The 56,115-nt window shown below is 67.2% G+C and carries 55 protein-coding genes, 1 tRNA gene and 2 pseudogenes (2 of these 58 running past the window's edge); 24 read left to right on the top strand and 34 right to left on the bottom strand.

Annotation, left to right across the window (positions count from 1 at the left end; genetic code table 11):
- On the top strand, nt 1–665 hold the 3' portion of the coding sequence (locus ACFWFP_RS26055) for a M48 family metallopeptidase (protein ID WP_379299204.1). The gene continues 538 nt to the left of window position 1, outside the view; only the last 665 of its 1,203 coding nucleotides appear in the window; its start codon lies off the left edge, out of view; the stop codon is at nt 663–665.
- A 40-nt stretch (nt 666–705) separates the two neighbouring features.
- Here ACFWFP_RS26055 and ACFWFP_RS26050 read toward each other — a convergent pair whose 3' ends face one another.
- Nucleotides 706–1,350 carry a DsbA family protein gene (locus ACFWFP_RS26050; protein ID WP_379299202.1) on the bottom strand — a complete coding sequence of 215 codons (645 nt, stop codon included), beginning with the start codon at nt 1,348–1,350 and terminating at the stop codon, nt 706–708.
- Nucleotides 1,351–1,499: 149 nt separating this feature from the next.
- On the opposite strand from ACFWFP_RS26050, the gene ACFWFP_RS26045 reads away from it, so the two are divergent.
- The 5 genes from ACFWFP_RS26045 to ACFWFP_RS26025 all read left to right on the top strand — a co-directional run bounded on the left by ACFWFP_RS26045 (nt 1,500) and on the right by ACFWFP_RS26025 (nt 5,463).
- Nucleotides 1,500–2,720 (top strand): NAD(P)/FAD-dependent oxidoreductase, encoded by a 1,221-nt coding sequence (locus ACFWFP_RS26045; RefSeq protein WP_379299201.1) that lies wholly within the window; start codon nt 1,500–1,502, stop codon nt 2,718–2,720.
- A 94-nt stretch (nt 2,721–2,814) separates the two neighbouring features.
- Complete coding sequence (locus ACFWFP_RS26040; protein WP_379299199.1) at nt 2,815–3,213, top strand: YciI family protein; 399 nt, start codon at nt 2,815–2,817, stop codon at nt 3,211–3,213.
- Between the two features lie 9 nt (nt 3,214–3,222).
- On the top strand, nt 3,223–4,428 hold the full coding sequence (locus ACFWFP_RS26035; RefSeq protein WP_379299267.1) for an RNA polymerase sigma factor: 1,206 nt from the start codon (nt 3,223–3,225) through the stop codon (nt 4,426–4,428).
- A gap of 106 nt (nt 4,429–4,534) precedes the next feature.
- Complete coding sequence (locus tag ACFWFP_RS26030; RefSeq protein WP_379299197.1) at nt 4,535–5,011, top strand: NUDIX domain-containing protein; 477 nt, start codon at nt 4,535–4,537, stop codon at nt 5,009–5,011.
- Between the two features lie 20 nt (nt 5,012–5,031).
- The gene (locus tag ACFWFP_RS26025; protein ID WP_379299195.1) at nt 5,032–5,463 is read left to right on the top strand and encodes a nitroreductase family deazaflavin-dependent oxidoreductase; all 432 of its coding nucleotides are present in this window, start codon (nt 5,032–5,034) and stop codon (nt 5,461–5,463) included.
- A gap of 49 nt (nt 5,464–5,512) precedes the next feature.
- Here ACFWFP_RS26025 and ACFWFP_RS26020 read toward each other — a convergent pair whose 3' ends face one another.
- On the bottom strand, nt 5,513–6,460 hold the full coding sequence (locus tag ACFWFP_RS26020) for an AraC family transcriptional regulator (RefSeq protein ID WP_379225960.1): 948 nt from the start codon (nt 6,458–6,460) through the stop codon (nt 5,513–5,515).
- 68 nt (nt 6,461–6,528) lie between these two features.
- Between ACFWFP_RS26020 and ACFWFP_RS26015 the strand changes: the two genes are divergently transcribed.
- Entirely contained in the window at nt 6,529–7,314 is a 786-nt protein-coding gene (locus ACFWFP_RS26015) for an NAD(P)H oxidoreductase (protein ID WP_379299193.1), read from the top strand.
- Nucleotides 7,315–7,408: 94 nt separating this feature from the next.
- Here the strand turns inward: ACFWFP_RS26015 and ACFWFP_RS26010 are convergent, their stop codons facing one another.
- Nucleotides 7,409–8,272 carry an NAD(P)-dependent oxidoreductase gene (locus tag ACFWFP_RS26010; protein ID WP_379299191.1) on the bottom strand — a complete coding sequence of 288 codons (864 nt, stop codon included), beginning with the start codon at nt 8,270–8,272 and terminating at the stop codon, nt 7,409–7,411.
- An 81-nt stretch (nt 8,273–8,353) separates the two neighbouring features.
- Between ACFWFP_RS26010 and ACFWFP_RS26005 the strand changes: the two genes are divergently transcribed.
- A complete protein-coding gene (locus ACFWFP_RS26005) occupies nt 8,354–8,710 on the top strand; it encodes a winged helix-turn-helix transcriptional regulator (RefSeq protein WP_379299189.1) in 357 nt (118 codons plus the stop codon).
- Nucleotides 8,711–8,741: 31 nt separating this feature from the next.
- Here ACFWFP_RS26005 and ACFWFP_RS26000 read toward each other — a convergent pair whose 3' ends face one another.
- Nucleotides 8,742–9,578, bottom strand: coding sequence for a phosphoribosylaminoimidazolesuccinocarboxamide synthase (locus ACFWFP_RS26000; RefSeq protein ID WP_379299187.1), 837 nt, complete (start codon nt 9,576–9,578; stop codon nt 8,742–8,744).
- A 186-nt stretch (nt 9,579–9,764) separates the two neighbouring features.
- Here ACFWFP_RS26000 and pepN point away from each other — a divergent pair, with 186 nt between their 5' ends.
- The 4 genes from pepN to ACFWFP_RS25980 all read left to right on the top strand — a co-directional run bounded on the left by pepN (nt 9,765) and on the right by ACFWFP_RS25980 (nt 13,817).
- Entirely contained in the window at nt 9,765–12,356 is a 2,592-nt protein-coding gene (gene pepN / locus ACFWFP_RS25995) for an aminopeptidase N (protein WP_379299185.1), read from the top strand.
- Nucleotides 12,357–12,493: 137 nt separating this feature from the next.
- Nucleotides 12,494–13,099: a ClpP family protease gene (locus ACFWFP_RS25990; protein ID WP_379299183.1), complete on the top strand. Its 606-nt coding sequence runs from the start codon at nt 12,494–12,496 to the stop codon at nt 13,097–13,099.
- Entirely contained in the window at nt 13,096–13,230 is a 135-nt protein-coding gene (locus ACFWFP_RS25985) for a hypothetical protein (protein ID WP_379299181.1), read from the top strand. Before ACFWFP_RS25990 ends, ACFWFP_RS25985 begins: the two co-directional genes overlap by 4 nt.
- Entirely contained in the window at nt 13,227–13,817 is a 591-nt protein-coding gene (locus ACFWFP_RS25980; protein WP_378995589.1) for a ClpP family protease, read from the top strand. The genes ACFWFP_RS25985 and ACFWFP_RS25980 overlap by 4 nt, the downstream gene beginning before the upstream one ends.
- Before the next feature lie 20 nt (nt 13,818–13,837).
- Here ACFWFP_RS25980 and ACFWFP_RS25975 read toward each other — a convergent pair whose 3' ends face one another.
- The 3 genes from ACFWFP_RS25975 to ACFWFP_RS25965 all read right to left on the bottom strand — a co-directional run bounded on the left by ACFWFP_RS25975 (nt 13,838) and on the right by ACFWFP_RS25965 (nt 17,346).
- Nucleotides 13,838–14,671: an SDR family oxidoreductase gene (locus ACFWFP_RS25975; protein ID WP_379299179.1), complete on the bottom strand. Its 834-nt coding sequence runs from the start codon at nt 14,669–14,671 to the stop codon at nt 13,838–13,840.
- A gap of 52 nt (nt 14,672–14,723) precedes the next feature.
- Nucleotides 14,724–16,196 carry a flavin-containing monooxygenase gene (locus ACFWFP_RS25970; protein ID WP_379299177.1) on the bottom strand — a complete coding sequence of 491 codons (1,473 nt, stop codon included), beginning with the start codon at nt 16,194–16,196 and terminating at the stop codon, nt 14,724–14,726.
- A 157-nt stretch (nt 16,197–16,353) separates the two neighbouring features.
- Entirely contained in the window at nt 16,354–17,346 is a 993-nt protein-coding gene (locus ACFWFP_RS25965; protein WP_379299175.1) for a patatin-like phospholipase family protein, read from the bottom strand.
- A 60-nt stretch (nt 17,347–17,406) separates the two neighbouring features.
- On the opposite strand from ACFWFP_RS25965, the gene ACFWFP_RS25960 reads away from it, so the two are divergent.
- Nucleotides 17,407–18,021, top strand: a complete 615-nt coding sequence (locus ACFWFP_RS25960; protein WP_379299173.1) for a TetR/AcrR family transcriptional regulator — start codon at nt 17,407–17,409, stop codon at nt 18,019–18,021.
- 22 nt (nt 18,022–18,043) lie between these two features.
- Here ACFWFP_RS25960 and ACFWFP_RS25955 read toward each other — a convergent pair whose 3' ends face one another.
- From ACFWFP_RS25955 to ACFWFP_RS25920, 8 genes and pseudogenes are all read right to left on the bottom strand, one after another.
- Nucleotides 18,044–18,445 carry a helix-turn-helix domain-containing protein gene (locus tag ACFWFP_RS25955; protein WP_379299171.1) on the bottom strand — a complete coding sequence of 134 codons (402 nt, stop codon included), beginning with the start codon at nt 18,443–18,445 and terminating at the stop codon, nt 18,044–18,046.
- A 182-nt stretch (nt 18,446–18,627) separates the two neighbouring features.
- On the bottom strand, nt 18,628–19,806 hold the full coding sequence (locus ACFWFP_RS25950; protein ID WP_379299169.1) for an alpha/beta hydrolase family protein: 1,179 nt from the start codon (nt 19,804–19,806) through the stop codon (nt 18,628–18,630).
- Nucleotides 19,807–19,939: 133 nt separating this feature from the next.
- Entirely contained in the window at nt 19,940–20,341 is a 402-nt protein-coding gene (locus tag ACFWFP_RS25945; protein ID WP_379299167.1) for an alpha/beta fold hydrolase, read from the bottom strand.
- Nucleotides 20,286–20,687 (bottom strand): annotated as a pseudogene (locus ACFWFP_RS25940) (alpha/beta fold hydrolase); the annotation flags it as partial. The pseudogene ACFWFP_RS25940 and the gene ACFWFP_RS25945, both read right to left, overlap by 56 nt.
- A 514-nt stretch (nt 20,688–21,201) precedes the next feature.
- Nucleotides 21,202–21,666 carry a DUF5130 domain-containing protein gene (locus ACFWFP_RS25935; RefSeq protein WP_379299165.1) on the bottom strand — a complete coding sequence of 155 codons (465 nt, stop codon included), beginning with the start codon at nt 21,664–21,666 and terminating at the stop codon, nt 21,202–21,204.
- Nucleotides 21,653–21,931: a hypothetical protein gene (locus tag ACFWFP_RS25930; RefSeq protein ID WP_194829561.1), complete on the bottom strand. Its 279-nt coding sequence runs from the start codon at nt 21,929–21,931 to the stop codon at nt 21,653–21,655. The genes ACFWFP_RS25935 and ACFWFP_RS25930 overlap by 14 nt, the downstream gene beginning before the upstream one ends.
- A gap of 74 nt (nt 21,932–22,005) precedes the next feature.
- On the bottom strand, nt 22,006–23,607 hold the full coding sequence (locus ACFWFP_RS25925; RefSeq protein ID WP_379299163.1) for an alpha-amylase family glycosyl hydrolase: 1,602 nt from the start codon (nt 23,605–23,607) through the stop codon (nt 22,006–22,008).
- 201 nt (nt 23,608–23,808) lie between these two features.
- Complete coding sequence (locus ACFWFP_RS25920) at nt 23,809–24,219, bottom strand: globin (protein WP_101464033.1); 411 nt, start codon at nt 24,217–24,219, stop codon at nt 23,809–23,811.
- A 164-nt stretch (nt 24,220–24,383) separates the two neighbouring features.
- Here ACFWFP_RS25920 and ACFWFP_RS25915 point away from each other — a divergent pair, with 164 nt between their 5' ends.
- Nucleotides 24,384–25,097: an HNH endonuclease gene (locus ACFWFP_RS25915; RefSeq protein ID WP_379299161.1), complete on the top strand. Its 714-nt coding sequence runs from the start codon at nt 24,384–24,386 to the stop codon at nt 25,095–25,097.
- Between the two features lie 70 nt (nt 25,098–25,167).
- On the opposite strand, the gene ACFWFP_RS25910 is transcribed toward ACFWFP_RS25915, so the two are convergent.
- Nucleotides 25,168–25,737 (bottom strand): helix-turn-helix domain-containing protein, encoded by a 570-nt coding sequence (locus ACFWFP_RS25910; RefSeq protein WP_101464034.1) that lies wholly within the window; start codon nt 25,735–25,737, stop codon nt 25,168–25,170.
- A gap of 67 nt (nt 25,738–25,804) precedes the next feature.
- On the opposite strand from ACFWFP_RS25910, the gene ACFWFP_RS25905 reads away from it, so the two are divergent.
- A complete protein-coding gene (locus tag ACFWFP_RS25905) occupies nt 25,805–26,497 on the top strand; it encodes an AzlC family ABC transporter permease (protein ID WP_379299159.1) in 693 nt (230 codons plus the stop codon).
- On the top strand, nt 26,494–26,814 hold the full coding sequence (locus ACFWFP_RS25900; protein WP_379299157.1) for an AzlD domain-containing protein: 321 nt from the start codon (nt 26,494–26,496) through the stop codon (nt 26,812–26,814). The genes ACFWFP_RS25905 and ACFWFP_RS25900 overlap by 4 nt, the downstream gene beginning before the upstream one ends.
- A gap of 19 nt (nt 26,815–26,833) precedes the next feature.
- Here ACFWFP_RS25900 and ACFWFP_RS25895 read toward each other — a convergent pair whose 3' ends face one another.
- From ACFWFP_RS25895 to ACFWFP_RS25865, 7 genes are all read right to left on the bottom strand, one after another.
- A complete protein-coding gene (locus ACFWFP_RS25895; RefSeq protein ID WP_379299155.1) occupies nt 26,834–27,526 on the bottom strand; it encodes a hypothetical protein in 693 nt (230 codons plus the stop codon).
- Nucleotides 27,514–27,984, bottom strand: a complete 471-nt coding sequence (locus tag ACFWFP_RS25890; RefSeq protein ID WP_379299153.1) for an acyl-CoA thioesterase — start codon at nt 27,982–27,984, stop codon at nt 27,514–27,516. Before ACFWFP_RS25890 ends, ACFWFP_RS25895 begins: the two co-directional genes overlap by 13 nt.
- Nucleotides 27,981–32,867 (bottom strand): NAD-glutamate dehydrogenase, encoded by a 4,887-nt coding sequence (locus ACFWFP_RS25885; RefSeq protein ID WP_379299151.1) that lies wholly within the window; start codon nt 32,865–32,867, stop codon nt 27,981–27,983. The genes ACFWFP_RS25890 and ACFWFP_RS25885 overlap by 4 nt, the downstream gene beginning before the upstream one ends.
- A gap of 233 nt (nt 32,868–33,100) precedes the next feature.
- On the bottom strand, nt 33,101–34,777 hold the full coding sequence (gene ettA / locus ACFWFP_RS25880) for an energy-dependent translational throttle protein EttA (protein ID WP_379299149.1): 1,677 nt from the start codon (nt 34,775–34,777) through the stop codon (nt 33,101–33,103).
- A gap of 69 nt (nt 34,778–34,846) precedes the next feature.
- Nucleotides 34,847–35,413 carry a single-stranded DNA-binding protein gene (locus tag ACFWFP_RS25875; RefSeq protein ID WP_379299147.1) on the bottom strand — a complete coding sequence of 189 codons (567 nt, stop codon included), beginning with the start codon at nt 35,411–35,413 and terminating at the stop codon, nt 34,847–34,849.
- Between the two features lie 144 nt (nt 35,414–35,557).
- Nucleotides 35,558–36,535 (bottom strand): serine/threonine dehydratase, encoded by a 978-nt coding sequence (locus ACFWFP_RS25870; RefSeq protein WP_379299145.1) that lies wholly within the window; start codon nt 36,533–36,535, stop codon nt 35,558–35,560.
- Nucleotides 36,532–38,580 carry a cytochrome c oxidase assembly protein gene (locus ACFWFP_RS25865; protein WP_379299143.1) on the bottom strand — a complete coding sequence of 683 codons (2,049 nt, stop codon included), beginning with the start codon at nt 38,578–38,580 and terminating at the stop codon, nt 36,532–36,534. The genes ACFWFP_RS25870 and ACFWFP_RS25865 overlap by 4 nt, the downstream gene beginning before the upstream one ends.
- A 136-nt stretch (nt 38,581–38,716) precedes the next feature.
- On the opposite strand from ACFWFP_RS25865, the gene ACFWFP_RS25860 reads away from it, so the two are divergent.
- From ACFWFP_RS25860 to ACFWFP_RS25850, 3 genes are all read left to right on the top strand, one after another.
- Nucleotides 38,717–38,790, top strand: a tRNA-Arg gene (locus tag ACFWFP_RS25860).
- A 98-nt stretch (nt 38,791–38,888) separates the two neighbouring features.
- Entirely contained in the window at nt 38,889–39,821 is a 933-nt protein-coding gene (locus tag ACFWFP_RS25855; RefSeq protein ID WP_379299142.1) for a tyrosine-type recombinase/integrase, read from the top strand.
- 468 nt (nt 39,822–40,289) lie between these two features.
- Entirely contained in the window at nt 40,290–41,192 is a 903-nt protein-coding gene (locus ACFWFP_RS25850) for a hypothetical protein (RefSeq protein WP_379299140.1), read from the top strand.
- A 284-nt stretch (nt 41,193–41,476) separates the two neighbouring features.
- Here ACFWFP_RS25850 and ACFWFP_RS25845 read toward each other — a convergent pair whose 3' ends face one another.
- From ACFWFP_RS25845 to ACFWFP_RS25830, 4 genes are all read right to left on the bottom strand, one after another.
- Entirely contained in the window at nt 41,477–42,139 is a 663-nt protein-coding gene (locus tag ACFWFP_RS25845) for a DUF6308 family protein (RefSeq protein WP_379299138.1), read from the bottom strand.
- Nucleotides 42,112–42,573 carry a hypothetical protein gene (locus tag ACFWFP_RS25840; RefSeq protein ID WP_379299136.1) on the bottom strand — a complete coding sequence of 154 codons (462 nt, stop codon included), beginning with the start codon at nt 42,571–42,573 and terminating at the stop codon, nt 42,112–42,114. The genes ACFWFP_RS25845 and ACFWFP_RS25840 overlap by 28 nt, the downstream gene beginning before the upstream one ends.
- Nucleotides 42,574–43,436: 863 nt before the next feature.
- Nucleotides 43,437–43,712, bottom strand: a complete 276-nt coding sequence (locus ACFWFP_RS25835) for a hypothetical protein (protein ID WP_379299134.1) — start codon at nt 43,710–43,712, stop codon at nt 43,437–43,439.
- A 382-nt stretch (nt 43,713–44,094) separates the two neighbouring features.
- Nucleotides 44,095–44,316, bottom strand: a complete 222-nt coding sequence (locus ACFWFP_RS25830; RefSeq protein WP_379299132.1) for a hypothetical protein — start codon at nt 44,314–44,316, stop codon at nt 44,095–44,097.
- 217 nt (nt 44,317–44,533) lie between these two features.
- Between ACFWFP_RS25830 and ACFWFP_RS25825 the strand changes: the two genes are divergently transcribed.
- From ACFWFP_RS25825 to ACFWFP_RS25815, 3 genes are read left to right on the top strand one after another with little or no spacing between them, the layout of a single operon-like run.
- A complete protein-coding gene (locus ACFWFP_RS25825) occupies nt 44,534–44,905 on the top strand; it encodes a hypothetical protein (RefSeq protein ID WP_379299130.1) in 372 nt (123 codons plus the stop codon).
- Nucleotides 44,889–45,419, top strand: a complete 531-nt coding sequence (locus ACFWFP_RS25820) for a DUF6879 family protein (protein ID WP_379299128.1) — start codon at nt 44,889–44,891, stop codon at nt 45,417–45,419. The genes ACFWFP_RS25825 and ACFWFP_RS25820 overlap by 17 nt, the downstream gene beginning before the upstream one ends.
- The gene (locus ACFWFP_RS25815; RefSeq protein WP_379299126.1) at nt 45,416–46,261 is read left to right on the top strand and encodes a helix-turn-helix domain-containing protein; all 846 of its coding nucleotides are present in this window, start codon (nt 45,416–45,418) and stop codon (nt 46,259–46,261) included. Before ACFWFP_RS25820 ends, ACFWFP_RS25815 begins: the two co-directional genes overlap by 4 nt.
- A gap of 640 nt (nt 46,262–46,901) precedes the next feature.
- Here the strand turns inward: ACFWFP_RS25815 and ACFWFP_RS25810 are convergent.
- The 4 genes and pseudogenes from ACFWFP_RS25810 to ACFWFP_RS25795 form a co-directional block, all read right to left on the bottom strand.
- Nucleotides 46,902–47,599 (bottom strand): annotated as a pseudogene (locus ACFWFP_RS25810) (SDR family NAD(P)-dependent oxidoreductase).
- Between the two features lie 210 nt (nt 47,600–47,809).
- Entirely contained in the window at nt 47,810–48,550 is a 741-nt protein-coding gene (locus ACFWFP_RS25805) for a MerR family transcriptional regulator (RefSeq protein WP_379299265.1), read from the bottom strand.
- Between the two features lie 166 nt (nt 48,551–48,716).
- The gene (locus tag ACFWFP_RS25800; protein ID WP_379299124.1) at nt 48,717–50,255 is read right to left on the bottom strand and encodes an alpha/beta hydrolase; all 1,539 of its coding nucleotides are present in this window, start codon (nt 50,253–50,255) and stop codon (nt 48,717–48,719) included.
- A 38-nt stretch (nt 50,256–50,293) separates the two neighbouring features.
- A complete protein-coding gene (locus tag ACFWFP_RS25795) occupies nt 50,294–51,007 on the bottom strand; it encodes a hypothetical protein (RefSeq protein WP_379299122.1) in 714 nt (237 codons plus the stop codon).
- Nucleotides 51,008–51,119: 112 nt separating this feature from the next.
- Between ACFWFP_RS25795 and ACFWFP_RS25790 the strand changes: the two genes are divergently transcribed.
- A complete protein-coding gene (locus ACFWFP_RS25790; RefSeq protein ID WP_379299120.1) occupies nt 51,120–51,737 on the top strand; it encodes a TetR/AcrR family transcriptional regulator in 618 nt (205 codons plus the stop codon).
- A gap of 13 nt (nt 51,738–51,750) precedes the next feature.
- On the opposite strand, the gene ACFWFP_RS25785 is transcribed toward ACFWFP_RS25790, so the two are convergent.
- The gene (locus ACFWFP_RS25785) at nt 51,751–54,816 is read right to left on the bottom strand and encodes an AAA family ATPase (RefSeq protein ID WP_379299118.1); all 3,066 of its coding nucleotides are present in this window, start codon (nt 54,814–54,816) and stop codon (nt 51,751–51,753) included.
- On the opposite strand from ACFWFP_RS25785, the gene ACFWFP_RS25780 reads away from it, so the two are divergent.
- The gene (locus tag ACFWFP_RS25780) at nt 54,748–55,065 is read left to right on the top strand and encodes a RidA family protein (protein WP_379299116.1); all 318 of its coding nucleotides are present in this window, start codon (nt 54,748–54,750) and stop codon (nt 55,063–55,065) included. The two genes, ACFWFP_RS25785 and ACFWFP_RS25780, sit on opposite strands and share 69 nt — an antisense overlap.
- Nucleotides 55,066–55,123: 58 nt before the next feature.
- Here the strand turns inward: ACFWFP_RS25780 and ACFWFP_RS25775 are convergent, their stop codons facing one another.
- A complete protein-coding gene (locus ACFWFP_RS25775; RefSeq protein WP_379299114.1) occupies nt 55,124–56,095 on the bottom strand; it encodes an antibiotic biosynthesis monooxygenase in 972 nt (323 codons plus the stop codon).
- A gap of 1 nt (nt 56,096) precedes the next feature.
- On the bottom strand, nt 56,097–56,115 hold the 3' portion of the coding sequence (locus tag ACFWFP_RS25770; RefSeq protein WP_379299112.1) for a nucleoside deaminase. It continues 548 nt past the right edge of the window; the window shows 19 of its 567 coding nt (coding positions 549–567); the start codon falls outside the window, past its right edge; its stop codon occupies nt 56,097–56,099.

The raw sequence follows: 56,115 nt of genomic DNA, 5'->3' as shown, positions 1-56,115 counted from the left end.
AGATGTCGCCCACCCAGTTCCCCGAGGGCTACCGGATGGTGCAGGAGGCGGCGGCGCGATTCGGGATGTACAAGGCGCCGGACGCCTACGTCATCCTGGGCAACGGCAAGATCAACGCGTTCGCCGCCGGGCACGGGTTCCGCCGGTTCGTCGTGGTGTACAGCGACCTGTTCGAAATCGGTGGCGCCGCACGCGAACCCGACGGACTCGCGTTCATCATCGGGCACGAAGTCGGGCATATCGCCGCTGGTCACGTCTCCTATTGGCGACAGCTGGGCATGTTCGTCGCGCCGTGGCTGCCGCTGCTCGGGTCGTCGCTGATCCGCGCCCAGGAGTACACCGCCGACAATCACGGCTTCTGCTTCCGGCCGCACGGCGCGTCCACCGCGATGGCGACGCTCGCCGCGGGCAAGTACCTCAATACCGACGTCGGCGTCGACGAGATGGCCGACCGCGCCGCGCTCGATCGGGGTGGTTTCATCTGGCTGGTCAACGCGATGGCCAGCCACCCGGTGCTCACCTGGCGGATGTGGGCGCTGCGCGATCGCAGCAAGCCGGGCCCGATGTTCTGGCGTCCGAGCGCACCGCAGCCCGGCATGATCCCGCCGCACGGCGGATATCCGCTGAATTCGACGCCGCCCGCGTTGCCGCCGAAGCCGGTCTGATCGGACGGGGGTGCCGAGGCAGGCACCCCCGTGCGCAGGCTCAGTCGAAGACCGGATCCTCGGTGCGGGTGCGCTTGAGCTCGAAGAAGTGCGGATACGAGGCCAGCGCGACCACGCCGTCCCACACCTTGCCCGCGTCCTCGCCACGCGGGATGCGCGAGAGCACCGGCCCGAAGAAGGCGGTCCCGTTGATGTGAATGGTGGGCGTGCCGACATCGGGGCCGACCTTGTCCATGCCCGCGTGGTGGCTGGCTCGCAACGCCTCGTCGTAGTCGGTGCTGTTCGCGGCCTCGGCGAGTTCGGCGGGCAGCTTCAGCTCGGCGAGCGCGTCGGCGACGACCGCGTCGAAGGTCTCCTGCAGCGTCTCGCGCTCGTAGTCGGCTCTGCGGTCGTGGATCCGGGTGCCCAGCGCGGTGTAGAGCGGCGACAGGATCTCGTCGCCGTACTTCTGACCGGCGGCGGTGACGACCCGAACCGGGCCCCACGCGGCGGCCATCATGTCGGCGTAGCGCTCCGGCAGGCCCTCTTTGCCCTCGTTGAGCACCGCCAGGCTCATCACGTGGAAGCGCGCTTCGATATCGCGCACCTTCTCGACTTCCAGGATCCACCGCGAGGTGATCCAGCACCACGGGCACAGCGGGTCGAACCAGAAATCGGCGACATCCTTGGTGGCCTGCTCGCTCACGATGGGTTCCTCTCGGGTCAGCGGTGGCGGGTCGGGTCGCCCCACCGACTGGTGCAACCGCATCGCCGCCGGAATCGTTCCCGTGGGTGAAAACGCGCACTAAGCTCGGGTGCGAGGAGTCCGGGTCGTCCGCGAGAAGGGGTCCGTTCATGAGCTCGAATCAGCATTTCGTCGTCATCGGTGGAGGTCTGGGCGGAGCGAAAATCGCCGAAGCCCTGCGCGCCAACGATTTCGACGGCCGCGTCACTCTGCTGGCCGCCGAAGAGGAGCTGCCGTACGAGCGTCCGCCACTGTCGAAACAGCATCTGGCGGGCACCCAGCAGCTGCCCGATTTCACCGTCGATCCGGCCGCTTGGTACCGCGATCACCACGTCGACCTGCGGCTGGGTACCACCGCCACCGCGTTCGACCCGATCGCCAAGACCGTGACACTGCCCGACGGTTCCACGCTGGACTACGACAAACTGGCCCTCGCCACCGGTTCGCGAGCCCGCACGCTCGACATTCCCGGCGCCGATGCCCCGAACGTCTACACCCTGCGCACCATCGGCGATTCGAACGCGCTGCTCGAGATACTGCGCACGGATCGGCGCCTGGTGATCATCGGGGCAGGCTGGATCGGTCTCGAGGTCGCCGCACAAGCCCGCGCCAAGGGCGTCGAGGTGACGGTGATCGAGACGGCCGACCTGCCGCTGGTCACCGTGCTCGGCCCGGAGATGGGCGCGTTCTACGCCGATCTGCATCGCGCGCACGGCGTCGACCTGCGCACGAACACCTCCGTCGACGCGATCCTCACCGACGAGGGTGAGGCGAGCGGCGTGCGGCTCGGCGACGGCACCGTGGTGCCCGCGCAGGCGGTGCTGGTCGCGGTGGGCGCCCAGCCCAATATCGAGGCGGCGACAGCGGCGGGGCTGGCGGTCGACGGCGGCGTGCTGGTGGACGCCGCCCTGCGCACCAGCAACCCCGATGTGGTCGCGGTGGGCGATATCGCCGAGCAGGACCATCCGCTGCTGCACCGGCCGATCCGCATCGAGCACTGGGCGACCGCGCTGAATCAGCCCGCGGTCGCCGCGAAGACGATGCTGGGCAAGACGGCGGTCTACGACCGGCTTCCGTATTTCTTCAGCGATCAGTACGACGTCGGGATGGAGTACTCCGGCTACGTCGGACGCGGCGACGACGTGCGGGTGGTGGTGCGCGGCGATCTCGGCGAGCGCGAGTTCGTGACGTTCTGGCTGGACCCGCAGAACAGGGTGCGCGCGGGGATGAACGTCAACGTGTGGGACGTGACCGACCGGATCAAGCAGCTGATCGGGTCGGCGGAACCCGTCGATCCCGCACGGTTGGCGGACACGAGCACCCCCTTGTGATCCACTTCACAGCGATTGGTGTGTCGAAGACTGCCCGTCGGCTCCGACCTACCGTCGAACGCGCCACCGGGGCGCAGCGAGCAGGAGCCGAACCATGAAATTCATGCTGGTCAAGACCTATTCCGAGGCCGCCTACTGCGACATCCCGCTGCCGGAGTGGGCACCCGAGGACATCGCCGCCCACATCGACTTCCAGCGGGCACTGGGCGAACAGCTCGCCGCCGCGGGCGAACTCGTCGACGCGCAGGGCCTGGCCGCACCCGATCAGGCGATGATCGTGTGTTCCGACGGCCGCTCGGCGCCGGTGGTGACGGACGGGCCTTTCCCGGAGACCAAGGAGTTCCTGGCCGGTTTCTGGGTGGTCGATGTCGATTCCGCCGAGCGCGCGGTCGAGATCGCCGCGCAGGCCTCCGCGGCGCCGGGCCCCGGCGGCACACCGATCGGTGAGTACATCGAGGTGCGCCAGATCATGAGCGCGCCCGACGTAGCCTGAGGCGAGACGCTGACTCCGCGCATCGAGGACCTGCTGCGTGAACTTTCGCCGCAGGTCCTCGGCGTATTGGTTCGCCGCTTCGGCGATTTCGACCTCGCCGAGGATTCGGTGCAGGACGCGCTGCTCGCGGCGGCGACCCAGTGGGATCGCGACGGACTTCCGGACAATCCGCGCGGCTGGCTGATCCAGGTCGCGCAGCGGCGGATGGCCGACGCGGTGCGTGCCGAGGTGGCGCGGCGACGCAGGGAGACCACGGTTTTCGTACGGGATGTGCCCGTCGAGGCGGTCGGCAGCGATGACACCCTCGACATGTACTTCCTGTGCTGCCATCCCGACTTGCCGCCCGCCGGGGCGGTGGCCCTGACGCTGCGAGCGGTCGGCGGCCTGAGTACCGCCGAGATCGCGGCGGCCTTCCTCGTCCCGGAATCGACTATGGGCCAACGCATCTCGCGGGCGAAGAAGCGTCTGGCCGAATCGGATCGGCCCTTCGCCGACGGCGGGCACGACAGCACACGGGTCAGTGCCGTGCTGCAGGTGCTGTATGTGATCTTCACGGAGGGGCACACCAGCACCGCCGGAACGGGGTTGCGGCGCGGGGACCTGTCGGCGGAGGCGATCCGGCTCACGCGTGCTCTGCGCACGCTGCTCCCGGAAAACACCGAGGTCACCGGCCTTCTCGCGCTGATGCTGCTCACCGACGCCCGCCGCGCCGCCCGCTGCGGACCACACGGCGAACTGATCCCGCTCACCGAGCAGGACCGCTCCCGCTGGGACCGCACCCAGATCACCGAGGGCCTTCGCCTGCTCACCGCGACCATGCCTGCCGGGCTCACGGGTCTCTACCAGATGCAGGCCGCCATCGCGGCGCTGCATGCGCAGGCCCGACGCCCCGAGGACACCGAGTGGACCCGAATCCTGCAGCTCTACACCATGATCGAACGCCTGACCCCCAACCCGATGATCACCCTCAACCGGGCGGTCGCCACCGCGATGGTGCACGGTCCGGCGGCGGGGCTGGCGGTAGCCGACAGCGTCGCCGAACCGCTGTCGCGCTCGCACCGCCTCGCCGCCGTGCGCGGGCATCTTCACGAGATGGCAGGCGAGCAGGCCGCGGCCGTGCGCGAATACCAGCGGGCGGCCAGACAGACCGCCAGCGTGCCGGAACGCGACTACCTGCTGTTGCGCGCCGCACGTCTGCGCGCGGGCGAGGCGTGAGGGCAGGTCCTGCCGGTCACGCCGAAAACGCCGTTGCGCGGCGCGCTTTCGCCGACAGCCAGGCTGCCGGGCACCACGCGAGCCGGTGCCTGGCAGACTCGCTGCGATGACGGACGTTTTCAGTGCGGGCGTGCTGGTGTTTCGCCGCGTCGAGGCCGGGATCGAGGTCCTGCTCGGGCACATGGGTGGGCCGCTGTGGGCGAAGAAGGACGCCTCGGCGTGGTCGATTCCCAAGGGCGAGTATCGGTCCGAGGAAGAGTCCGCGCGCGACGCGGCCGGGCGCGAGTTCACCGAGGAGCTCGGGCTGCCGGTGCCCGAGGGCGTGTGGATCGACCTCGGTGAGGTGAGTTATCGCAGCGGGTCCAAACGCAAGTACCTCACAGTGTGGGCGGTGGAGGGCGATCTCGACCCGGCCGACGTCGTGCCGGGCACATTCGAGATGGAGTGGCCGCCACGGTCGGGCAAGGTCGCGGAATTCCCCGAGATCGACCGGGCGGACTGGTTCGACACCGCCACGGCGCAGGAAAAGCTCGGCAAAGGCCAGCGCCCCTTCCTCACCCGGCTCACCGACCAGCTGCACTGAGATCGGAGTAGATTTCAGCTATGCCCAGCGACCTGCAGCTGAAGATCATGAACAGAGTCCACCGCACCCTGCTCACGGTGACCGGCGGACGCCTCGGCAACTCGTTCTTCGGGATGCCGTCCCTGCAACTCACCACGATCGGCCGCAAATCCGGCGAGCCGCGCAAGGTCATGCTGACCGCGCCGATCATCGACGGCGACACGATCGTGGTCGTCGCCTCCCGCGGCGGCGACCCCACCCATCCTTCGTGGTTCGTGAACCTGCGCGACAACCCGAACGTCGAGGTGTCACTGCGCAACGGCCCCGTGCGCCCGATGACTGCCCACGTCGCCACCTCCGACGAACGCGCGGCACTGTGGCCTCGGGTCACCGAGGCCTACAAGGGCTACGCCGACTATCAGACGAAAACGACGCGCGAGATCCCCTTGGTCCTGCTCACACCGAGGAACTGACCCACCTGCCGGCGGGTACACACGGCGGGCATCGAACACGATGCCCGCCCTACACCAGCGCGGCCCGGAACTCGGTGGGGCTCGTCCCGCGGAGTCGTTTGAAGGCCGCGCTGAAGCCGAAGGCGTCGGAATAGCCGACCGTGGTGGCCACCTGCGCGACGCTGCGCGCGGGGTCGGCGAGCAGTTCTTCGGCTTCGGCCATGCGCCATTCGGTGAGGTAGGCCAGTGGTGGTTCGCCCATCACTTCGGTGAAGCGCCGAGCGAACAGGGCGCGCGAGACCGCCGCCTCGGTGGCCAGGCTCGCCACGGTCCAGCGGTGGAACGGCCGGTCGTGGATGGCGGTGAGCGCCGGGCCGACGATCGGGTCGGCCATCCCCCGGTACCAGGCGGGCGCGCAATGCTGCTGTTCGGCGAGCCAGGAGCGCAGCGTGCAGACCAGTGCCCAGTCCAGCAGCCGGTCCATCAGCGCTTGCGAGCCCGCGCTGAACCGGACCGCGTCGGCGGCGGATTGTTCCAGCCACAAACACATTTCCGGGTCTTCGTGCACCACCATCACCTGCGGTAGCGCTCGCAAGAGCCGTTCGTGGCGTCGCCCCGATGCCCGATAGGCGCCGACGAGCAGCGAAGTCTCGCCCGGCGCACCGGTTGTGGATGGCGTGACGATCAATTCCGATGTCGCGCAACTGATGTCGGTGGGGCCGAATCCGTCCGGCACGAAACAGGACAGCTCGTAGCGCTCGTGCGGACGGTCGAGCGCGGCGGGCGTGTCTGCCAGGTGGAAGGGTTCACCCGCCTGCACGAGCGCGGTGTCACCGGCGATCAGACTCGTGCGTGATCCATCAGCGAGCACCAGTGTGCCGCCGCCACGCAACACCGTCACCATGATCAGGGGCGCACGGTCGGCGAAGCGAATCGTCCACGGCGGGCGCAGCACGGCATGGGCCACGACCGATCCTTCGGCACGAATGCCGCTCAGCAACGAACTCAACGGGTCCACCCCACCAGGGTAGACGAATTCCTATCGACTGGAGATGATCACCCATAGATCGTCCACACGATCCGCGGTTGACTGAAGCGACCGGGCCGACCAGCCCGCACCCGATCGAACAGGAGCTCACCGTGACCCAGTCCGCCGCCACCACGACTGCCACCGCCGAACCGACCACCACCGGATCGAGCACCTCCGCACCGGGCGCCACCGCGCTCGTGGTCCTCGGCCACCACCGCTCCGATTCGCTGTCGGCCCATATCGCCGGCCGCGCCGCAGGCCGCCTCACCGCCGCCGGGTACACGGTCGATTTCCTCGATCTGCAGGCCGAGAACTTCGACCCGCGGATGACCGTCGCCGACCAGCCCGAGTGGGGCAATCGCGACAAGGTCTACTCCCCCACCGCCGAGGCGCACATGCGGCGCATGCTGGCCGCCGACGTCGTGGTCGTGGTGTTCCCGGTCTACTGGCAGAGTGTGCCCGCCCTGCTCAAAGGCTGGATCGACACCGTATGGAACTACGGCTTCGCCTACGGCCGCAGCAAGCCGCGACTGGCGGGCAAGCGCGTTTTGTGGCTCGGATTGCTCGGAGCCACAGCCGATGACGCGATCGTCCCCGGCATGCAGCAGCTGCTGGAAGCCCAGCTCAACGAGGGTTTGGCCTACTACAGCGGTTTCGCGGACTCGCGGGTAGGCCTGCTGCCCGATGCCGAGGAGCAGCCCCAAAGTCTCGACGACGAAGGCAATCTCGTGATCGGCGAGGCGATCAGCGGGGACGCGCGGACCACCCACTACGCCGCCTTCGACGCGAAAGCCGAGGGTTTCGTCGACGCGTTGCTGGCCGCGAGTCGCGTCGCCGCCTGAACGATCGTTCGGCCGACCGGGCGGCACTCCGGTCGGCCGAACACGGGCCCTCACGCACCGATCCCGTCGCCCACCGCGGGCTCTCGGTAGCGGCTCAGAGTCCGGTGAGCGTGCGGCGCAGCACACCGTAGAGCTCTGTGGACGTGCCTGATTCGACCGCCGCCTTGTCGATCAGATCGATGGCGGCGGCGGTGAACTCATCGCTCTGGACCTGCACGTAGTCGGCAGGGGTGTCGATGCCGACGGCCTGCTCGGCCAGCGATGTCGATATCGCCTGCAAGAACGGGATCATCAGCGCGGCCAGGTGCGCCGCGGTACCGCCGGTGGTGCGGACCATCGCGGCGCCCTGGCGGAACGCGGTGAACATGGCATACATGCCGCCCAGGATCGACAGGTCGTACATGGCAGCGGCACCGAGATCCTCGCCGACGTATTCGGCCCTGCCGAACAGTTCCAGCACCGACCGGTGACGATCGAACGCCGCGCTCGCCCCGCTGTAGATCACGAGCGAAGCGGGGCCGCCGATCATCTCGGGCGATGCCATGATGCCGCCGTCGATCAACTCCACCTCGTTGGCCACGGCCCACCTGCCCAGTGCGCGCGCCTGCTCGGGAGTCGTGGTGGTCAGGTTGACTACCGTTCGACCCCGCACCAGCGCGGCGGCGGGCTCGATGTGCTCGCGCACAGCAGCGTCGTCGAGGACACACAGGATGACCAGATCGGCCGCCGCCATCGCCTCGGCGGCGGTCGCGGCCACCCGCGCACCCTGCGCCACCAGCGCTTCGGCTCGCGACGCGGTGCGGTTCCACACCACCACCCGGTGACCGCCTGCCAGCAGCGCCTGTGCCAGCGCGGTGCCCATCGCCCCGAGACCGATCACCGAAACTTGCTGTGCTGCCGTTGAATTCGTCATAGCTGCCTTAGCGTCGAAGTTCTCGCTGCCTGTTCGGCAACGCACTTCTAGATTTGCCCGTTGCGCTACAATCGACAAGTACCGACTATGAAGTGCAATACCCACTAAATGGTAAGTAAGGACATCATGCCGCAGCGAGTGCGACCGTATTCCTGCGAACTCGACGCCGCGCTCGACGTCGTCGGCGGTAAATGGAAAGCGCTGATCCTGTGGGCCCTGTCCACCGGGACTCAGCGCTTCGGTGACCTGAAACGCCTGATTCCCGGCGTGACCGAGAAAATGCTGATCCAGCAACTGCGCGAGCTCGAACACGACGGGATCATCCACCGCGAGGTCTACGCGCAGGTCCCCCCGAAGGTCGAGTACTCGCTCACCGACCGCGGGGTGTCACTCAACGCGGCCCTCGCCGCACTCGGCGCCTGGGGCAGGGAGAACATGAGCCACATCTGCGCGGTCAAAGGCGTCGACGCACCCGTGCACTGACCGAGCCGTCCGCCACCGGCGCCGTCTCAGGTCAAGCCTGGATTCCTGCCCACTTCCTGCCGGTGATGCGCTCGTAGGCCTCTTCGTACTTGCGGCGAGTGCCTTCGACGACGTCGGCGGGGATCTCGGGGCCCGGGTATTCCTTGTTCCAGCCGGTGGAGGTCGACCAGTCGCGCACGAACTGCTTGTCGAAGGAACGCTGGGCGCGGCCCGGCTCCCACTCGTCGGCGGGCCAGAAGCGCGAGGAGTCCGACGTCAGCACCTCGTCACCGAGGGTGAGAACGTCACCGTCCCACCCGAATTCGACCTTCGTATCGGCTACGATCACACCGGCCTTCGCCGCGTGTTCGGCCCCGCGCGAGTAGATCTCGAGGGTCAGATCGCGCAGCTTCTCGGCGACCTCACGGCCCTCCTGGTTCACCACATCGGCGAAACTGATCGCCTCGTCGTGCCCCTCGGACGCCTTCGTCGACGGCGTGAAGATCGGCTCGGGCAGCTTGTCGCCGTCACGCAACCCCGCGGGCAGCGCGATCCCCGACACAGTCCCCGACCGCTCGTACTCCTTGAGCCCCGATCCGGTCAGATACCCCCGCGCGATGCACTCGACAGCCAGCATCTTCAACGGCTTCACCCGGATCCCGCGTCCGGCGAACTCCGCGGGCACGTCGGTCGCCGAGACCACGTGATTCGGGATGCCGGTGAAGTACTCGAACCACCAGTTCGACAGCTGCGTCAGCAGCGCGCCCTTGTCCGGAATCGGCGTCGGCAGCACCACGTCGTAGACCGAAACCCGGTCCGACGCGACGAGCAGCAGGGTGTCGCCGTCCTCGTAGAGGTCGCGAACTTTCCCGGCGTGCACATGCTTCAACGTCGAGCCTCCGAATCTCCGGTGCGGTACCTGCGGGTTTCCCCGAACTCTACCGGCCCGCCCGAAGCCGGTAACACGCCTACCCGGCCCGCCCGTCGCCGGAAACTCGTGAGCGGGCGCGCACGGCAAGTGGCATTGTGGACGCCGAACTACCGTGCCGTGTTCGTCGAGGAACGAAGGAGATCAATGTCCGCCCCGAATCTCACCCGCGACCAGGCGGTCGAACGCGCGGCCGTGGTGGCCGTGCAGAACTACCGGATCGAACTCGACCTCACCGATCAGCCGCGCGGTGCGGGGTCCGAGGTGTCGGACACGTTCGGGTCCAAGACCACTGTCAGCTTCACCGCCACTCCCGGTGCGAGCACCTACATCGATCTGGTCGCGGCGCGCGTGCGGTCGGCGGTGCTCAACGGCGTCGCGCTCGATGTGAGCTCCTATGACGAGTCGACCGGGATCGCGCTGCCGGGGCTGGCCGAGAACAACGAGCTGGTGGTCGAGGCCGAGTGCGAGTACTCACACACCGGTGAGGGTCTGCACCGGTTCGTCGATCCGACCGACGACAAGGTGTACCTGTACTCGCAGTTCGAGACCGCCGATGCCAAACGGATGTTCGCCTGCTTCGATCAGCCCGATCTCAAGGCCACCTTCGACATCGTCGCCACCGCGCCCGAGGACTGGGCGGTCATCTCCAACGGCGCCGGTATCGAGCAGCTCGAGGTCGGCGCGGTCGTGCGTCACACGTTCGCCACCACCCCGCGGATGAGCACCTACCTGGTCGCCATGATCGCGGGTCCGTACGCGAAGTGGTCCGACACCTTCACCGACGCGAGCGGCGAGATCCCGCTGGGGCTGTACTGCCGTGCGTCGCTGGCCGACCATATGGACGCCGAGCGGCTGTTCACCGAGACCAAGCAGGGTTTCGAGTTCTACCACAACAACTTCGGCGTGCCGTACGCGTTCGGCAAGTACGACCAGCTGTTCGTGCCGGAGTTCAACGCGGGCGCGATGGAGAACGCCGGCGCTGTCACCTTCCTCGAGGACTACGTGTTCCGGTCCAAGGTGACCCGCGCGTCCTACGAGCGTCGCGCCGAGACCGTGCTGCACGAGATGGCGCACATGTGGTTCGGCGACCTGGTCACCATGAAGTGGTGGGACGATCTGTGGCTGAACGAGTCGTTCGCGACCTTCGCCTCGGTGCTGTGCCAGGCCGAGGCCACCGAATATACCAGCGCCTGGACCACTTTCGCGAATGTGGAGAAGTCCTGGGCCTACCGTCAGGACCAGCTGCCCTCGACCCACCCGATCGCCGCCGACATCTCCGATCTGCACGCGGTGGAGGTCAACTTCGACGGAATCACCTATGCCAAGGGCGCTTCGGTGCTCAAGCAGCTCGTCGCCTATGTGGGGCTGCAGCCGTTCCTGGCGGGCCTGCGCGACTACTTCGCCGAACATGCCTACGGCAACGCCACTTTCGACGATCTGCTCGCGGCGCTGGAGAAGGCGTCGGGGCGTGACCTGTCGGACTGGGGCGCGCAGTGGCTCAAGACCACCGGCCTCAACATCCTTCGCCCCGATTTCGCCGTCGCGGCGGACGGCACGTTCTCCAGTTTCGCGGTCGTACAGGAAGGTGCGGCGCCCGGCGCGGGCGAGTACCGCGTGCACCGGATCGCGATCGGCGTCTACGACGATGTCGACGGCAAGCTGGTGCGCACCGACCGGGTCGAACTCGACCTCGACGCCGCCGGGCGCACCGAGGTGCCCGAGCTGGTCGGCGTGGCGCGCGGTGCGCTGGTGCTGGTCAACGACGACGACCTCACCTACTGCTCGCTGCGCCTCGACCCCGATTCGCTCGACGTGGTCGTGCAGCGCGTCGGTGACATCGCCGACTCGCTGCCGCGCACGCTGGCCTGGTCAGCGGCCTGGGAGATGACCCGTCAGGCCGAGATGAAGGCCCGCGATTTCGTGGCCCTCGTGCAGCGCGGGATCGGCTCCGAATCCGAGATCGGGGTGGTGCAGCGGCTGCTCATGCAGGCCAACACCGCCATCTCGAGCTACGCCGATCCGGCGTGGGCCGAGCAGGAAGGCTGGGCCGCGTACGCCGACCGGCTGCTCGAGCTGGCCCGCGCCGCCGAGGCGGGTTCGGACCATCAGCTCGCCTTCGTCAACGCGCTGACCGGAGCGAAGCTGGAATCGCGCCACCTCGACGTGCTGGCGCAGCTCCTCGACGCCGACCCGGCCGCGGCCGGGCTGCCCGGCCTCACCGTCGACACCGACCTGCGCTGGCGCGTCATCACCGCGCTGGCCGCGGCAGGCCGGATCGACGCCGACGGCCTGGACTCCCCGACCATCGACGCCGAACTGCAAGGCGACCCGACCGCGGCAGGCAAACGCCAGGCGGCCACCGCGGCCACCGCACGCCCGATCCCCGAGGTCAAGGCACACGCCTGGGCCACCGTGATGGGCGACGACTCGGTGCCCAACATCACCGCCCGCGCCATCGTCGGCGGCTTCGCCCCCGCAGGTCAGGGCGCCGTACTGGCGCCGTACGTGGACAAGTACTTCGCCGAGATCCCCGCGGTATGGGATCGCCGTTCCAGCGAAGTCGCGCAGACCGTCGTGATCGGCCTGTACCCGCACTGGGCGATCAGCGAGGAAGCAGTCGCCAAGGCTGACCAGTTCCTGGCCGGCGACCACCCGCCCGCCCTGTACCGCCTGGTCTCCGAGGGCCGTGCGGGCATCGAACGTTCCCTGCGCGCAAGGGAATTCGACGCGAAGTAAGACCACACACGGGGAGGGCGGCCGGACAACCCCGCCGCCCTCCCCGCCGGCCCCACCCAAAACCACGCTGCTGAGAGCAGATCCGCCCACAGCAGCATCACCACCGAACCACGCTGTCCGCGAGGCACCGTGGACTCATGACACACGACGACAAAGCCCCGATGTTCAGCTGGCGAGCCCGCGAGCAACTGTTCGGCCGCCGCATCCTCGTCCTCGACGGCCCCCTCGACGACGACAACGGCACCCTCCTCATCACCCAGCTACTCACCCTCGGCGCCCAGAGCCCCGAGGCCGGGATCTCGCTGTGGATCCACTCCCCCGGCGGCTCGGTACCGTCGATGCTGGCGATCCGCGACGTGATGCGGCTCGTGCCGTGCGAGGTGTCCACCCTGGCCCTCGGATTAGCCTGCAGTGCAGGGCAATTCCTGCTCTCCTCCGGTGCACCGGGTAAGCGGTATGCCCTGCCGCACGCCCGCGTCCTCATGCACCAGGGATCGGCGGGCATCGGCGGCAGCGCGGTGGAGGTGGAGGTGCAGGCCGATGACCTGCGCTACACCGTCGACACGGTGCTCAACCTCATCGCCGACGACACCGGCCAGCCTTTCGACCGCGTCTACGAGGACTCGCTGCACGACCGCTGGTTCACCGCGCCCCAAGCCCTCGAGTACGGGTTCATCGACCACATCGTCGAATCCTTCGATCAGGTCGTTCCGAACCGCCACCGCATCGGGATCACCGCATGAGAGCCGTTGCCGCACCGGCATTACCGAAGACGCTCCTCGAATTCCTGGTCGGCGCGCTACGCGGATCGGCTCCCGAGATCGCGCGGCCCTACTCCACGTCGTTCCTCACCGTCCGGAAGGCAATCTCATGACCTACACGATTCCCAATGTCGTGTCGCAGCATCGCGGCGGCGGTGAGCGGATCACCGATATCTACTCGCACCTGCTCAGCGAACGCATCGTCTATCTGGGTACGCCGATCGACTCCGGCGTCGCCAACGCGCTCATCGCCCAGCTGCTGCACCTGGAATCCGACAGCCCGGGTCAGGCGATCAGTCTTTACATCAACTGCGAAGGCGGCGACCTGTCCGCCATGCTCGCCGTCTACGACACCATGCGATTCATCAAGGCGCCGGTGCACACCACCTGTGTCGGCCAGGCGATCGCGGTGGGCGCTGTTCTGCTCGCGGGTGGCGCGGCCGGTCATCGGGCGATGCTCCCGCACACCCGCATCGTGTTGCACCAGCCCGCGACTCGCGGCCAGGGCACCATTCCCGACCTGATCTTGCAGGCCGACGAGATCGTCCGGATGCGTGCGGCGATCGAGGCGATCCTGTCCAAGCACACGGGCCAGACTCCGGAAACCCTGCGCCGAGACACTGACCGCGACCGAGTGTTCACGGCCGAGACCGCGCTCGAGTACGGACTGGTCGATCAGGTGCTGCACGAACGGGAGTGATCGGGAGCAGCCCCCGATTCCTACTGCTTTTCGATGCGGTCGAGGTAGACCCGGCGGACACTGTCGTCGACGCCGTTGATCGCGGCGTCGTCGTGGGCCATCTTGCGGAAGGCCCGCAGGACCGGTTCCGGCACCAACCCCGACGCGTTCGCCATCAGTCCGACGTAGCCGGGCACCGCGGTCTCGGCTGCCCGGGTCTTGACGCTGCGGACGACCGCGGCGGCGATGTCCTCGGGATCGACGGCGGGCAGGATGCCGTAGTCGATGCCGGAGCTGAGTTCGGTGCGCACCGCCGACGGCAGGACCGCGCTCACACTGACCCCGGTGGCATCCATTTCCAGCCGGGTGGCGGCGGTCAGGCCGACCACCGCGTACTTGCTGGCGTTGTAGACGGCGAGGCCCTTGAGCGGGAACTTGCCCGCCAGCGAGGCGACATTCACGACGTGGCCGTAGCCACGCTCGACCATGGCGGGCAGCGCCAGCCGCATACCGTGGATGACGCCGAAGACGTTGACGTCCATCGTGAGCTGATCGATCCGGTCGGACTGCTCGAGGAACGGACCGTTCGGCATCACGCCGGCATTGTTCACCAGCACGTCGAGCGGGCCGTGCCATCGGCTGGTCGCGTCGAGAAACGCCGCGAAGGACGCCTTGTCGGTGACGTCGAGCACGTGGCCCATCGCGTGGTCGCCGAGTTCGGCGGCGGCCTGCACGGCCATCGCTTCGTCGAGGTCACCGAGCGCGACATAGGCTCCCGCCTCGACGAACGCCTCGGCGGTGGCCAGCCCGATGCCGCGGGCGGCGCCGGTGATCGCGATCGTCGCGCCCGCGAGATCGATCCGTGGGTAGCTCATTGTGTGGCCTCTCGTCTGGTGCTCGATGGGTGGGTCGCGCGGCCGGTAGCGCTCACGCGGGCACCGTCACGTCGGTGATGGTGAAGTCGGCGGGGTCGAACGCACTGACCCGGGTGGTGAGTTCGCCGGTGGACCAGGGCCAGCTGAAACTGTTGCGGCCGTTGGCATCCATGTAGTAGCTGTGGCAACCGCCGGCGTTGTAGACGGTGCTCGCCAGCGCGGTTTGCACCTGGTCGACGTAGCGCGCCTGCACCTCGGGACGCACGTCCAGCGCCGCCCAGCCTTCGCGCCGCGCCCGCTCGATCGCCGAGACGAGGAAGGCGACCTGGGCTTCGAGGATGGCGAACGCCGACGAGTGGCCGGTGCCGAGGCTGGGACCGAGGACGGTGAACGCGTTGGGGAAACCGGTGGTGACGGTGCCGAGGTAGGCCTCGGGCGAGCCCTGCCAGTGTTCGGCCAGGGTGCGGCCGTCGGCGCCGCGCACGATGTCGGCGAGCGGGGTGTCGAGGATGTGGAAGCCGGTGCCGAGGATCACGGCGTCGACCTCGGCGGTGGTGCCGTCGGCGCCGACCACGGTGTTGCCCCGGAATTCGGCGACCCCGGTGGCGTGCACGTCGACGTTGCTCTTCGTCAGCGACTGGAGATAGCTGTTGGAGAACAGGATTCGCTTGCAGCCGAGCAGATAGTCCGGCCGCAGCTTCGCCCGCAACGCGGGATCACGCACCACGGCACGCAGATACGCCGACCCCACGGCCTGCACGGTCTGCATCAGCGGCCGCGGATGCCGGAACGCCACCCCGAGACCTTCCATCAACGCGTACTCGGTCGAGCGCAAGGCCTTGTGCGCGAACGGGAATCGGCGCATCACCTTCTTCTCGAAGCCGGGCACGCGGTGATCGAGTTTCGGCAGCACCCACTGCGCGGTGCGCTGGAACAGGTGCAATTCGGCGACCTCGGGCTGGATCGCGGGCACGAACTGCACCGCGGACGCACCGGACCCGACCACCGCGACCCGCTTGCCACGCAGGTCGTACCCGTGGTTCCAGCGCGCGGAGTGGAACACCTCGCCGGGGAATTCGGCCAGACCCGGAATCTCGGGCAGGCGTGGTTCGTTCCACGGACCGGCGGCCGAGACGACGAAACGCGCGCTCAGCGGGCCGTCGCTGGTTTCCAGCCGCCACAGCTGCGCCGTCTCGTCGAACCGCGAACCGACCACTTCCACCCCGAAGCGGGTGTGTTGCGCCAGCCCGTGCTCGCGCGCCACCCGGTCGACGTAGTCGAGGATCTCGGGCTGGGGCGCGAACAACCGCGACCACTCGCTGTTCGGCGCGAAGGAGAACGAGTACAGGCCGGACGGGACATCGCAGGCACAGCCGGGATAGGTGTTGGCCCGCCACGTCCCGCCGAAGGTTTCGGCCTTCTCGATGATCACCACGTCCTCGATCCCGGCCTCGATCAGCTTGATCGCCGCACAGATCCCGGAAACCCCCGCTCCGATCACAACGACCTCGTGCTGGCGGCTCATACGACTTCTCCTTCGAACGAAACGAGTGGTGCGCCGACCTCGACGCGGGAAGTGATGCGATCCGGGGCGCCGCCGCGCGGGGACCCGACGGCGGACAAGCGAGCATCCGCTGATGACCGCGCTGATCCGGGAGATCGGGTTCGACGGGTCGGGCGGATCATGTGGGTCGGTTCGCGAGAGTGGAAGCGCGCACCGCCTCGGCGACTCGGTCCGGAACGCTGCGACGGGCTGCGGCGATGGTGGCCGGTCGGCGGGCCGAATCCATGAAGTTCGCGCCCATGGCGGCGAGTTCCCCGGGACCCGGTTCGACGCGGACCACCCGGGTGCCCGCGGCGCGCAGCAGCGCGACTTCGCGATCCAGGCCGCGGGTCATCTGGGTGCGGAGCAGGCGTTCGACCCGGTTCAGGCCGGTGGCCGGTGCGCCGCCCTCAGAGGTCATCGGGGCGATGACCACCACCTCGTCGAGTTCGCACGGCACCAGCAGATCGGCCGACACCGACGACACCGAACCACCGTCGACGTAGTCCTGCCCGCCGATCCGCACGGGTGGGAACCACCCGGGGATGGCCCAGGACGCGGCGATCGCATCACCCAGATCGACCGCCCGCGCACCTGCGGCGACCGGGTTTCCGGCCGTCGCGATGCGAGTGTCACTCGCTCCGAAGGCAACTCGCGCACCCGTTGCCGCGTCGGCGCCGACCACCCAGGTCGCGGGGTGGCTCACCCAGCCGCTCCGGCCGGCCAGCGCACGTCCGAAGGAACGCAGCCAGTCGGCGTCGCCGCCGCCGCGCGGCAGGAGTCCGGCCAGCGCGGTGTACGGCGAGCGAGCGCGCAGACCGGCGCCGACCAGGCCGAGCCCGGGGAATCCGAGCCTCGGCAGCGGGGGGAATCTGCCGGGGTCGACGGCGATGTGCGCGGCCAGGACCGGGTCGGCGTGCGGGGACGAGTCGAGTGCGGCGAGCAGGTCGGCGGGGGTTCGCCCGGACCCGAGGGTCGCTACCAGTTCCGCGCCCGCGGAGGTGCCGACCAGGACATCGGCGGTGCGAATGTCCCAGTTCAGCGCGCGTTCGACGGCGTCGAGGGCTACGGCGGTCCAGGCGAAGCCGAGCAGGCCACCACAGCCGATCGCTACGCCACGTCGTGTAGTCATATTTCGAATACTAACGGTATTTGAATTCCAGCGGTAGCCCATCTTGCTAAACTCCTGCACATGGCCAGAATGACGCGCAAGGAGTCGCACGCTCTCACGCGTGAACGACTGGTCGAGACAGCCAAACGGCTGTTCATGGCCGACGGCTACAACGTGACCCCACTGGAGAAGGTGGCCACCGAGGCCGGATTCTCCAAGGGCGCGGTGTACTCCAACTTCGCGACCAAGCACGAACTGGGCCTGGCCGTACTCGACGTCGTCCACGTGGAACGCGCCCAGTCGCTCGTGGACGCGATGCTGGCGTACGACACCTTGGCCGAGCGGATCGAAGGATTCGCGCGATGGGCCGACGAGAACATCGGCGATGTCGGCTGGACCGCGCTGGAAGTCGAGTTCGCGACGAGCACCCGGCACATGCCCGAGATCCGCACCGAACTCGCCGAGCGCCGACGCACCCTGACGACGATGCTCGCCACAGTGATCCAGACGCAGGCCGATCAGCTCGGGCTCGAACTCCCCCTGACCGCGGAAGACGCGGCGCTGCAACTGCTCTCGCTCGGTATCGGCCTCGGCGTGCAGCGCGCGATCGACCCGGAACTTCCCGTCAGCGCGATCGTCGACCTACTCCGCAGCCAGATCGCCGCCAGCCGCACGCGCGCTGCAGTGGACGGCTGACCCCCGGTCTCGCGACGGCCGATCAGGCGGCGAGCAGGACGGCGTTCGGGGCCAGGGCGATAGGGGCGGAGCTGGACGGGGCGATCTGACGTTGCCCGCCCAGCACGACCGCGCGCGCCGGAACGAGGGCGTGCCCGCGCATCGATTCGGCTACCTGCGCGACGAGATCCCCCAGCGAAGTACCGAGGGCGCCGGCCAAGGCGGCGATCATCTCGCTCGATGGCTCCTTGCGTCCGCGCTCGACCTCGGAGAGGTACTGCGGCGAGATCCCCGCCCGACCCGCGGTGTCGACGAGGGTGGAGCGCTGTTCCAGGCGCAGCGCGCGCAGCCGTTCACCCAGCGCCTCACGCCAGAGTGGTTCCGGCCGCGACCGCCGTTCGCCGCGTCCGCCTGGAATCACCCGCAACCCGCTGTGCTCGCCCATACTCCGAGCGTAGGGACCCCCGAACCGAAACACCCGGCTCTTCTGCTCTGGGCGTAACCCGAGGGACAAGGGGGCCCGCCCTGATCTGGACTGAGTGGAGGGTGCGACGAAGGAGTACCCGGAGGGAGGGAAGATCAGGGGCCCGAAGGGCCCCCGCTCGAGCGCGCCAGCGCTCCAACGACTCAGCGGGTGATGCCGAAGCGGGTGTCTGCCCAGCCGAGCGCGTCGGCGAAGGACGCGGCGACGATCTCGCTGTGGTCGACGCTGTCGTATTTGCGGTAGTCGACCGACTCGCCCCGGCCCTGCTGTTCGGCGACCATCGCGTCCGTCGCCTGCAACGGGACGGTGAGGTCGGAACGGCCCTGGAGGACGAGCACCGGGACGGTGAATCGCAGGCCGCTCGGGTCGTTGTCGTCGAGGATTCGCAGCAGCCCGGAGACGTCGCCGTCGGCGGTGAACACGTCCTTCGCCGACAGGCCGCCCCACTTGCTCTTGTCGCGCAGCCCGCCGGTGCACTCGGAGTCGGCCACCGGCAGCAGCGACTGCGCACGGCCGGTGAGGAATCGGGCGGGGTCCACATCGGTCACCGTCTGGGCGCCACGGACCAACAGCGGCAGGTACACCGACACGTCGCCCGTACCGAGCTTGCCCAGCGGATTCGACGCCGCCCACTTCGCCATCCGCACCTGTTCGCCCAGATGTGAGGCGGGCGCCAGCGCTATGGCGCCGAGCAGGGGTGTGTTCGGCGTCCACCCCGCGGCGTCGACAGCGGCGAACAGGGCCGCGTGGCCGCCTTGCGAATGCCCCATCGCCACCCAGCGCGAGCCGACCGTCTTGTCGATTTCCCGTGCCGCGGTGGCGATATCGGCCATCGCGCGTTGTTCGGTCTCGCCGATCATGTACCCGTGACCGCCCGGTGTCCCCAAGCCCTGGTAATCGGTCCTGGCGACCGCGTACCCCTTGGCCACCCAGCGTGCCTGTTCGTCCCGGCTCGGGGAGGAGCCCTCGGAGCGTGAGGCCGCGCAGACATCGGCGACCCCGGTGCTGCCCGGCCCCCAGGAGATGAGCGGCCAACCACCCGCCGGCGCGACGCCTTCGGGCACCGCGAGCGTCCCCGACACCGCGACGGGCTTCTCCTGCGCGTCCAGCGACCGGTACAGCGTCAGATAGTTGCGGGCGCCGGGCACGGCCTGCGCACCGGTGAGCGGCTGCGCGCGGATCACCGAACCACGTTGTCCCGGAATCGATTCCGCGCTGGGGTTGTAGAACGCGGAAAGCGGTGCGGCCGCGGCGAATTCGGCGGGCCTGCTGTCCTGGGCACAGGCCGGCGCGGACAGCGCCAGGCAACCCGCTGCGATCACCCGAGCAATACGTGCGTGCAAGTTTCCCCCGATACACCCGACGGCCCATGACGTGGCCGATAAACCGCCGACCAGGTTACTCGATGCCACCCGGACGGCTGGGCACCCTACGACGCCCAGCCGTCCACCGGTCTCAGCCCAGCACCCGGCCGAGGAAGTCACGGATCAGCGCGGCGATCTCGGGCCCGTGCGTCTCCAGCGCGAAATGGCCTGCGTCGAGCAGGTGGAGTTCGGCGTCGGGCAGGTCACGCAGATATGCGCGCGCACCGTCGGCGCCGAAGATCTCGTCGTGGGCACCCCAGGCGATGAGCGTCGGCGGCCGGTGCTCGGCGAAATACTTCTGGAAGGCCGGATAGCCGTCGAGGTTGTTCTTGTAGTCGAAGAACAGCTGCAGCTGGATCTCCTTGTTGCCGGGACGGTCGAGGTAGGCCTGATCGAGGGACCACGCATCCGGGCTGACCAGCGCGAGCCGGTCGGCCGGAACACCGTGTGTGTACTGCCATTTCGTCGCGTCGAGCTCGAGCAGCTTGCGCACTGCGGGCTCGTTGGGTCACGCGGTCGTTCGCGTGCGCGAACAGCACCTCCCAGAACGGGGTGAAGCCCTCGAGGTAAGCGTTGCCGCTCTGGGTGATGATCGCGGTGACCCGCCCGGGACGGCGCGAGGCTATGCGCAGGCCGATGGGGGCGCCGTAATCCTGGATATAGAGCGCGAATCGGTCGATGCCGAGGGTATCGAGCAGTTCCAGGGTGATCTCGGTGAGTGCGTCGAAGCTGTAGTCGAATTCGTCGACCGGCGGCATGGCCGACTGGCCGAAGCCGAGGTGATCGGGCGCGATCACGTGGTAGTCGTCGGCCAATGCGGGGATCAGGTTGCGGAACATGGCCGAGCTGGACGGGAAGCCGTGCAGCAGAAGCAGAGTCGGCTTGTCCGAGTCGCCTGCTTCGCGGTAGAAGACCGATCGGCCCTGGATCTCGACGGTGTGGTGGCTTACCTGGTTCATCCTGGATCTCTTTCTGTGTGGGTGATACTCGCGCCGAGCCCGGGATCTCCGGCGAGGGCGTGCACAACCGTGGCCACGCGCCGCCGAGGCCACCCCCGCCGCCAGCGCGGCCAGCGCGGCCAGCGCGGCCAGCGCCACGAGCCTGCCCGCGCCCACGCAAGATGCTCACGCCGCACGTCCGTCACTCCCTAACTCGTTAAATCAATTTCAACGGTTAGAACACGACGGCCAGTGATCGTATTCCTCAGTCGCGAAAATCATCGGCGCGCGAAATCGCTTCGCGGCCGGGTGGTCTCGGATTCAGCGGCGAGCCGGCGCCGCGGAAACGCGCCCGCCGCGAAACACGAACGGCGCGCTCACCAGGAGGTGAACGCGCCGGACGGTGGAGAACGAACTAGCGGCCGATCGCGGCGGCCATCACGCGGGAGGCCGAGATCAGGCCGTCGATCAGGTTGCCCTGACGGAAGGAGGCCAGGGCGGCGGTGACGCCGAGCTGGCAGATGCGGTCGTTGGCGCGCTCGGCCACGTTCGCGCCGGAACGGATCTCGATCGCGCCCTGGTTCGGGGATACGGCGATGAGCACCGAATCGGCCGACTCCGGGGTGTTCGGCAGGATCGCGTCGGCACCGGCCGCCGGATCGGAGCCGAGGTCGCCGAGGTAGATGTTGAAGCGGACCTTGGTGGCGCGGGTCGCCTCGGTGAGCGCGTTGTCGAGGGAGATGCGCTCACGATCGGTGAACGGCACCTCGTCGAACACGGTGCCGGGCTCGTGCACGCCGGACACGCGGCCGCTGCTGGTGAGGGCGAACCCGTGCGGCAGGTCGGCCTCGACCACCGCGGGCCAATTAGAACTTGCCACTTGCCCGGCCTCCGATCAGCTCCGCATGCGCGGTTTCGAGAGCCGCATGACTGCCATGCGGCTCGGCGGTGTGGTGCCCCGCCGCGGCGGTCACCTCATCGGTAGCACTCCACAGCACCGGCCGGTGGGTCCACTTCTGCCCGAGTGCGAAGTGGGCCGGCTTCTCACCGGGGAATGGCTTACCGAGATAGGACAAACCCGCGATCGCGAAGTAGATCGCGGCCGGGATGCCGACGAAGATCAGCACTGTCTCGAGAATGCTCACGCACCAACGGTAGACGATGCTGTGTAGTAGTTCCTCCTCCGGCTGGCAGTTCCCGTACCGCGTGTCCGGTGCGGCTACACCAACCAGGCCGCCGCGTTCGGTGGCAATCGGTCGTCGGCGACCGGCGCGCTCGACAGCAGCACCTCCCCCGGCGGCAGCTGGATCGGGCCCTCGGAGGCGTTGAGTACGCAGATCAGGCCGCCCGGACGACGGAACGCGAGGCAGCCGTCGGGACTGCCGTACCACTCGATCCGCTGGCCCGCGAACTCCGGCCGGGTGGCGCGCAGATCGATCGCCAGGCGGTACAGCGACAGCGTCGAGTGCAGGGTCTCCAATTGCGCTTCGACGGTGCGGTCGGCCCAATCGGCGGGGATCGGCAACCACGGCTTGCCCGCGGTGAAACCGAACGGCGTGGCCGGTCCCTCCCACGGCATCGGGACCCGGCACCCGTCACGGCCGCGCTCCTGGTGACCCGTGCGCTCCCACACCGGATCCTGCAAGACATCGTCGGGCAGGTCGTCGACATTGGGCAGGGCCAGTTCGGCGCCGTTGTAGATGAACACCGCACCGGGCAGGGCGAGTTCGACCATCACCATCGCCCGCGCCCGCGCGACGCCGGTCTTGCCGCCGCCGTATCGCGTCACCTCACGTTCGATGTCGTGATTGGACAGTGTCCAGGTGGGTGGGGCGCCCGCGTCGGCGACCGCGTCGAGGGAGTGCGTGATCGCGTCATGAACACCCTGCGCGGTGAAGGGGGTCTCGGCGAGACGGAAGTTGAACGCCAGATGCAACTCGTCGGGCCGGACGTACTCGCCGAAACGGACGTTGTCGTCGACCCACACCTCGCCGATCGATACCGCGTGCGGGTAGTCGTCGAGCACCGTGCGGATACGGCGGTGGATGGCATGCACACCCGGGTTGTTGAAGCGGGGATCGTCGTCGTCGTGGACAAGCATCTTGGTCTCGACCCGGTCCATGTCGGGCAGGCCCTCCGGCTTGGCCATCCCGTGGGCGACATCGAGGCGGAAACCGTCGACGCCACGGTCGAGCCAGAAGCGCAGGGTCTTCTCGAAATCGTCGGCGACCTCGGGGTTGTCCCAGTTCAGGTCGGGTTGCTCGGGCGCGAAGATGTGCAGGTACCACTGCCCCGCAGTGCCGTCGGGTTCGGTGATCCTGGTCCAGGCGGGGCCGCCGAAAATGCTCGGCCAGTTGTTGGGTGGCTCCTCCCCGTTCTCGCCGCGGCCGTCCCGGAAGATGTAGCGAGCGCGTTCGGGGCTGCCTTGCGCAGCCTCCAGCGCCTCGGCGAACCACGCGTGTTCGATGCTGGTGTGGTTGGGCACCAGATCCATCGTCACCTTGATCTCGCGGTCGTGCGCCTCGGCGATCAACTCGTCCAGTGCCGCCAGCCCGCCGAAGAGCGGGTCGATATCGCGCGGATCGGACACGTCGTAGCCACCGTCGGCCTGTGGTGACCGCATCACCGGACAGATCCACAGCGCGTCGACGCCCAATAGCTCCAGGTACCCCATCTTCTCGCGGACACCGCCCAGGTCGCCGACCCCGTCACCATCGGAGTCGGCGAACGAACGCGGATAGACCTGATAGAACACGGCGGTTTTCCACCACGGAGCGGTGCTTGCTTCCCCCGGCACCGGCGAGGCAGGTGTCTGTGTCACACCCGCAATATTGCCAAAGATCGCCCGTAATATTCATTGCGGGGCGAGACTTTCTGCGAATCCGGCAAATCACCAGCGTTCGCCACGCCACAGCGAAACATCGTGGTAAAGGGCGACATCGACGCGAAACCGGCCCGCTATGCGCCAGTCATCAGCGAACAGCGGGCACCCGCAGGCTCCGGTGAGCGGGCTCTGATTCCGCTACGGAGCGTTCTGCAGGGAGGCCGCTGCCATCTGGAAGTAGTCCAGCAGGGCTTTGCGGTGTTCGTCGTCCAGGATCGACGGTTCGATCTCCCCGACCGCGATCCGCATGCACCGCATCCAGGCGTCGCGCTCGAGCGGCCCGATGACGAACGGATTGTGGCGCATGCGCAGGCGCGGGTGCCCACGCTCGTCGGAGTAGGTGCGCGGCCCGCCCCAGTACTGTTCGAGGAACATCCGGAACCGGCGCTCGGCCGGGCCGAGGTCTTCCTCCGGGTACAGCGGACGCAGGATCTCGTCGGCCGCGACCTCGCGATAGAACACCGACACCAGACGGCGAAACGTCTCCGCGCCGCCCACGGCTTCGTAGAAGGAGGTCGTTGTCTGCTCACCGGAAGTCACGCGCTCCATTGTGCCCCGATCACCACGGTCACGAACGCGCCGCCCTTCAACCACAGTTCATCCGGAAGTTTGAAAAATAGCCGTGCAATACCGGCGGAACCATGGTCAACTGGGGGCAGTATCGGCCCCAGATACCACATGATCCTGCCAATCATGAAATTGAGGTCAACGAGATGAAGCAGCGACCGAGCGCCCGTTCACACGAGGCGCGCACGCACCGACAACTCCAGCCCGCCGACGTCCACAATCGTGGCTCGGGGGCTGTTCCGCTGCATATCTTGTCCGATCACCATCCGGGCGCACACGGTCTTCACGACCTGCCGCATCTCCCCGCGCCGCTGCATCTCGCCGGAGACCACGACGCCGCCGCATGGCGCAAACGCCGGGTCCTCCTCCTCAACGCCACCTACGAGCCGCTCACCGCCCTGTCCGCGCGTCGCGCTGTCGTGCTGCTGATCTGCGCCAAAGCAGACGCCGTCCACGACGATCCCGAAGGACCGGTCCTGCATTCCGCGGGGTCCCAAGTAGCGATTCCGTCCGTCATCCGCCTGCGCACCTATGTGCGGGTGCCCTACCGCGCCCGCGTGCCGATGACCCGCGCCGCGCTCATGCATCGCGACCACTACCGATGCGGATACTGCGGCGGCAAGGCCGAGACCATCGACCACGTGATCCCCCGCAGCCGCGGCGGCGAGCACTCGTGGGAGAACTGCGTCGCCAGCTGCGCCCCCTGCAATCACCGCAAGGCCGACAAGATGCTGGCCGACCTGGGCTGGCACCTGCGCCACCCACTGGTCTCGCCCAAGGGCCCGCACTGGCGGCTGCTGTCCACCACCGCCGATCTGGATCCGATCTGGTTGCAGTACCTCGGCGAAGGAGCCGCCTGATAGGCACAGCCGCGCAGCGTTCGACAGCCGCGCACGGCCGCAGCCGTGCCCGGCACCGCGCTCGATCGACTCAGGCGCTCTCGATGACCATCGTCGCCCACGTTCCCGGCTCGAGAGCTTCGAAGATGTGCGGGAGATCGCCCAGGTAGCGGATGTAGTCGCCGGGGCGCATCTCCACGGGCTCGTCCGCCGGGCCCGCCATGGCACGGCCCGCCGCCAGGACGACATGCTCGACGACGCCGGGGCTGTGCGGATCCGAGCGACGGGTGTGGCCGGGTTCGGCCGCGATGCGATACACATCACAGCGGGTATGCGACTGGCCCGCTGCGAGCAATGTCACCCGGTAGTCGGCATCGGCCGAGGGGACCGGCGCGCCCTCGTCGGCGCGGATCACCTGAACATTGGCCCGTGGCGGGTCGAGCAGCCGCGAGAACGGCATTTCGAGGGCGACGCACAGCGCCCACAGGGTTTCCAGGCTGGGATTGCCGGTGCCCGATTCCAGTTGCGACAGTGTGGATTTCGCGACGCCCGCCCGATGGGCGACCTCGGTGAGCGAGAGACCCGCGCGGGCGCGTTCACGACGCAGCGCCGCGGCGATCACCGCCTGGGGCGGTCCGACGACAGGGTCCTGCCGGTCCATCTACGCCTCCTGGGGGCTGGCGATACCGCGTTGACTTTACCCACCCCGTGCGTTCAATATAAACAACATGCGTTCGATTTGGCGAACACTCGACCGGAGAACCGTGGCTGCCGTAGCCGCGGCGTGCTGTGCCGTCGGCCTGTTCGGTGTGTCCTACGGCGCGTCGACGATCGCGGCCGGGTTTCCGATGTGGATGCCGATCGTGATGGCGGTGACGGTGCTGGCAGGCGGCTCGGAGTTGCTGTTCTTCGGGATCGTCGCGGCCGGCGGTAGCCCGCTGGCGGCGGTGGTCGCCGGGCTGCTGCTCAACGCGCGCCATCTGCCGTACGGATTGTCGGCACCCGAGGTGTTCGGGCGCGGCTGGAAGCGGGTGCTCGGCATCCATGTCCTCAACGACGAATCGGTCGCCTTCGCCACGGCACCCGGCGATCAGGAGCGCAAACGCGCCGCGTACTGGGCCTGCGGTATCGGCGTCGCACTGTGCTGGCCACTGGGCGCCACCCTCGGCGCGGCGCTGGGTTCGCTCGTGCCCGACACCTCGGCGCTCGGCTTGGACGCGGTGTTCCCGGTGATCCTGCTGGCGCTGATCCTGCCCGCCCTGCGCGATCGGGCGACAGTGCGACCAGTGCTGGTCGGCGCGGCATCGGCCGTTGCCGTGGCACCGTTCGTCCCGGCCGGTCTGCCGGTCCTGATCGCCCTGGGCGGTCTCGTGTTCGCCTTCCGTCCGCCCGCGCCGGTCGCCGAAACGGTGTCCGCGTGAATGCCCCGTACTTGTTGCCCGCCATGCTGGCGCTCGCGGTGGGAACCTACGCGCTGCGCTGGACCGGGCCCGCGCTGCGTCATCGAATGCGGCTCTCCCCCAAAGCAATTCACCTGCTCGATACCGGCGCCCTGATCCTGCTCGCGGCGCTTGTCGCGACGGCGACCTTGCCCACCGGTTCCGGCCATCTCGGCATCGCGTTGCCCGCCGGCGTCGGCGTGGGCGGTGTCCTCGCGTGGCGACGCGCCCCGCTGCTGGTCACCGTGCTGGCAGCGGCCGCAACAACCGCACTGCTACGTCTCGTCGGCGTGCACTGACCCCAGCTGTCGACCCAGTTCAGCTGGGCGACAACGGAATCGCACCACCCAGTCGACGAGCCACCGACCCGTACCGCGCATCCAACCGCATCCAGGTCCGCGTCGCGCGAACCCTGACCAGCTCCGACGGCTGAATCCGCCGCGACTCCGCCTTCTCCCCCGCGTGCGGAATGAAGTCCATCGCGGTCAGCGCGAACACCACCCGCATGGGCACCTGCACCTCGAGATCGCCCGCACCGGTCACAGTCAGCACCGACTGGTCGAGCAACGACGCAGGCGGCCCATGAGCTCCACCGTGCTCCCGTGCGACATCGGCACCGCGTTCGGCCAGTTCGACCAGAGCCCGGGCGGGAACATCGTCGACATGGGTGAACCCGTCCGTCGGCGGCAGCGCGCCACGCCAGGCCGAGTCCATCGAATAGCCGAGATCGACCGGGTGACCGGTGCCCAGACCGGCCAGAACCATGTCCGCACCGACCGTGACATCGTCGACGCCGAGTTCCGCGGTGATCGTGCGCACCGCGAGGGTCTCGAACCCCGTTGCCACCCAGGCGGACACGAGACTGGAACCGCGCCGCCGCAACCGGACGACCGCAGCCGGGTCCAGACGGAGGGCACGGCCGAGGAAGGTGGCCAGGTTTTCGCGTTCGGCCGGGTCGGGCGTGTGGAGCACCCGTTGTTCGGAGGAGCTCACGGCCTTCAGGCCCGCCACAGGGCCAGATAGTCGCGTTCGGACTCGCTGAGCCTGCGCAGCCGCTGGGTATCGATGTCGAACGCGGCGAGCTGGGTGGTCGCGATGACCGCGGGCGGCGAATCGGGGGCCGCGCCGCTGGCCCGCACCTCGTAGCCGATGGTGAAATCGACCGCGCGCAATTGCTCGACCCACATGGCGATGTCGAGCGGCGTGTCCTCGTGGCGCAACTGCCCGCGGTACTTCACATGCAGGTCGACCAGCACACAACCCTGCCGCCCCATCGACGCCGTCGGCTTGTCGTCGTCGAACAGCCACGGAATCCGCGCCTCTTCCAGCAGGGTCACCATCCGAGCGTGGTTGACATGCTGGAACACGTCCATATCCGACCAGCGGATCTCGACCTTCGCGTGAAAACGCTGCGGCAACACCAGCTCCGGTGCCGGCGTGCCGGTGTTGCCGTTCGGCGAACTCGTCACCGTGGTACCTCCGATTGGGCGCCCACCCCGCTCACCATGCTCCGCACCTGTCGCGCGGCAACCGACAGTGTGGCGAGGTCGTGGGTCCCGGACTCGAACAGCTCCGACAGGGCCGCGCGCGCACGACCCAGCCGGGACTGGTTCTTCGACTCCCAGTATGCAATTTTCTCGTCGGGAGTTTCCTCCGGGTCACCCGCGGACAACACATCGAGGGTGAGCGAGCGCAACGAACCGTACATGTCGTCGCGCAGGGCGAGCCTGGCCAGCGCGTGCCAGCGATCGCCGCGTTCGAGATGGCTCACCGCCTCGAGCAGCCAGTCGATCTTGAGATGATCGTTGAGCGCGTAATACAGGGCGCCCACCTCGGCGCCGTCGCGATCAGTGATGTCGGCGATGTCGACGATGTCGAGCAGCGGGAACAGCCCGAGCAGCCCGAATACCTCGGTGGCCAGGTCGGTCGGCGCGCCGCGGGCGATCAGCTCGGCGGCGCCCTGGGTGAGGGAGGTGACGTGGTGCCCGCGCAACCAGCCCGGCACCTGCGGCGCCAGCTCCTGCACCCGGCGGTGATAGCGGTTGATCTCGGCGCCGACCGCGATCGGCTGCGGCCGGTTGCTCAGCAACCAGCGCGATGCCCGGTCCAGCGTCCGCTTGGATTCCAATTCGAGCAGGTCACAGACCCCGGCGGAGGCGTCGGCGCTGCGGATGCGCGACCACACGTCATGGAGCTGGAAGATCTCGGTGGCCGCGGCGAACGCGCGCACCGTATCGCTGGTGGTGGCGCCGACCTCTTCGTTGAGGCGGTGGGCGTAGGTGATACCGCCGTAGTCGACGACCTCGTTGACGATCATCGTGGTGACGATCTCGCGGCGCAGCCGGTGCTTCTTGATGGCGGCACCGAACTGTTCCCGCAGTGGCGTCGGGAAGTACAGGGGCAGCTTCCTCGCGAAATAGGCGCTGTCGGGCAGATCGGTGTCGAGCAGGTCGGCCTTGAGCCCGAGCTTCACGTGCGCGAGCAGGTTGGCCAGTTCGGGTGAGGCGAGCCCGGCGCCCTCCTCGCCACGGCGAGCCAGCTCGGCGGTCGAGGGCAGCGCTTCGAGCTCGCGGTCGAGGCCACGTCGCTGTTCGAGGTCGGCGATCACACGGCCGTGCACATTGAGCATCTGGCGCGCGTCGGTGCGGGCGATACCGATCAGGGTGTTCTGATCGACGTTGTCCTGCAACACCATTCGTGCGACCTCGTCGGTCATCGAGGCCAGCAGCGGATTGCGGTCGGCGGGCGCGAGACCCCCCGCGCTGACCACGCCGTCGAGCAGGACCTTGATATTGACCTCGTGGTCGGAGCAGTCGACGCCCGCGGAGTTGTCGAGCGCGTCGGTGTTCATCTTGCCGCCCGCACGGCAGAACTCGATCCGGCCGAGCGCGGTGGCGCCCAGGTTGCCGCCTTCGCCGATCACCTTGACCCGCAATTGGTTTCCGTTGACGCGCACCGCGTCGTTGGACTTGTCACCCACCTCGGCATTGGATTCGGTGCTCGCCTTCACGTAGGTGCCGATGCCGCCGTTCCACAGCAACTGCACCGGCGCGAGCAGGATCGCGCGCACGAGCTCCGGCGGCGAGAGCTTCTGCACCGAGTCGGGCAGGCCGAGCGCCGTCCTCGCCTGCGGCGAGATCGGCACCGACTTCACGGTCCGTTCGAAGACCCCGCCGCCCTCGCTGATCAGGCTCCGGTCGTAGTCGGCCCACGAGGATCGCGGCAGCGCGAACAACCGCTCACGTTCGGCGAACGAACTGGCGGCGTCGGGGTTCGGGTCGAGGAAGATGTGCCGGTGGTCGAACGCGGCGACCAGCCGGATGTGCGGCGAGAGCAGCATGCCGTTGCCGAACACGTCACCACTCATGTCGCCGACGCCGACAACCGTGAATTCGTGGCTCTGGGTGTCGATGTCCATCTCCCGGAAATGGCGCTTGACCGCTTCCCACGCACCCTTGGCGGTGATGCCCATCGCCTTGTGGTCGTACCCTGCCGAGCCGCCGGAGGCGAAGGCGTCGCCGAGCCAGAAGCCGTAGCGCGTGGCCACATCGTTGGCGATATCGGAGAAGCTGGCGGTGCCCTTGTCGGCAGCGACCACCAGGTAGGTGTCGTCGCCGTCGCGGCGGACCACCCGATCCGGCGGCAGCACCGCGCCGGTGGCCAGGTCGACATTGTCGGTGACGTCGAGCAGCCCGGAGATGAAGGTGCGATAGCAGGCAACGCCCTCGGCGATACTCGCCTGGCGGTCGACCACCGGGTCACCGATCGCGGCGGGCGGTCGCTTCACCACGAAACCGCCCTTGGCGCCGACCGGCACGATCACCGCGTTCTTCACTGCCTGCGCCTTCACCAGACCGAGGATCTCGGTGCGGAAATCCTCGAGGCGGTCCGACCAGCGCAGGCCACCGCGCGCCACCGAGCCGAACCGCAGATGCACACCCTCGACTCGCGGTGAGTACACGAAGATCTCGAATTGCGGTCGCGGCTTGGGCAATTCGGCGATCTCGCGCGGCTCGACCTTCAGCGCCAGGTAGTCACGCGGGCGACCTTCGGCGTCGAGAACATAGTTGTTGGTGCGCAGCGTGGCCTTGATCAGACCGAGGATGGCGCGCAGGATGCGGTCGGCGTCCATGCTGACCACCTCGTCGATCCCGGCCCGCACCCGCGTCTCGAGCTCGACGGCCGCCTCGACGGAGACGGTGGCCGGATCGAAGCGGGCGGCGAACAGGTCGACGAAATCGCGCGCGACCTCCGGATGAGCCAGCAACACGCGGGCGATATTCACCTGGGAGTACGGGAATCCGGCCTGCTGGAGATATTTCGCGTACGCGCGCAGGATCGCGACCGCCCGCCACGGCAGGCCGGCGCGCAGCACGAGTTCGTTGAGACCGTCGGCTTCAGCCCGGTCGTACCAGACCGCCTCGAAGGCGTCGGTGAACCGGGTACGCAGGGCGTCGAGATCGCCGGGGGATTCGAGCAGTGCGGCGTCGAGATCGCCGCCCAGTGCGTTGCGCAGCAGCTCCGGGCGGGCCTGCAAGCCGAAATCGTAGATCCAGCGTTCGGCGCCGCCTTCGTACTCGAGCTGGTAGGGCCGTTCATCGACCACCTCGACACCCAGGCTCTGCAACACCGGAAGCACCTGGCTCAGCGAGACACCGCAACCGGCGATGTAGAGGCTGAAGCGCCACGAACCGGGCGCCGCTTCGGGCCTGCGGTAGAGGTGCTGCCCGATGCCGCCTTCGGTGAGTCGCTCGAGGCGCACGATGTCGGCCAGCGCGCGGGCGGGCGCGAAGTCCTCTTTGTAGCTTTCGGGCAGTGCCTCCGAATACCGTTTGACCAGCGCGGGATCGAGCACGGTGGAGGAGGCGACCGCGTCGCCGATCCGGTCGTCCCAGGTGTGACTGGCCGCGTTGAGCAGGCCCTGCAGACGCAGCCGGTTGTCCTCGGAGGTGTCGGGGCCTGCCGCGCCGGTTGCCTCGGCGGGCATCATCACCGTGAAATACACACTGGCGAGCTCACCTTCGCTCACCCGCGCCGAGTAGTCGATATCCACGCCACCGAGTTCGGCGACCAGGATCTCCTGCATCTCCAGGCGTACCGCGGTGGTGTAGCGATCGCGCGGCAGGTACACCATGCAGGCCACGAAGCGGCCGTAGCCGTCGCTACGCAGGAAGAGCCGAACCTGCCTGCGCAGGCCGACGCCGAGCACCGCGACGGCGGTGCGGCGCATGGTCTCGGTATCGGCCGAGAACAGTTCGGTGCGCGGGAACGACTCGATCACCTCGAGCATCGCCTGCCCGGAGAAGGAATCCTTGTCGAACCCGGCGCCTTCGATCGCGGTCCGCACCCGGCGATTGATCACCGGGATGTCGAGTACGTTCTCGTGCACCGCGCTGACGGTGAACACTCCGATGAACAGGTGCACACCCACCTCGGCGCCCGTGTCGTCGACATCGGCGACACCGACGAAGTACGGGTACACCGAGCGGTGCACAGTCGCGCGCACCAGGCCCTGGGTGAGCAGCAGCAACGGGCGGTCTTCACCGTTGATGGGCACTTTGAAATCGGTACCGACATCGGGGCGGAGGACCCCCAGGCTCGCACCGGGCACCACGGTCGACACCGTGTGGCCGTCCTCGACGCCGCGTCGGTAGCGGGCATAACCCAGCAGGGTGAAATTGCCCGCGGCCAGCCACCGCAGCAGCTGGGCACAATCGGCCACATCGACGCCGGGGAACGGCGTGGAGCCCCGGGCCGCAGACCGGTCGAGCGCGTCGGCGAGTGAGCTCTGCACCGCGGCCATGGCCTCGGTGTCGTCGATCACCTGGCGGACGTCGTCGATCACCTCGGGCATGGTGTGTTCGATGAGATCGAGCTGGGCCCGGCTGGTCGACGGGTGCAGCTGCAGGTGCATCCACGATTCGGTGAGCCCGGTCGCGCCGTGGCCGTCCACCTCGTGTGCCGCGGCGCCGGTGAGGTGGCCCTTCTCGTCGCGGATGACCTCGAAGATCGGGTGGATCACCTCGGAGACGCTCACCTGCATCCGGCCCAGCGCCGCGGTGATCGACTCCACCAGCAGGGGCATGTCGTCGGTGACGACCTGAACCGCGGCGCCCATCCCGGTCCCGTCGTCGGGATGGTGCACCCGCACGCTGGCCTTGCCCGGCATCCGAACGGCGGCCAATTCCATGTGGTGCCGGAAGATCTGGGTGATTCCGGGAATCGGGAAGTCCACGTCACCGGCATCGACGTGTCGGAAATACGCCTCCTCGAGAGTCGCGAGATCGCCGCGCAAGCTCTGCGGCATTCCCGCGGCCCACGCCGCGCTGGAGATTTCCGACGAGACCGTCATCGTTTTGCCCACTCCCATGGATTGTGGTTCGCTTCGATTTCGCAACGCAGGTGACGCATTTTCGAGACTAGCTCCGGGTACTCGAACACGCTGAGGGAATTCGGGCTTGCCGCGCCGGTAACTTGCGGAATGCTGGGTGAACGCCAGGGGGCACCGTTCGGCACAACGCCGACGGCCCGGCGAAGCGACCGTTCACAGATCGTTCCACCGGGCCGTCACGCGGGCCGCGCGTCTCAGTCGCGCGTCAGCTTGCGGTGCGTAACACGGTGCGGGCGAGCGGCTTCGGCGCCGAGACGCTCGATCTTGTTCGCCTCGTAGGCCTCGAAGTTGCCCTCGAACCAGTACCACTTGGCATCGTTGTCGTTGTCGCCCTCCCACGCCAGGATGTGGGTGCAGGTGCGATCGAGGAACCACCGGTCGTGGGAGATCACCACGGCGCAGCCGGGGAACTGATCGAGCGCGTTCTCGAGCGAACTGAGAGTTTCGACGTCGAGGTCGTTGGTCGGTTCGTCGAGCAGGATCAGGTTGCCACCCTCTTTGAGGGTCAGCGCCAGGTTCAGGCGGTTGCGCTCACCGCCGGAGAGCACACCGGCCGGCTTCTGCTGATCCGGGCCCTTGAACCCGAATGCGCTGACGTAGGCGCGCGAGGGCATCTCCTGGCTGCCGACCTGGATGAAGTCCAGACCTTCGGAGACGACCTGCCAGACGTTCTTCTTCGGGTCGATGCCTCCGCGGTTCTGGTCGACATAGCTCAGCTTGACCGTCTCGCCGACCTTCACCTCACCGCTGTCAGGCGATTCGAGACCGACGATGGTCTTGAACAACGTGGTCTTACCCACACCGTTGGGTCCGATGACGCCGACGATGCCGTTGCGCGGCAACGTGAACGACAGATCCTTGATGAGCTGACGGTCGCCGAAGCCCTTGTCCAGGTGCGACACGTTGACCACGATGTCGCCCAGGCGCGGACCCGCGGGGATCTGGATCTCCTCGAAGTCCAACTTGCGGTGCTTCTCGGCCTCGGCCGCCATCTCCTCGTAGCGACCCAGGCGAGCCTTGTTCTTGGCCTGACGAGCCTTGGCGCCGGACCGCACCCACGCCAGTTCGTCCTTGAGTCGCTTCTGCAGCTTCTGGTCCTTCTTGCCCTGGACCTCGAGACGCTGCGCCTTCTTCTCCAGGTAGGTGGAGTAGTTGCCCTCGTAGGGGTAGGCGCGGCCACGGTCGAGCTCGAGGATCCACTCGGCGACATTGTCGAGGAAGTACCGGTCGTGGGTGACGGCCAGCACAGCGCCCGGGTAATCGGCGAGGTGCTTCTCGAGCCAGAGCACACTCTCGGCGTCGAGGTGGTTGGTCGGTTCGTCGAGCAGCAGCAGATCGGGCTTGCTCAGCAGCAGCTTGCACAGCGCGACGCGGCGGCGCTCACCACCGGAGAGGTTGGTGACCGGCTCGTCCGGCGGCGGGCAACGCAGTGCGTCCATGGCCTGCTCGAGCTGGGAGTCGACATCCCAGGCATCGGCGTGGTCGAGGAACTCCTGGAGTTTGCCCATTTCGTCCATGAGCTCATCGGAGTAGTCGGTGGCCATCAGTTCAGCGATCTCGTTGAACCGATCCAGCTTGACCTTGACCTCGCCGAGGCCCTCCTCCACGTTGCCGCGGACGGTCTTCTCCTCGTTGAGCGGCGGCTCCTGCTGGAGGATGCCGACCGTGGCGCCCGCGCCGAGGAACGCCTCACCGTTGTTGGGCCGGTCCAGTCCCGCCATGATCTTCAGCACGCTGGATTTACCCGCGCCGTTGGGACCCACCACACCGATCTTGGCGCCGGGAAGGAAGTTCAAGTACACGTCGTCGAGGATGACTTTGTCGCCGTGTGCTTTGCGAACCTTGATCATCTGATAAATGAACTCAGCCATACGCGGAAGCCTATCGGTGGGAGAAACGGGGACGGGATACGGAAGGGTCGAGTGCCGCGGAAACGACCCTCATGCGTCGACCTGCTCGGCACCGTTGGTGCTCGACACCACGTCCGGCGATCGCGCGGGGACAGCATCCGCCACGGTCGTACAGGCTACGGCAACAGCTTCGGTCGACGCATACCCGGTGGCAGCGTCGTCGGCCTTCGGTAGCGCAGCGCTGCGGGCGTCGGAAATATTCCGCACCGCCGCATGCGGCAACGATCGCAGGCCCTCGGACCGGCGGACAACGCTCGCGTGGCATCGCGCCAGATCGGGCCCGACCGCTACCGCGCGCATCTCCAGATCCCGCCGCTCGGTTCCGTCCTTGCCGCGGTACTCATGCGAGCGGAGTTGTCCGTAGGCGATCACCGGATCGCCGCGGTGCAACGATCGATCCACCCCTGCCACCAACCTGCGCCAGCACGAGACCGTGAGATACAACGTGCCGTTGTCGGTCCACTCCCCCGTTTTGACGTCGAATCGCCGCGAATTGCTCGCCATCCGGAACGTCAGCATCTGCTCGCCGTTGCTGAGATCGCGCCGCACCGGATGGGTGATGACGGTCCCGATCACCGTCGCGTGTGCCTCGTACATCGTGCTCGCCCCCCGCTCGAATCCACCGTTGTCGCTCTGACCACCCAAGAATGACCTGGCGAACGGGGGTGCGGGAGGCACGGAGCGAATCTGTGGATGAATCGGGCGGTTGTGGACAACTCCGGTGTCAGAACAAGGTCGGTGTCAGAGCACAGGAAGCTCGGTGTTCGCTCCGCACAGGACCACGATCGGCCGTACGCCGGGCTCCGGGGTGTACGCACCGCTCTGCACGGCGGCCAGCGCGGCGGCACCTTCGAGCTCGACCACCACACGGAACTCGCGCCAGAGGTACTCGCGCGCGGCGGCGACCGCGTCGTCGGCCACCGCGACCGCCGGCATCTGGTGACGCTGGGCGATGCCGAAGGCGATATCGCCGACCCTGGTCGCGCACAGCAGTTCGGTGGCGCGCGCCGGCACGTCGATATCGACCGGCGCGCCCGCCGCGAGTGCCGCCGAGAGCACCGGTATGTGCTCGGATTCGATGCCGACGATCTCCCTGCGCTTGCCCAGCGCCGCCCCGAGGCCCGCGATCAGCCCACCGCCGCCGACCGCGGCCAGCACCGGCGGCCTGCCGCGCACCTGTTCCTCCAGCTCGAGCCCGATGACACCGGCGCCCGCCACCACAGCGGGCATGTCGTAGGCATGCAGATGGTCGGCCCCGCGCTCGGCGGCCAGGGTGAGCGCCCGGCGTTGCGCCTCGGCGTACGTCGTTCCGTGCCACAGCACTTCGGCGCCGTGCGCCCACATCGCGGCCACCTTGGTGTGCGGCGCGGATTCCGGCACGACGATCGTGCATTCCTTGCCGAGCTGCGCCGCGGCCAGCGCGACCGCGATGCCCGCGTTGCCCGCCGAGGCGACAACCACATGGTCGGCGCCACTGTCGGCGGACAGCAGGGCGTTGAGCGCTCCACGCACCGTGAATGTGCCGCCGTGCTGCAGGAACTCCATTTTCAGTGACACCGGCACCGGCCCGTCCGGCCCGTCCACGCTCGTGTGGAACACCGGTGTCTTGCGCACCCGCCCGGCCAGCCGCCGCCGTGCCGCCCGTACATCGGTGCGCAGCACCCGCTCCGGTTCGGCCCGCTCGGTCGATTCGCTCGACGGCACACCGAATCCGCTCACCGGCGGACCTCGCCGTCACGCCGCGCCAGCTCGGCGTACATCGCGTTGTAGGCGGTCAGGTCGGCGTCGTTGTCGCGATCGGCGGCCCGGTCGGTGCGCTTGGCCAGCTTGGTGTCGCTGCGTGACCACTGGATCAGCAGGGCGAGCATCACCACCACCAGCGGCACCTCACCGCTGGCCCAGGCGAAACTGCCGCCGTTGCGCTGGTCGGCGAGCAGGTCGATGTTCCAGCCGAGGTCGAGGGTGCGATAGAACCAGTCGCCGAGCACCGTGGTCATGCTCATCAGCGCGATACCGAAGAACGCGTGGAACGGCAGCGTGCCGAACACCATCGCGAGCTTGGTCAGCGGCGCGACCTCGCGCGGTTTGGGATCGATGCCGATCACCACCCAGTAGAACAGGTAGCCGCTGAGCAGGAAGTGCGTGTTCATCATCAGGTGGGCGGCGTGGGAGTCGACAGAGGCGTCGAAGATGCCGCCCAGGTACAGCGCGTAGAACCCGGCGACGAAGATCAGCGACGCCACCACGGGCTGGGTGAGGAACCGCGAGACCGGGTTGTGCACGGCCGCCAGAATCCACTCGCGCGGGCCCGGCACACCACCGCGCCCCGCGGGCGGGAGCGCACGCAAGGCCAGGGTCACCGCGCCGCCGAGGGCGAGCAGGATCGGCGCCAGCATCGACAACGCCATATGCGCGCCCATGTGCACGCTGAACATCGCCGGTGCGTAGCGCCCGACCCCCGACGACGTGGCCAGCAACAGCACCAGGCAGCCACTGCACCAGGCGATGGTTCGCCCGAGCGGCCAGGCATCGCCGCGCTTGCGCAGCCGGTAGACGCCGAGCAGGTAGAGCGCGGCGAGCACGATCGCCAGGGTTCCGAAGATCAGGTCGAAACGCCAGTCGAACAGCAGGCGAGTCACGGTCGGCGGGCCCGCGAGGGTGTAGCCCAGCTCCACCTCGACCGGCGTCGGCACCGCGGTCGGCGGCGGCGGCGGGGTGCGGCCGAGGCCCACCGCCAGACCGATGGTCGCCGCGAAGATCAGCATCTCCACACCCGCGAAACGGATGAGCGCGCCGCGGTCGCGCGAGTCGGCGGCCAGCGCGGGCAACGCGGCCCGTCGCTGCAGGTAGCCGATGGCGCCGAGCACCAGCAGCGCGGCCGCTTTCGCGAGCACCAGCCTGCCGTACGTGGTGGTGAACAGGTCCGAGACGGGCACCCGCACCCAGGCGTTGACGACGCCGCTGAGGCCGATCACCACGATCGAGATGGTCGCGGCCACCGAGAACCGGCGGGCGGCGATATCGGTGTTCGCGCCCCCGCGCATCGCGTGCGCCAGCACCGCGATCAGCCCGCCGACCCAGACCGACGCCGACACCATGTGCAGGATCAGCGAGTTGGTCGCCACGTCGTGGGAGCCGCCGGAGGACGAGTGCCCGGTCAGTGCCAGCGGCATCATCGTCACCAAGGCGCCTGCCAGCAGCACCGGCGTCCAGCCCCAGCGCAGCGCGCACCGGCAGCCGATCGCCACGATCAGCGCGAACAACACCGTCGTCCGCCAAGCGCCCGCCACCTCGACCTGCGTGATCACCGGCCACAGCACTTCGGGTCGCCAGATAGCACTCACCGGCTGACCGGTCGTATCCGACACCGTCAACGGCACCAACAGCGCCGCGCTCGCGGCCCACACCAGCGCGGCGTCGGAAGCCCGGCGCACCGCGCGGTAGCCGCCCACCTCGAGCAGACCACCGTCACGCGGAGGCAGCAGGAACGCCGCGAACAACAGCGAGCCGACGGTCATCGCCGCGGCCAGATCGGCCACCGCGCGCAACGCGGGCAAACCATATGTTGTCAACGCCCCCGGATCGGGTATACCGAGCAAACTGAGCGCGTGCGCCGCCGACAATCCGACCACCATGGCCGCGACAACCGCGGCGATACACCCGGCCACGACGCTGAGCACACCGAACGGCGCCGCCGGACCCGAATCCGCCGGTGGTCCGCCGTCGACGGCAGGTCCAGCGCTGGGGTCCTGCGATAACGACATGACAACGAGGGTAGTTCGGCGTGCCCGGCGACGCCCCGATGGGGCGCTCCCCCGAGCCTGCGCCCGATGATCCGGTCGGTCGCTATACTTTTCGAGCTGGACAGCACGGCCGACTTCGGCCAAGGTGGATGCGACTGCCTCCGTAGCTCAGTTGGATAGAGCAAGGGCCTTCTAATCCCTAGGTCGCAGGTTCGATTCCTGCCGGGGGCGCAAATGGCTCCTGACCTGCACAGATTGCCGGTCAGGAGCCTTCTTCATTCTCGGCACAACGCTCCAACAGCTAGGAACTTTGCAGGTAGACTTCCTGCATGGGGCAGGATCTGGACGACATCGACGAGCTGCTCGAAGACTTCACGAGCGAGCTGCGGCAGCAGAACAAGTCGAAAGGCACGATCGACACCTATTCCAGGGACGTCAAGTACTTCCGCAAGTACCTGACCAGCGAGAATCTTCCTCCGACCCTCGAATCCCTGACCCGCCAAACGCTCGGCGCGTACATCGAGCACACACTGAATCGCCTGAACCAGCGCACACAAAAGCCGGTGACGCCGGAGTTCGCACATCGGCAGTACCGCAGTTTGCAGCAGTTCTGCAAGTACCTCGTTCGCGAGGAACTTCTCGAGGCGGACCCGTTCGCGAAGATGTCACCACCCACCGTTCCGGAGAAAAAGATCCCGGTCCCACCCCTCGCCGCGCTGCGCCAGATGCTCGCCGATTGCGACGGCGCGAGCTTCGATGACCGACGCGACTCGGCGATCATTCGGCTGATGGTCGACGCCGGCCCTCGCATCGGTGAGGTCGCGAACCTCGATCTCGATGCCCTCGACTTCACCGAGAACACCGTGATGGTCCTCGGCAAAGGACGTCGTCCGCGCACCCTGCCGTTCGGCGACAAGACACGCACTGCCCTACGCCGATACCTACGCGTCCGGTCCAAGCACACGTTCGCCGTGAACGACAATCCCGCGCTGTGGCTTGGAAGGTCTGGTCGCATGACCGCCTCGGGCATCCAGCAGATGATCGAGCGGCGTGCCGAAGCCGCGGGCATCGACCATATCCACCCTCACCAGCTTCGCCACTTCTTCGCGCACAACTGGCTCGCGAATGGGGGCCAGGAACAGGACCTGATGATGCTCGCCGGCTGGAGGTCACGTCAGATGATCAGCCGCTACGGGGCATCAGTAGCTGACGAACGCGCCCGTGACGCCCACCGCCGCGCTCGCCTGGGCGACCAGCTCTGAATTGCAAGGTCAAACAGCTTGTGCGCTGTGACGACGACGGAAGACCCAGCTCACTCTTGAGCACTGCGCCAATAGTTTAGCGGTGTTCAAACCCTCGGTGAACCATATAATTTGCACTACCTGGAGCCCAGGGGAGAACTTCCGGATGCACGGCACCGCCCCTCAGTATGACCCGCTAGGCCGACTGTGTATGCGCGGCGCTATAGGACTGACCAACTAATCTGTCGTTCGCGGCGGAGCCCGACCTCAGGGCCGTTGACACACGCTGATCGCGACATCGATACCGCCTTTTCGTTTTGTCACCAGCTGTTCGTTTGCAGCGCGTGGGCGGAAGATGCGATCGGGCAGACGTCGGAGTCGGCGTGGGTCGGATACCGCAAATGAGGAGGTAAGGGGGCCTAATCGTTACGCAGGGCCGTCTCAGCAGGCATAAGATCTGGTGTACATGTCGGGAGCCGGACTGGGTGGGTGATTATTTTGGTTAGTCAGGCGGAAGTTGTTTCCTTGGCGAACTCATACCGCAGGACCCTCGCAACTGGTGATGCGCAGTTGCCGAAATCCCCACTGGAAGTGGGCATTCTGCGAGCGCTGGTAGCCGCGTCTGCCGACGACAACGCTAGCTGGATAAGAAGAGCCGTCCCTAATGGCAACACGATTGTAGAGCCCTTAGATCAGCTTCTGCCGTACCTGAAAAAAGGCGACTTTGTAGGCCAGACCCTGAGCGCTGCCCGCAAGGTGCTGCTCCGTGAGGCAAAACACCTTATCCGCAATCAAGCGTTCAGCCAGTCCATGGTGTTCGTGTGGGTAACTTTTTCATCTCTGTTAGGCCTCATACTGCAAGGAGCAGCCACTGCGGGCGATGCAACCGGACGCACTGTCTACTGGCTGTTCTTCACGGGGGTGATAGCAGTAGGACCGCTGACAAGATTTATTTTTCTTTCGTGGCAAACCACCAGGCAATCGAATGCACCAGAGGCAGTGGCCAGTGGGGTCAGTAAATTCCTCGCCTACCCCACCCGCGTCGGCGAACGCGCATTCGGGGTCTTCGATCAGGCAATCGGTGACTGGCTGAGAAAAATTCACGCACCAGATGCTGAACTCCGAAAGTCAAAACTTCTTATTATACAAGCGCGCGCATGGGCTGGCCTGATCGTCTACGGCACCGCCGCGCTGGCGGTTGTCACGCTAGGTCTATTTCTGGTGAGTGCGGCCACCAGTTTTACCGAAGAACGCACGAAGCCGCTGATCCCTAGAGACGAGTGTTCCCAGATAGTCAGACCCGATCACTGCCCGGCTAGAACGATTACGCCCCTTCGGCGCCCGACACCGACCTATCCGACACCGCGCCCGACCCTGACCTATGGGCGCTGAGGCGAGTACCTAGATCAATTTCGGCTGGTAGCCGTGGTGACAGCTGGTGTGACCAAGTGACAGATGCGGTGGTCAGTCACAGGCGCCGACCCCGACCCCGACCCCGACGTTAATGGCCAGGTGACCGGGTGGATAATCGAACGTTTGTTCCCCTGGGTGTATGCCGTCAATACCTATCCCGATTAGGGCTTTTGCGTCGTGGACAGGTGTCCTCGTGGCAGGACCTGATCCGCCACGCTTGCCTCGCTAGATTTGCCGTGACCTGATCCCTGTGTGCGTGGCGGCTAGTAGCCTCGGACCTTGCCGTCCATCCAGGCGATGACGTCCAGGGTGCGCAGGACACTGATGTGTTCAGGGAGTCCGGCTATGTCGCGGATATGGCGGAGGCGCTTGTCGAGTTCATGGTCGTTGTGGCGCAGCGCGATCCGGATCGGTTCCAAGTGCTGACCCTGGGTGCCGAGGACGGCGGCGATGACGGTGTCCCAGATCGGGAGGAGTCGGGGTCGTTTGCGGGCGAGCAGTTTGCTGGCGATGGTGCGGCCGACGCCGGGAAGCTTGCGGAGCTGGGTGTCGAGTTGCCATGCCGGCCAGGACTGCGTGAGTGGGTCGTGTTCGTCGGCGAGGTCGCGGTCCGGTCCGATCTTTGCAAGCAGGTCGGCGAAGTGGTCGGCTCGGGTGGCGAGGATTTCACGCGCGGCCAGGGGCTTGACTTCGACCGACAGGAAGCTCACGGCGATGAGGTCGTCGGCGGTGAATCCATCGGAACGGTCGGTCGTGTCCCTGGTGGCGGTCCAGCTGTCAAAATAGGCACCGACGTAGCAGCGTCCGGCTTCGAGATACGGGTCGCCGTAGTAACGTCGCAGCGCGGCGATTGCGGCCGCATTGCCGGCGGTCTGCAAGGTCGAAGGTAGCGTCAGCGTCATGGCTGCTCGCGCGCGGTGCGCCACGCTTGGGCGGTGTCGTCTGCGAGGGCGTAGTAGTACTGGCCGTCCTGGCCGGGTGTGTCGCTGGGACCCCAGGTTCGGGTCCACGGAGCCTCGGATTCTCCGTACTTGCTGGTGATGGAGCGGCCGAATCCGGTCAGTGCGCCGCGTAGCTCGGCGACGCTGAGCCCCGTCTGTTTGGCGATCGCGTCGAGCGCGAGCGACTCCGGTGTGATCTGGACCAGTGCGTCCAGCATTGCCCCGACGCGAACGAAACTGGGTCTCTGGTCGCGCACAATCCACGAGAAGTCTTCGCCCCAGTCCGAGTCGCTGCTGACTGGTTTCGAGGCCGCGCCCTCACCCGGTGGTGCCCCGAGCAACGCGTAGACCTCCATCAATCGTGAACGGGGTACCTGAACCGTAACCAGATCATCGGAGGCGTCGGGTGGAAGCATCATGGCGGATGAGCCTTCCTCAATAGGATCTAGATGACATATGAGCCGTTCTGACTGTCTGCAATGAATGTCGTACCGACATGACATGCTGTTACATAGATTTTGGCGATTGTTTGACGGTTTTTCCGTTTGCACCGCCGCAGCGCAGTCGGCTTGCAAACGCATTCCCGTCGGTGCGCCGCCGGTGCTCTGGTCACCGCGATCGCCGGATTCGCCCCGGTCGCGACCATGCTGACCAGGCTGCTGTGGGCGCACTGCCCGGCCTGATCTACTTCGTTGCTCAACCGTTCCGCGGAACGGATCACCCACCTTTGCGACCCGCAATCATCCACCGCGTTACCACTCGCAACTGCCGCAAACTGCCAGAGGGGACTCAGAACAGCACCCGAGCGTGCGTTGTAGACGCCCTGGGTAACACTCGGACGTGAATACTCCACCACCGCAATGATTTACGTTGGCTACGTCGAGGACAGTCGATGTCTCACCCAAGGGAACATATGTGCGAATCGATTCGGCTCTACCTGCGCAACGGGCGCTGGACGGAACCGGCTCCCCGCTTCTGCCCGAACGGTCATCGTCTTGGGGCAGGTCGGTCACTCGTCAGCGTGATGCCGTGCGTCCGGATCGGCGGGCACCACCGATCGCACACGTGTTCGAGAACCGGCTTCGCCGTGCCGCACAGCGACAGGGGCTCCGGCTGGAGAAGTCCCGGGCCCGCGACCCCCGCGCGATCGGGTACGGCACCTATCAACTTGCCGATGAAGGCACAAACGCAGTCGTCTCAGCCGCTAGCCCGCGCGGGTACGGGCTGAACCTGGCCGAGGTCGACGGGATTCTCCACGGGTGAGCCGAAGTACGGGGAGGTGTCAGGACCGCTCCGCCGCTGCTTTCTGGCAGTTCCGGCATACGCCCGAGATCCGCTCCGTCGAGGCCCACTCGACGCGCTGATCTTCGGACAGCCCACGCCGCATGCGGCCCGCAGGTTTGCCGCACAGTGTTTTCAGCACCTCGTCAGTGCCGGGATCGGCAACCGCGTGCTTGGTGCTTGCGCCGGGGATCTCCTCGTGACCTCCACCACTGGTGAAGTTCGTCGTGTCGTGCGACGGTCCCCATACCTCCAGGACCGTGGTGTATCTAGTCATCCATTGACGGTAACCACGCGACTGCCGCAGACAGAAACAGCGCCAAAATGTGATATGACCTGCGTATATGTCGTCCCGCGGAATGGTTAGCGGTTCGGTGACCCGGAGGCCGGTAGGTGCGGGCTGTTGGGTAAAGTCAGGGGGCAAGTTCGCGGCCGGTCCAGGCGAGCCTGGGCGAGACTAGACGCGGCACGGCAGGGGATCTACCAGGGCCGCCGGACATCAGTCCGGCGGTCTTTTTGGTGCGCACGCTCGGATTCGATACGCGCTTGGATCGCGTCGACCGTGTGATGCTCCGGCGGTGCGGGCATAGGCCAGAGAATCGCGGCGATCAAGGCACCGGCCGGGATGCCGACCACGCCTGTCCACAAGACCCAGGTCATCATCCGTCTGCCCTCACGCCTGCGGTGTTCAGCGAAAGCGGTTCATGGTCGCGCGTTTCAGCGGCCTCGAGCCAATCGGCGACATTGGCCAAGGTGCCGAGGCAGACCACCCGGAACGGACTCGCGAGCGCCCAACCTTCCGGCGCTGGTTTCACGGTCATCGAACGGAGCGCGGCACGTTCGCGCAGGGCGTCCAACGTCTCTTGTATCGCCTTGCTCATGGCGCACCTTCCAGGTCGAAGTTGGTAGGCATCCGGTAGCGAGGCACAACACAGAGGGAGAACGTAAGGGGGTGGCCGTTCGGATCTGTCACTCGCTACCGGAGCCGTGTTCAACGTACGAACCTCCAGGTCAGCAGCACTACGACTTTGCTTCAGTTTGCTCGAAGTTGCGCAAATGCTGGTCAGCACACCGGGTTTCACGCGACTATGAACGTGCGTGACGCAAACTCACGCACACCGCTGGACGGGAGGGTCCAAAGTGAAGCTTCATTTTCTGGGATCAGGTGGATCGAACACGAACGGTTGCCCATCGCTGTACGCGACAGACCGGAGCACATTCCTGGTGCAGGGCTGGACGACCGACACCGCCGACACAGTCGAAATCCCGCACCTGCTCACCGGTTTCGCACAGCCACGCACCTACCTGGGCGCAACGCTCACCGACACCGGCCGAGGCACGTTCACCGTGACCGGCCGCCCGATCACCGAGGCGGACACGCTCGCGCAGATCGACCTGGCTGCCGACGAGACAGCCATCGAGGTACCGCTACGAAAGCGAGAGTTCTACGGTCATGCAGCAACTCAGTGACGACGGGTTCGCCGAACTGTTCGGCAGAACCACGCGCGACGCGTTCCACCTAGAGGTCCAAGACACCTACGCCGTGGACCTCGAAAACGGGCCTTACGCGCGATGGTTGGCCGGTGAACCCGACGACTACGGATGGATGACGCCGTGGCTCGACCAGGTGGCCGACCTGACCGCGTCCGGTGCGACTGTGCGCCGGGTTCGGGTGGTCAGCCGACCGCACACCGACTACACGCGGTGGTGCCTGCACGTCGCCCAGGAAAACATCCGTGCGGGTGAACAGGTTCAGTACATCGACCGCGCCGACATCAACCCTGAGCTACTGACCACTGACGATTGGTGGCTCTTCGATGACGAGGTCGCCTCGTTCAACGTGTTCGAGCCGTCCGGCCGTTTCGCGGGCGGTGCGGTGACCACCGACCCCAGGATTCTCGCGATGCTGCGGGAAGTCCGAGACACGGTCTGGCTGAAGTCGGTTCCCCGTGATGAGTACGCCGCCGGAGAACCCCAGCGGTGACAAGCGCCGTCCACGCGGCACGCGAGGCCCTGGGGCTCCAGCTCCGGGGCCTTCGCCACGATGCCCGACTCACCGGCCGCGCTCTTGCGGGTCTCGCGGGCTGGCACGAGTCCAAGATCAGCAAAGTCGAATACGGCAAACAGACGCCGTCCGAGGACGACGTTCGGACATGGTGCGAGCACACCAACAGCACCGAACACCTGCCCGATCTCATCGCAGCGCTCCGCAACATCGAAGCGGCCTACCTCGAGTACCGGCGCGTCCTAGCCACCGGCACGAGGCGACGGCAGAAACAGGCCGTCAAGCTCGAAGCCGACACCGAGGTCACACGCTGGTTCGAGCCGCAGGTAGTGCCCGGCCTTCTCCAGACCGCCGACTACGCGCGCTGGATACTCGCCCGCGTCACCGACTTCTACGAAACCCCGAACGACCTTGAGCAGGGCGTAGCCGCCCGCATCGAACGGCAACGGGTGCTCTACCACGGCCGTCATCGGTTCTGGTTCGTCATCGCTGAGCAGGTGCTCCACACAACAGCCGGTGACGACCAGATCATGTTGGGCCAACTCGACCGGCTCCAGACCGTCATGGAGCTTGCGCGGGTGTCGTTGGCGATCGTCCCCGCCGCAGCGGTCTACCGGGCACCGACGATCAACGGGTTCGTCATGTTCGATGACCGACTGGTCCAGGTCGAAACCATCTCCGCAGAGCTGAACGTCACCCAGCCACGAGAGATCCGGCTCTACGCACGAGCGTTCGACGTCCTCGCCCGTCAGGCAGTCACCGGAGAGCGCGCACGGACGTTGATCCGGCGAGCGATGGAAACACGGCTGAGCGCCCGCTGACCTACGAGACGACGACAGCCCCGGAATCGGTATGACTCCGGGGCTGTTCTGTGTCGGCGGGCGGAGGCGGCTGCGCCCTGTGCCGGGCGAACAGACTCACCCGGTCACCAGACTCCCCCGCGACCGATTTCGGGCGGCTACGGGGCATCCTCCACTTATTCGGAGATCCGCCAAGTATCTACCGTTTATGGCGAACCACCCATGAATCACCATGAGACCCCGTGAGCACCCATTCAGCAGGTCAAGTTGCTAATTGCGGGGTGTCGACGGGGTCTCAGGGTGATCGGGATTTGCTTGGACCTCAGAATCCCTAGGTCGCAGGTTCGATTTCTGCCGGGGGCGCAACCCTCCACCTGCGTTTCCCGCAGGTGGAGGGTTAGTTTTGGCGTCGCAGGTTCGATCCCTGTGGGAACCGTGACCTCGTTCAGCTTTCGCCGCAAACGATCCGCTCCGTCAATCGCCTGTTCTCGGTCTCCACCCGCAGCGCCAGCCGAGCTCCGGCATGACGGTGCGTCCGGCTCCGAAACCATCGGATCGAGGGGATCGACGTTTGTCGCCAGCCATTCATGGGCTCAGTCAGAGTCGGACTGGGCGATCCATCAGTACAGAACCGAATTCGCAGTGGTTGATCGGAGTGGCATCAGACCTGATTCATTCCACCGTCGATGTAGAAGTTCGCGCCGTAGACGAAGCTGCTCAGCGGCGAGGCCAAGAACGTGACGGCGGCCGCGATGTCCTCCGGTTCGCCGACCCGCGCAGCGGGCAATCCCGACGCGATGGCCGATTTCATCTCCTCGGCGCGCTCACCGAAGACATCGTCCCACAGCGGGGTGTTCACTGGCCCGGGCGAAACGACGTTCACCCGGATGCCTCGACCACTCAGTTCGTTGGCCCAGGTGCGAGCGTACGCTCGCACAGCGGCTTTCGACGCCCCGTACGCACCGAAGGATGGCGTCCCGCTCCCCCCGCCGAAGTGGAGGCCGCGAGGATGACCGCGGCCCCCTCGTTGAGAAACGGCAGGGACTTCTTCACGGTCAGGAAGGTTCCCTTCACGTTGATGTCGAAGATTCTGTCGTGGTCTTCCTCGGTGAGGTCCTCGAGAGAGGCGAGGTGGTTGATCCCCGCATTCGCGAACAGGATGTCCAAACCCTGCCCGCGCTGACTCACCTCCGCGTACAGGCGATCCACGTCGGCTGAGACGCTGACGTCGCCGACCACGGCCGTCACGCCGCCGATCTCCGCGGCGGCTTTCTCGAGTTCGTCCTTGCGTCGCCCGGTGATGAAGACGTGCGCACCCTCGGAGGCGAGCTGCTTCGCCGTCGCAAGTCCGATGCCCATGCTGCCGCCTGTGACGACGGCCGTCTTGTTTTCGAAATACCCCATCTGGTCTGCAACCCATCTTTCCGAATCGTGTACCGATTGTTGGACATGCGAGTCGAGCGCCCCGTCCGCGCAGAACCTCGAAGGGCTTCCGGTCACGTCGGTGGTCTCGATCACCGGCGTTTCCCAGCACTCTTCTGACGGTCTGGGGAGAAGGGCACGCCCTTTTCAGGCTCGAGCTCGGGCGTCGACGAGGTCGCCGCGACCTACCTCATCGATCTCGAACTGGCAGCGGGAGAGTTGTCGTGCACGCAGTGATGTCGCTCGTGCGATCACCTCTTGCTGCGCTGGGTTGTACAGCTCGCGCCGGGCCTCGGCGAGCGCGTGGCCGACGGCCTCCGAGCCGTCGACAGCTCGCCAGTTCGCGTCCGACGCCGCGATCCTGTCCGCGATTCGCTGCCGCGCAACCTCGTTCGCGTTCCCAGGTAAGACACCGAACGCCAGACGCAGCGGGGCTGACTCTGCCGAGATCATCGGCAACAGGTCGGGAAGCACATCTCGTGCGGCGAGCCGCGCATAGACCTGGAGGAATGCGCGGTCGGGCGCTGAGAGCCCGCGAGCGACCGCTTCGAAGCCGCGCGGCGTGTCCAGCGGAGCGTGTTCTCGGGCGACGGCAGCCACGTCGTCACGCACCCGCATCAGATGTTCGATTGCCGCTCGAAGTTCGGCATCGAGCTCGCGCGATGCGTCGGGACAAGTGACGTCTATGTCCGTGATCCGCGCGAGCGGTATTCCGAGCTCTACGAGGCGGCGTGTGCGCGCCAGTGAGATCAGGTGCCTGACGCGATATTGCTTGTACCCGTTGTAGCGGCGGTCGGGTTCTTCCAGCAGGCCCACGCGGTGATAGTGCCGAATGGTGTTCACGGTCGTCCCGGTGAGTTCGGCCAGCTCTCGCGTACTCCATGCCACGTTGGCCTCCTCATGCGGATTGCGGCGGATACATGCGGTGACAAGTGCGGTTTCGGTGCCATCCAGTCTTCGCCCGTGCCGATCACTACCGTCGCAGAGGCAGTACTCGATTCGCGTCGGTGACAATTGCCTAGATCTCCCCGCTTGCCCGTGTGCCGGGGGCGCATCACAGGCTGCAGCGTGTGCCGGCGGGCGGAGTTTCGAGGTCGAGGAGATACGCGTCCACCACGTCGTCGACGCACTCGCTACCGCCGAGCAGGTAGGCGCCGTGTTGCTTGCCGTCGACGGTGAGCAGGCTTGCCCCGAGGGCTTGCGCCATCGCGATACCGCCCGTGTGCGGCGTGGCGGGGTCACCGGTGGTCGACACGACGAGTGTCGTGGGGAGGGCTTCGGCATCGGCGAGCCAGGGCTCCTCACGCGTGGGCGGTGCGGGCCACGCCTCACACTCGCTGTGGTAGTTCCCGGCTGTGAAGACGTCGAGATCGAACATCGGCGCGGCATCCCCGATCTCGCGTGCGAGCGCTGTGTGTTCCGCGGGCGCCAATCGGGGCCAGTCCATGCAACGCACGGCGATGCTGGTGTCGAGGTCCGGGAAGCCGGCGCGCAGGGCGAGCACTTCGTCGGCGCGCCCGGCCTCGAGCGCGATCAGGGCGGAGATGACTTCGGGCCATCTCGCCTCCGCGTACAGGCCGCCGCTGATTCCGAGGTAGACGTCCCAGACGCTGACGGTTCGGCCGCCGACCGTCGGCGCCGGCGTCTCGTTGAGCGGCCGCACGATCTCGTGCAGGCGATCGTTGGCAGCCGCGGGTTCAGTGCCGAGTACACAGTCGGGCGATTCGGCGCAGAGCACGGCGAGGTCGTCGAACCGGGCCTGCAGGCCTTGGAATTGGGACAATCGGAATTGGCTCGCCGTCAGGTCGGGCGCGACAGCTCCGTCGAGAACGATCGCGCGGACCTTCTCGGGGTAGGTCGTGGCGTACATGGCGCCGAGCTCGGAGCCGTAGCTGTAGCCGAGGTAGGTCAGCCGGTCGTCACCGAGCACCGCTCGCATGATGTCCATATCGCGCACAACGTTCGTCGACCCGGCGTTCACCAGGTTCGCGACGCCGCCGGAGCCGTCGGCGCAGCGCTGCGCGAGTTCGACTGCCTGCTCGGCGCTCGTGATGTCGTACACGGCGCCGAATCGCGGGCCGTCGCCGGCGTCGTATTCCTCGTCGGTGTAGCAGTCGAGGGCAGGGGTCGACGATCCGGTCCCGCGAGGGTCGAAGCCGACGATGTCGAAGCGCTCGCCGACGGGGCTCGCCTGCCACAACAGTGCGGTCGAGGCGACGAGGCTGGTGCCGGAGCCTCCCGGGCCTCCTGGGTCGACCAGTAACGAGCCCTCGGCCTCGCCCGTGGCGGGCAAGCGCAGGAGCGCGACCTGTGCCCGCTCGCCCTCTGGCTCGTCGTAATCGAGCGGCACCTGCACCGAAGCGCATTCGAGTGCGGGGTTCGCGAACAGCTCGGCGTCCGCCGCGCTCGTCGCGGTGCCCGCGCACCTGCCCCAGTCGAGCTCTTGCACGAGGTAGGCGCCGAAGTCCTCGTCAGCGCCGGAGCCCGGTGCGGGAGCAGCGGGCGTACAGCCGGTGAGGAGGAGGGTGGCGGCTGTGGCGAGCCCGGTCGTGAGGCGCCGGGACCGATTCGAGAGTCGAAGACGTGATCGCATGCGTTTCCTTTGTCGTGTCCGGGGCTGGATCTGGGACATCAGCTGCCGATCCCGTCGGTGTCGGCATCCAGGAGCCGGTGATGGCGGAAGGTGAGCGTTCGTTCGATTCCCGCGAGGCCCGCGCTGACGGTGAGAGCCGTGTTCGCCCAACCCGGCAAGTCGACGGGCGAGACGAACGGGCTGAAGCGATCAGCCCAGAACCGCAGATGGGTGACCAGCTCGAGCAGCTGCGGTGCGAGGAGGATCAGGTCGACCGTCAGCACGATGACGGCGCCGGCGGCCAGCGCGCGCCCGGCCCCGGGGTGTCGCAGGGAGAGCTGGGCGCGCCAGTGCTCGGGTGTCCCCGGCGCTGGATCCAGACGTCGCTCGCTGCCATCAGCACTGATCAGGTGGATCCGCCGCATGCCGAATCTGCTCGCGGCGACCACGATGGTTTCCGAGCCGAGCGGGAACCGGACCGGCATATCGGAGGTCTGCACGTGCCGGTCGTCGCGATAGAGCGACGCGCGCCCCGACAGGTGATCGACATCGACCGTCGCTGTCGACCCATCGGGAAGTTCGACCGCGAATCGTGTGCGTTCCAGCGCGAGGGAGCGGCGGAACGGCGGCAACGGCGCTCCCGGCTCCGGAGCTGGCGTCGACCATGCTCCCGGGTCGCCGTCGAGACCCTCGAATACATCGCGGCCGTCGCTCCAGCCGTCGTATCGAGAGCCCTGCCGCTCGCCGTCCCAGGGTTCGCGCCAGTCGCTCACGCCTGATCCTGTCCGGGGTCGGGACTGGAGGAAGCACCACAACGGAACCTTTCTAGCATGACCATGCCAAATAAAATAGCATGAACATGCTAGAAGTGCTAAGGTGAGGTTCGTGCCCAAGAGAGTTGACCCGGATGTCCGCCGGGAGCAGGTCGCCGACGCCGTGATCGACGAGATCGCCGAGCACGGGCTGCGTGCGGTGACCCTCGCCCGGATCGCCGCACGCACCGGCTTGGCCATCGGGAGCATCCGGTACTACTTCGGCGACACCGTCCGCGAGGTCATGCGCTTCACCTTGGGCGTCCTCATGCAGCGCGCCGTGGGCCGCGCCGCGACGATGTCCGACGACCCGATAACACGGATCGCGGACGTCATCACCTTCGCCGCACCCACCAGCGAGCAGGAGCGCAAGGAGAACATCGCCATGGTCGAATACCGCGTCATGGCGCGCACCGATACCGAGCTCGCGGCCGACGTCGCCGCGACCTCCCTCGCGGGCGCGGAGGTGATCCGCTCACTGATGCGTGATGCGCTGGCCGACCGCGCGATCGACGAGGAAGCGCTGCACCGCGAGGCGCTCCTGCTGTTCGCCCTGGTCGAGGGCTTCTCGTTCAGCTCGGCGCTGTTCTCCGCCCCGTTGCGCGAAACGGACATCCGTGCCGTCGTGACGGCGACTGTGCTCCGTCTGCGCGACGCCTTTCCGCCTTCCGAACACGAGGCGGATCGATGAACCGCTCGCCCTCTCAGGGATTCAACAGGTCGCGGAGCTGTTTGCGGGAGCTGATGCCGAGCTTGCGGTAGATGTTGCGCAGGTGGGCATCGATGGTGCGAGGACTCAGGAACAGCTGGGTAGCCACTTCCCTGGAGGTGGACCCCTTCGCGACGAGGCGAGCTACCAACTGCTCATGAGCGGTGAGATCGGTGGTGGGTTCCGCGCCGCGACTGCGCGGGTGCTGTCCGGTGGCGCGCAATTCCCGGGCAGCGCGCGCGGCGAACGCGTCCGCGCGCATGTCGGTCAGCATCTCATGTGCGATGCGAAGCTGTTCCCGAGCCGACTGCCGAAGTCCTTCTCGGCGCAACCACTCGCCGTAGACGAGATGAGTACGCGCGAGATGGCCTTTCATTCTGCTGTTCTGCAGGTGGCCGATCGCGTCCCGGTAGTAGGTCTCAGCGGTCGGACCGGTGGCGACAAGGGCTCGCGAACGGGCGGCTAGCCCCAGCGCCCATGCACTGCCGCTGGCGGCAGCTCGCGCGGAGAGCTCGTCCGCCGCCGCTCTCGCCCCATCCGGGTCGTTCGCGCGAACCGCCGCCTCGACCAGCTCGGGAAGGGTGAGACTACTGTTCACGAGCTCGCCCGTCTCGTTCGACCGCGCGGCAGCCTCGCGCGCCGCCACATACTGGCCCAGACCGTTGAAAAGCACCGCGAGGGCGTAGTGCGCGGTCGCCGCTTCGGAGAGCCTGTCACCTGCGTTCGCGACACTGGCCTTGAACAACCTTCGCGTTTCGAGTTCGTCGCCGCCCCACGCAGCGACGTAGAGCTGCCCGTACAGCAGCGGTACGGCACCTGTCGCCAGCGTGATCGTGGTTTCCTCGGCAGCGACCTCCGCGGCGCGGGAGAGCTCGCCCGTCAGAACCAGTGCCGAGGACAACGCGACAAGGGACAGTGGAAGTGTCGTCAGCGCGCCTGCCTCGCGTGCGAGTCGTACGTTCCTGTCGGCGAGCATGATGCCGATGTCTTCGTCGAAAAACGCCGCCGCGGTTCGAGTCGCCAGCCACAACCATCGTCGGCTCCCCATCTCGCCGGTGGCCTCCCCGTCGAAGCCGTGGTCGCGGAACGCTTCCAGCGCGCGTCGAACATGAGGGGCGCCCGCTGCGTACCCGATCGCGAAGGTCGCCACCAACGCGTCGAGAAGCAGATCCGGCGGGCTCGGTTCACCCGGAGGTGGCGGCGCCGATCGCGCCACGTCGGCAACCTCGGCCACGCTGGAGGCATCGACCACAAGGGTTGCGTCGATGGCGTGAAGGTAGGTTTCGCGCGCCAGCGCCGGATCGAGAACCGTCAGCTTCCTGGCGGCGTCGAGCAACATCGCCGAAACGTCGTTGCTCTGGGTCAGATGAAAGGCGATTCGCGCTCGAAGTAGATCGACCCGGGCACGCTGGAGCTCATCGAGCGGGCCCAGTTCGGCGACCGCGAGCAGTTCCTCGGCGGCCGCCGATGCTCCCGCGTCGTGTTTGGCATGCGCGGCCGCCAGCGCTCGCCGTGAACGTACGGTGGGTTCCGGGGTGAGTTCCGTGGCGCGCTGAAGGAATACCCCCGCCGCTGCGATACCACCGCGGGCGCGTGTCCGTTCGGCTGATCGCTCGAGTTCGGCCGCTGCGTCCTCACTTGCCCCCACGACCCCGGATGCGTGGTGCCAGGCTCGGCGATCTGGATCGGTGTGGGGATCAGTCGCCGCGGCGAGGGCGCGGTGAGCGCGGCGACGAGTCTCCGGCGTAGCGGACCGGTACACAGCGGAGCGCACCAAGGGGTGACGGAACCGCACTCTGGTATCGACTTCTATCAGTCCGGTCTCCTGCGCGGGCTCGACGGCCGCCTGCGCGATGCCCAACTCCTCGGCTGCACGCCACAGCAGAGCCGCGTCTCCTGTCGCGTCCGCCGCGGCGAGCAGCAGCAAGAGCTGGGCGTCTTCGGACAGCCCTGCCGAGCGACGCCGGAAGCTGTGCTCGATCCGACGAGGGACGCTGAGCGCGCCGGGCGATTCGAAACCTCCTGCGAGCTCGGTCAGGCGAGCGCGGCGCGGGAACTCCAGGAGCGCCAGCGGGTTACCTCTCGCTTCCGCGAGGATCCGATCGCGCACTTTCTCGTCTACGGGAGCGTGCGCTCCCCGCATGAGCAGCGAGCGCGAGTCAGCATCGCGCAGCCCTTCCAGGCGCAACTCCACCCCATCGGCGATCACGGGGTGGGGGCCGGTCTCGAGATCGCGTGAGGCGAACATCATCGCCACCCGCTCGTGTGCGATCCGCCGGCTCACGAACGCGAGGACCTGCGCAGATCCCTGGTCGAGCCACTGCGCATCGTCGATGAGACACAGCACAGGCGCAGCTTCGGCAGCGTCGGTCAGGAGGCTCAATGTCGCCAGGCCGACCAGGAACATGTCGGGCGCAGGCCCACTACGGCTTCCGAAAGCTATTTCGACAGCGACGCGCTGAGCCTCAGGGAGCCGTCTCGCTTCGTCGAGCAGCGGCGCGCACAGTTGATGCAGGGCGGCAAAAGCGAAGAGCGCCTCGGACTCCGCGCCGACGCACCCCACCACGCGGAAGACCGGGCTGCCGACTTCCCGGGCATAGTCCAACAGTGCCGTCTTGCCGATCCCGGCTTGCCCGCGCACGATGATCGTCCCGCTGTTACCCACGCGCGCGGCCTCGAGCAGCTTGTCGACCGCCTCGCGTTCCGCGCGACGGCCCAACAGCGTCGTCAGCTCCATATGCGTCCGATCCGCAAATATGTTCTGCACCGCAGGGTACACAGCGTCCACCCCCGGTCGAACCTGCACGGGTATGCGCGGACGTTGGACTTCTTGACTGTGTGGTGACCACACGGTGTTGGCTCGCCGACAGGACTCGAGACCGAAAGACGAAGGAGATCCACGATGACCGCGCACCTCAGCCACCCCGACGGCCTGCTCCAGCAGAAAGACTATGCACCCGTCGCCACGACCACCGGCTCCCGCCTGCTGCTGGTGGCCGGACAGCTGGCTGTGACGCCTCTCGGTGAAACGACCGCGACCGACCTCGCGGCCCAGGTCCATGACGCCCTCCGCAACGTCGCGACAGCGGTGCGGGGCGCGGGGGGCGATGTCACCGACATCGCGCGATTGACCTTCTATGTCGCCGGCTGGACCACCGACATGGCCGACGCACTGTGGGAAGGCACCTCGCGCGCCCAGGAATCCGATGGTTTCAGCGCCCCTCTGCCTCCTGTCACCGTCATCGGCGTGCAGACCCTGTGGAGGCCCGACCTCCTGGTGGAGATCGAAGCCACTGCCGTCCTGGACTGATCTATGAGAATGGCCGCCAGCCTGCCGACAGACACTTCTCGCATCAGCGGGGACGGTGTCACGGGAGCGTCCAGAACACCCTTGTCACCAAGTAGAAGAAGATCGCGGCGAGGGTCAGGAAACCTACCGAACAGGCGAGGCCGACCATGTCGGTGCGGGGATCGGGGCGGGGGTCCGAGCGCATCCAGAAGCCCAGCGCGCGGGTGACGACCGGCATCACCACCCAGGTCAGCAGGCTGACCGACAGGATGTTCCCGACCAGCAGGCTGATCCACAGCTGCGCGCCGGGCCAGACCTCGGCGATGGCCACGGTGAGGATCACGACCGTCGGATACAGGCCGACCAGGACCGACAGGGCCGTCTTCCACGACGCGGGACCACCCTCCTCGCCGGTCCGGCTCGGCGGAAACCACGACCCGTAGGGGTTGGCGATCCGGTGCACCTCGAACTCCCGGAAGTCCGGCGCTTCCTCGAGCAGCGCTTTGCGCTGGGGTGATTCGAGCCAATGGTTGAGATGCTCGGCCGAGGCGAAGGAATAGATGATCGTCCAGTCGCTCTGGACGCCGGGAATCGGCCGGTGCAGCCCGGATCCGCGGAAGCCTCGAAATGTCCGCTCTACCTCGGTCACGCGGTCCTGCCAGGCGATGAACTCCGCCTCGCGTTCGGGCGCCACCGGGTGTGAGACGACGACGGTCACTACCTCTTCGTCCGGCTCGTCGACCAGCACATGCTGCGTCGACGGCTGCTCGAAGAGCCCGGTTCCGCGCGCGAGGAGTTGGTCCCGTGTATCGCTGACGAGCCAGCGCTTCAGGTGGACGATGTCGTCGAACCGATACACGACCGACCAGTCCGACTGAGCGTCACCCGGAGGCGTCACATCGGCGCCGAGGAAGCCCGGGAATGCCGCGGCAGCGTCGTTCACCTCCGCCTGCCACCGCCGATACTCGTCCTCGCGGCCGACTCGGGGCTGTTGCGTGATGACCACCGTCGCCGCGGCGGCCCTCGGCGGCAGGGCTTTCGAAGCCGACATGTCAGTACGGGTGCTTATCG

This window comes from Nocardia sp. NPDC060249 (genome assembly GCF_042728755.1).
GTDB lineage: Bacteria > Actinomycetota > Actinomycetes > Mycobacteriales > Mycobacteriaceae > Nocardia.
Note: the sequence above shows the minus strand (reverse complement) of the source record. Positions and strands in the feature narration are given on the sequence as shown.

Bases quoted from the DNA above. Each gene is read 5' to 3' on its own strand.
- ACFWFP_RS26045 (WP_379299201.1), top strand. From the start codon at position 1,500: ATGAGCTCGAATCAGCATTTCGTCGTCATCGGTGGAGGTCTGGGCGGA.
- ACFWFP_RS26040 (WP_379299199.1), top strand. From the start codon at position 2,815: ATGAAATTCATGCTGGTCAAGACCTATTCCGAGGCCGCCTACTGCGAC.
- ACFWFP_RS26030 (WP_379299197.1), top strand. From the start codon at position 4,535: ATGACGGACGTTTTCAGTGCGGGCGTGCTGGTGTTTCGCCGCGTCGAG.
- ACFWFP_RS26025 (WP_379299195.1), top strand. From the start codon at position 5,032: ATGCCCAGCGACCTGCAGCTGAAGATCATGAACAGAGTCCACCGCACC.
- ACFWFP_RS26005 (WP_379299189.1), top strand. From the start codon at position 8,354: ATGCCGCAGCGAGTGCGACCGTATTCCTGCGAACTCGACGCCGCGCTC.
- pepN (WP_379299185.1), top strand. From the start codon at position 9,765: ATGTCCGCCCCGAATCTCACCCGCGACCAGGCGGTCGAACGCGCGGCC.
- ACFWFP_RS25990 (WP_379299183.1), top strand. From the start codon at position 12,494: ATGACACACGACGACAAAGCCCCGATGTTCAGCTGGCGAGCCCGCGAG.
- ACFWFP_RS25985 (WP_379299181.1), top strand. From the start codon at position 13,096: ATGAGAGCCGTTGCCGCACCGGCATTACCGAAGACGCTCCTCGAATTC.
- ACFWFP_RS25980 (WP_378995589.1), top strand. From the start codon at position 13,227: ATGACCTACACGATTCCCAATGTCGTGTCGCAGCATCGCGGCGGCGGT.
- ACFWFP_RS25975 (WP_379299179.1), bottom strand. From the start codon at position 14,671: ATGAGCTACCCACGGATCGATCTCGCGGGCGCGACGATCGCGATCACC.
- ACFWFP_RS25970 (WP_379299177.1), bottom strand. From the start codon at position 16,196: ATGAGCCGCCAGCACGAGGTCGTTGTGATCGGAGCGGGGGTTTCCGGG.
- ACFWFP_RS25965 (WP_379299175.1), bottom strand. From the start codon at position 17,346: ATGACTACACGACGTGGCGTAGCGATCGGCTGTGGTGGCCTGCTCGGC.
- ACFWFP_RS25960 (WP_379299173.1), top strand. From the start codon at position 17,407: ATGGCCAGAATGACGCGCAAGGAGTCGCACGCTCTCACGCGTGAACGA.
- ACFWFP_RS25955 (WP_379299171.1), bottom strand. From the start codon at position 18,445: ATGGGCGAGCACAGCGGGTTGCGGGTGATTCCAGGCGGACGCGGCGAA.
- ACFWFP_RS25920 (WP_101464033.1), bottom strand. From the start codon at position 24,219: ATGGAGCGCGTGACTTCCGGTGAGCAGACAACGACCTCCTTCTACGAA.
- ACFWFP_RS25915 (WP_379299161.1), top strand. From the start codon at position 24,384: ATGAAGCAGCGACCGAGCGCCCGTTCACACGAGGCGCGCACGCACCGA.
- ACFWFP_RS25910 (WP_101464034.1), bottom strand. From the start codon at position 25,737: ATGGACCGGCAGGACCCTGTCGTCGGACCGCCCCAGGCGGTGATCGCC.
- ACFWFP_RS25905 (WP_379299159.1), top strand. From the start codon at position 25,805: ATGCGTTCGATTTGGCGAACACTCGACCGGAGAACCGTGGCTGCCGTA.
- ACFWFP_RS25885 (WP_379299151.1), bottom strand. From the start codon at position 32,867: ATGACGGTCTCGTCGGAAATCTCCAGCGCGGCGTGGGCCGCGGGAATG.
- ettA (WP_379299149.1), bottom strand. From the start codon at position 34,777: ATGGCTGAGTTCATTTATCAGATGATCAAGGTTCGCAAAGCACACGGC.
- ACFWFP_RS25875 (WP_379299147.1), bottom strand. From the start codon at position 35,413: ATGTACGAGGCACACGCGACGGTGATCGGGACCGTCATCACCCATCCG.
- ACFWFP_RS25865 (WP_379299143.1), bottom strand. From the start codon at position 38,580: ATGTCGTTATCGCAGGACCCCAGCGCTGGACCTGCCGTCGACGGCGGA.
- ACFWFP_RS25855 (WP_379299142.1), top strand. From the start codon at position 38,889: ATGGGGCAGGATCTGGACGACATCGACGAGCTGCTCGAAGACTTCACG.
- ACFWFP_RS25840 (WP_379299136.1), bottom strand. From the start codon at position 42,573: ATGATGCTTCCACCCGACGCCTCCGATGATCTGGTTACGGTTCAGGTA.
- ACFWFP_RS25835 (WP_379299134.1), bottom strand. From the start codon at position 43,712: ATGACTAGATACACCACGGTCCTGGAGGTATGGGGACCGTCGCACGAC.
- ACFWFP_RS25830 (WP_379299132.1), bottom strand. From the start codon at position 44,316: ATGAGCAAGGCGATACAAGAGACGTTGGACGCCCTGCGCGAACGTGCC.
- ACFWFP_RS25820 (WP_379299128.1), top strand. From the start codon at position 44,889: ATGCAGCAACTCAGTGACGACGGGTTCGCCGAACTGTTCGGCAGAACC.
- ACFWFP_RS25800 (WP_379299124.1), bottom strand. From the start codon at position 50,255: ATGCGATCACGTCTTCGACTCTCGAATCGGTCCCGGCGCCTCACGACC.
- ACFWFP_RS25785 (WP_379299118.1), bottom strand. From the start codon at position 54,816: ATGGACCTGGGCCGCGAGGTCGGTCGCGGTCGTTTCACCGAGAGGCGT.
- ACFWFP_RS25775 (WP_379299114.1), bottom strand. From the start codon at position 56,095: ATGTCGGCTTCGAAAGCCCTGCCGCCGAGGGCCGCCGCGGCGACGGTG.